At 38.0% G+C, this 57,671-nt stretch carries 51 protein-coding genes, 15 tRNA genes, 3 rRNA genes and 1 pseudogene (2 of these 70 only partly in view); 58 read left to right on the forward strand and 12 right to left on the reverse strand.

All coding sequences use genetic code 11. The features are described from left to right. The 4 genes in view from QRY57_RS02785 to nirB are tightly spaced (at most 59 nt apart) and all read right to left on the reverse strand, a layout consistent with a single transcriptional unit that may run on beyond the window. A protein-coding gene (locus QRY57_RS02785; RefSeq protein ID WP_286016615.1) for a sirohydrochlorin chelatase crosses the window boundary here: on the reverse strand, window positions 1–533 show its 5' portion. 178 nt of this gene lie to the left of the window's left edge; 533 of the gene's 711 nt are visible here — the first part of the coding sequence; it begins with the start codon at window positions 531–533; its stop codon lies beyond the left edge, outside the window. Beyond that, window positions 530–1,954, reverse strand: coding sequence for a uroporphyrin-III C-methyltransferase (locus tag QRY57_RS02790; RefSeq protein ID WP_286016616.1), 1,425 nt, complete (start codon window positions 1,952–1,954; stop codon window positions 530–532). The genes QRY57_RS02785 and QRY57_RS02790 overlap by 4 nt, the downstream gene beginning before the upstream one ends. A gap of 59 nt (window positions 1,955–2,013) precedes the next feature. Then, window positions 2,014–2,331, reverse strand: a complete 318-nt coding sequence (nirD, locus tag QRY57_RS02795) for a nitrite reductase small subunit NirD (RefSeq protein WP_026592734.1) — start codon at window positions 2,329–2,331, stop codon at window positions 2,014–2,016. Between the two features lie 12 nt (window positions 2,332–2,343). Continuing rightward, complete coding sequence (nirB, locus tag QRY57_RS02800) at window positions 2,344–4,749, reverse strand: nitrite reductase large subunit NirB (protein WP_286016617.1); 2,406 nt, start codon at window positions 4,747–4,749, stop codon at window positions 2,344–2,346. 249 nt (window positions 4,750–4,998) lie between these two features. On the opposite strand from nirB, the gene QRY57_RS02805 reads away from it, so the two are divergent. Beyond that, on the forward strand, window positions 4,999–5,370 hold the full coding sequence (locus QRY57_RS02805; protein ID WP_208018960.1) for a YxeA family protein: 372 nt from the start codon (window positions 4,999–5,001) through the stop codon (window positions 5,368–5,370). A gap of 563 nt (window positions 5,371–5,933) precedes the next feature. Continuing rightward, entirely contained in the window at window positions 5,934–6,698 is a 765-nt protein-coding gene (locus QRY57_RS02810; protein ID WP_286016618.1) for a TatD family hydrolase, read from the forward strand. 67 nt (window positions 6,699–6,765) lie between these two features. On the opposite strand, the gene QRY57_RS02815 is transcribed toward QRY57_RS02810, so the two are convergent. After that, the gene (locus tag QRY57_RS02815; RefSeq protein ID WP_286016619.1) at window positions 6,766–8,412 is read right to left on the reverse strand and encodes a polysaccharide deacetylase family protein; all 1,647 of its coding nucleotides are present in this window, start codon (window positions 8,410–8,412) and stop codon (window positions 6,766–6,768) included. Between the two features lie 284 nt (window positions 8,413–8,696). Between QRY57_RS02815 and QRY57_RS02820 the strand changes: the two genes are divergently transcribed. Then, window positions 8,697–9,230 carry a transglycosylase SLT domain-containing protein gene (locus tag QRY57_RS02820; protein ID WP_026592740.1) on the forward strand — a complete coding sequence of 178 codons (534 nt, stop codon included), beginning with the start codon at window positions 8,697–8,699 and terminating at the stop codon, window positions 9,228–9,230. A 40-nt stretch (window positions 9,231–9,270) separates the two neighbouring features. Here QRY57_RS02820 and QRY57_RS02825 read toward each other — a convergent pair whose 3' ends face one another. Together QRY57_RS02825 and QRY57_RS02830 are read right to left on the reverse strand one after the other, a co-directional pair. Further along, window positions 9,271–10,044 carry a DUF4931 domain-containing protein gene (locus QRY57_RS02825; protein WP_286016620.1) on the reverse strand — a complete coding sequence of 258 codons (774 nt, stop codon included), beginning with the start codon at window positions 10,042–10,044 and terminating at the stop codon, window positions 9,271–9,273. Window positions 10,045–10,208: 164 nt separating this feature from the next. Further along, window positions 10,209–10,337 (reverse strand): hypothetical protein, encoded by a 129-nt coding sequence (locus tag QRY57_RS02830; protein ID WP_026592742.1) that lies wholly within the window; start codon window positions 10,335–10,337, stop codon window positions 10,209–10,211. A gap of 417 nt (window positions 10,338–10,754) precedes the next feature. Here QRY57_RS02830 and QRY57_RS02835 point away from each other — a divergent pair, with 417 nt between their 5' ends. The 7 genes from QRY57_RS02835 (at window position 10,755) to QRY57_RS02865 (ending at window position 18,354) form a co-directional block, all read left to right on the forward strand. Then, the gene (locus tag QRY57_RS02835; RefSeq protein ID WP_016132219.1) at window positions 10,755–10,889 is read left to right on the forward strand and encodes an RAxF-45 family protein; all 135 of its coding nucleotides are present in this window, start codon (window positions 10,755–10,757) and stop codon (window positions 10,887–10,889) included. A 124-nt stretch (window positions 10,890–11,013) separates the two neighbouring features. Then, window positions 11,014–12,888 carry a ribosomal protection-like ABC-F family protein gene (gene abc-f, locus QRY57_RS02840; RefSeq protein WP_286016621.1) on the forward strand — a complete coding sequence of 625 codons (1,875 nt, stop codon included), beginning with the start codon at window positions 11,014–11,016 and terminating at the stop codon, window positions 12,886–12,888. Window positions 12,889–13,060: 172 nt separating this feature from the next. Further along, window positions 13,061–14,254: a sensor histidine kinase gene (locus QRY57_RS02845; RefSeq protein WP_286016622.1), complete on the forward strand. Its 1,194-nt coding sequence runs from the start codon at window positions 13,061–13,063 to the stop codon at window positions 14,252–14,254. Further along, window positions 14,251–14,913, forward strand: coding sequence for a response regulator (locus QRY57_RS02850; protein ID WP_208018954.1), 663 nt, complete (start codon window positions 14,251–14,253; stop codon window positions 14,911–14,913). Before QRY57_RS02845 ends, QRY57_RS02850 begins: the two co-directional genes overlap by 4 nt. 139 nt (window positions 14,914–15,052) lie before the next feature. Next, the gene (locus tag QRY57_RS02855; protein ID WP_286016623.1) at window positions 15,053–15,985 is read left to right on the forward strand and encodes an ABC transporter ATP-binding protein; all 933 of its coding nucleotides are present in this window, start codon (window positions 15,053–15,055) and stop codon (window positions 15,983–15,985) included. A 15-nt stretch (window positions 15,986–16,000) separates the two neighbouring features. After that, complete coding sequence (locus QRY57_RS02860) at window positions 16,001–17,197, forward strand: ABC transporter permease (protein ID WP_286016624.1); 1,197 nt, start codon at window positions 16,001–16,003, stop codon at window positions 17,195–17,197. A gap of 11 nt (window positions 17,198–17,208) precedes the next feature. After that, complete coding sequence (locus tag QRY57_RS02865; RefSeq protein WP_026592749.1) at window positions 17,209–18,354, forward strand: ABC transporter permease; 1,146 nt, start codon at window positions 17,209–17,211, stop codon at window positions 18,352–18,354. 16 nt (window positions 18,355–18,370) lie between these two features. Here QRY57_RS02865 and QRY57_RS02870 read toward each other — a convergent pair whose 3' ends face one another. Beyond that, entirely contained in the window at window positions 18,371–18,568 is a 198-nt protein-coding gene (locus QRY57_RS02870; RefSeq protein ID WP_026592750.1) for a hypothetical protein, read from the reverse strand. A 435-nt stretch (window positions 18,569–19,003) separates the two neighbouring features. Here QRY57_RS02870 and QRY57_RS02875 point away from each other — a divergent pair, with 435 nt between their 5' ends. The 5 genes from QRY57_RS02875 (at window position 19,004) to QRY57_RS02895 (ending at window position 24,681) form a co-directional block, all read left to right on the forward strand. Continuing rightward, window positions 19,004–20,731, forward strand: coding sequence for an ABC transporter substrate-binding protein (locus QRY57_RS02875; RefSeq protein ID WP_286016625.1), 1,728 nt, complete (start codon window positions 19,004–19,006; stop codon window positions 20,729–20,731). Window positions 20,732–20,840: 109 nt separating this feature from the next. Next, the gene (locus QRY57_RS02880) at window positions 20,841–21,797 is read left to right on the forward strand and encodes an ABC transporter permease (protein ID WP_026592752.1); all 957 of its coding nucleotides are present in this window, start codon (window positions 20,841–20,843) and stop codon (window positions 21,795–21,797) included. Window positions 21,798–21,810: 13 nt separating this feature from the next. After that, window positions 21,811–22,728, forward strand: a complete 918-nt coding sequence (opp4C, locus tag QRY57_RS02885; RefSeq protein ID WP_208018950.1) for an oligopeptide ABC transporter permease — start codon at window positions 21,811–21,813, stop codon at window positions 22,726–22,728. A 10-nt stretch (window positions 22,729–22,738) separates the two neighbouring features. Further along, window positions 22,739–23,716, forward strand: coding sequence for an ABC transporter ATP-binding protein (locus QRY57_RS02890; RefSeq protein WP_026592754.1), 978 nt, complete (start codon window positions 22,739–22,741; stop codon window positions 23,714–23,716). After that, window positions 23,716–24,681 (forward strand): ABC transporter ATP-binding protein, encoded by a 966-nt coding sequence (locus tag QRY57_RS02895; RefSeq protein ID WP_026592755.1) that lies wholly within the window; start codon window positions 23,716–23,718, stop codon window positions 24,679–24,681. Before QRY57_RS02890 ends, QRY57_RS02895 begins: the two co-directional genes overlap by 1 nt. Before the next feature lie 37 nt (window positions 24,682–24,718). On the opposite strand, the gene QRY57_RS02900 is transcribed toward QRY57_RS02895, so the two are convergent. Next, a complete protein-coding gene (locus QRY57_RS02900) occupies window positions 24,719–25,591 on the reverse strand; it encodes a Cof-type HAD-IIB family hydrolase (protein WP_349775669.1) in 873 nt (290 codons plus the stop codon). Window positions 25,592–25,666: 75 nt separating this feature from the next. Here QRY57_RS02900 and QRY57_RS02905 point away from each other — a divergent pair, with 75 nt between their 5' ends. From QRY57_RS02905 to uvsE, 14 genes are all read left to right on the forward strand, one after another. After that, complete coding sequence (locus tag QRY57_RS02905) at window positions 25,667–25,843, forward strand: hypothetical protein (RefSeq protein ID WP_286016627.1); 177 nt, start codon at window positions 25,667–25,669, stop codon at window positions 25,841–25,843. 300 nt (window positions 25,844–26,143) lie between these two features. After that, a complete protein-coding gene (locus QRY57_RS02910) occupies window positions 26,144–26,254 on the forward strand; it encodes a DUF3948 family protein (RefSeq protein WP_026592758.1) in 111 nt (36 codons plus the stop codon). A 77-nt stretch (window positions 26,255–26,331) separates the two neighbouring features. Next, a complete protein-coding gene (locus QRY57_RS02915) occupies window positions 26,332–26,442 on the forward strand; it encodes a DUF3948 family protein (RefSeq protein ID WP_026592759.1) in 111 nt (36 codons plus the stop codon). 76 nt (window positions 26,443–26,518) lie between these two features. Continuing rightward, window positions 26,519–26,629, forward strand: a complete 111-nt coding sequence (locus tag QRY57_RS02920; RefSeq protein WP_286016628.1) for a DUF3948 family protein — start codon at window positions 26,519–26,521, stop codon at window positions 26,627–26,629. 38 nt (window positions 26,630–26,667) lie between these two features. Then, entirely contained in the window at window positions 26,668–26,781 is a 114-nt protein-coding gene (locus QRY57_RS02925; RefSeq protein ID WP_035415253.1) for a DUF3948 family protein, read from the forward strand. A gap of 364 nt (window positions 26,782–27,145) precedes the next feature. Beyond that, complete coding sequence (hppD, locus tag QRY57_RS02930; RefSeq protein ID WP_026592762.1) at window positions 27,146–28,264, forward strand: 4-hydroxyphenylpyruvate dioxygenase; 1,119 nt, start codon at window positions 27,146–27,148, stop codon at window positions 28,262–28,264. 79 nt (window positions 28,265–28,343) lie between these two features. After that, window positions 28,344–29,300: a fumarylacetoacetate hydrolase family protein gene (locus QRY57_RS02935; protein ID WP_286016629.1), complete on the forward strand. Its 957-nt coding sequence runs from the start codon at window positions 28,344–28,346 to the stop codon at window positions 29,298–29,300. Further along, window positions 29,266–30,438, forward strand: coding sequence for a homogentisate 1,2-dioxygenase (locus QRY57_RS02940; protein ID WP_286016630.1), 1,173 nt, complete (start codon window positions 29,266–29,268; stop codon window positions 30,436–30,438). Before QRY57_RS02935 ends, QRY57_RS02940 begins: the two co-directional genes overlap by 35 nt. A gap of 330 nt (window positions 30,439–30,768) precedes the next feature. Continuing rightward, window positions 30,769–32,184, forward strand: a complete 1,416-nt coding sequence (gene bcaP, locus QRY57_RS02945; protein WP_026592765.1) for a branched-chain amino acid transporter BcaP — start codon at window positions 30,769–30,771, stop codon at window positions 32,182–32,184. 109 nt (window positions 32,185–32,293) lie between these two features. Further along, a complete protein-coding gene (locus QRY57_RS02950) occupies window positions 32,294–33,568 on the forward strand; it encodes an MDR family MFS transporter (RefSeq protein ID WP_286016631.1) in 1,275 nt (424 codons plus the stop codon). 309 nt (window positions 33,569–33,877) lie between these two features. Next, complete coding sequence (locus QRY57_RS02955; protein WP_090694129.1) at window positions 33,878–34,966, forward strand: D-alanine--D-alanine ligase; 1,089 nt, start codon at window positions 33,878–33,880, stop codon at window positions 34,964–34,966. Window positions 34,967–35,028: 62 nt separating this feature from the next. Continuing rightward, window positions 35,029–36,405, forward strand: a complete 1,377-nt coding sequence (locus QRY57_RS02960; RefSeq protein ID WP_090694133.1) for a UDP-N-acetylmuramoyl-tripeptide--D-alanyl-D-alanine ligase — start codon at window positions 35,029–35,031, stop codon at window positions 36,403–36,405. Window positions 36,406–36,710: 305 nt separating this feature from the next. Then, on the forward strand, window positions 36,711–38,282 hold the full coding sequence (cshA, locus tag QRY57_RS02965; RefSeq protein ID WP_090694137.1) for a degradosome RNA helicase CshA: 1,572 nt from the start codon (window positions 36,711–36,713) through the stop codon (window positions 38,280–38,282). A 92-nt stretch (window positions 38,283–38,374) separates the two neighbouring features. Beyond that, complete coding sequence (uvsE, locus tag QRY57_RS02970; protein WP_026592770.1) at window positions 38,375–39,337, forward strand: UV DNA damage repair endonuclease UvsE; 963 nt, start codon at window positions 38,375–38,377, stop codon at window positions 39,335–39,337. Between the two features lie 3 nt (window positions 39,338–39,340). Here uvsE and QRY57_RS02975 read toward each other — a convergent pair whose 3' ends face one another. Beyond that, window positions 39,341–39,901: a rhomboid family intramembrane serine protease gene (locus tag QRY57_RS02975; protein WP_081811071.1), complete on the reverse strand. Its 561-nt coding sequence runs from the start codon at window positions 39,899–39,901 to the stop codon at window positions 39,341–39,343. A gap of 92 nt (window positions 39,902–39,993) precedes the next feature. Here QRY57_RS02975 and acpS point away from each other — a divergent pair, with 92 nt between their 5' ends. From acpS to QRY57_RS03005, 6 genes and pseudogenes are all read left to right on the forward strand, one after another. After that, window positions 39,994–40,353 (forward strand): holo-ACP synthase, encoded by a 360-nt coding sequence (gene acpS, locus QRY57_RS02980; RefSeq protein ID WP_026592771.1) that lies wholly within the window; start codon window positions 39,994–39,996, stop codon window positions 40,351–40,353. A 93-nt stretch (window positions 40,354–40,446) separates the two neighbouring features. Next, window positions 40,447–41,457, forward strand: a complete 1,011-nt coding sequence (locus QRY57_RS02985) for a LolA family protein (protein WP_098303116.1) — start codon at window positions 40,447–40,449, stop codon at window positions 41,455–41,457. A gap of 119 nt (window positions 41,458–41,576) precedes the next feature. After that, window positions 41,577–42,197, forward strand: a pseudogene (gene alr, locus QRY57_RS02990) (alanine racemase); the annotation flags it as partial. Between the two features lie 315 nt (window positions 42,198–42,512). Continuing rightward, a complete protein-coding gene (locus QRY57_RS02995; RefSeq protein WP_000004571.1) occupies window positions 42,513–42,800 on the forward strand; it encodes an antitoxin EndoAI in 288 nt (95 codons plus the stop codon). Between the two features lie 4 nt (window positions 42,801–42,804). Next, window positions 42,805–43,155 carry a type II toxin-antitoxin system endoribonuclease NdoA gene (ndoA, locus tag QRY57_RS03000; RefSeq protein ID WP_000635965.1) on the forward strand — a complete coding sequence of 117 codons (351 nt, stop codon included), beginning with the start codon at window positions 42,805–42,807 and terminating at the stop codon, window positions 43,153–43,155. Between the two features lie 65 nt (window positions 43,156–43,220). Beyond that, the gene (locus tag QRY57_RS03005; protein WP_286016632.1) at window positions 43,221–45,389 is read left to right on the forward strand and encodes a Tex family protein; all 2,169 of its coding nucleotides are present in this window, start codon (window positions 43,221–43,223) and stop codon (window positions 45,387–45,389) included. A gap of 103 nt (window positions 45,390–45,492) precedes the next feature. On the opposite strand, the gene cmpA is transcribed toward QRY57_RS03005, so the two are convergent. Beyond that, entirely contained in the window at window positions 45,493–45,609 is a 117-nt protein-coding gene (gene cmpA, locus QRY57_RS03010; protein ID WP_090694145.1) for a cortex morphogenetic protein CmpA, read from the reverse strand. A gap of 255 nt (window positions 45,610–45,864) precedes the next feature. Here cmpA and QRY57_RS03015 point away from each other — a divergent pair, with 255 nt between their 5' ends. From QRY57_RS03015 to tsaD, 23 genes are all read left to right on the forward strand, one after another. Next, window positions 45,865–46,350 (forward strand): SprT family protein, encoded by a 486-nt coding sequence (locus tag QRY57_RS03015; protein ID WP_286016633.1) that lies wholly within the window; start codon window positions 45,865–45,867, stop codon window positions 46,348–46,350. Window positions 46,351–46,433: 83 nt separating this feature from the next. Next, window positions 46,434–46,508, forward strand: a tRNA-Asn gene (locus tag QRY57_RS03020). A gap of 3 nt (window positions 46,509–46,511) precedes the next feature. After that, window positions 46,512–46,602: transfer RNA gene (locus QRY57_RS03025), tRNA-Ser, on the forward strand. A gap of 7 nt (window positions 46,603–46,609) precedes the next feature. Continuing rightward, a tRNA-Glu gene (locus QRY57_RS03030) sits at window positions 46,610–46,684 on the forward strand. Between the two features lie 5 nt (window positions 46,685–46,689). Further along, window positions 46,690–46,765 (forward strand) — tRNA-Val (locus QRY57_RS03035). Between the two features lie 17 nt (window positions 46,766–46,782). After that, window positions 46,783–46,859, forward strand: a tRNA-Met gene (locus QRY57_RS03040). A 3-nt stretch (window positions 46,860–46,862) separates the two neighbouring features. Beyond that, a tRNA-Asp gene (locus tag QRY57_RS03045) sits at window positions 46,863–46,938 on the forward strand. Between the two features lie 85 nt (window positions 46,939–47,023). Beyond that, window positions 47,024–47,098, forward strand: a tRNA-Gln gene (locus QRY57_RS03050). Between the two features lie 5 nt (window positions 47,099–47,103). Beyond that, window positions 47,104–47,176, forward strand: a tRNA-Lys gene (locus tag QRY57_RS03055). A gap of 15 nt (window positions 47,177–47,191) precedes the next feature. Next, window positions 47,192–47,272 (forward strand) — tRNA-Leu (locus QRY57_RS03060). Between the two features lie 3 nt (window positions 47,273–47,275). Beyond that, window positions 47,276–47,361, forward strand: a tRNA-Leu gene (locus tag QRY57_RS03065). Between the two features lie 93 nt (window positions 47,362–47,454). After that, a tRNA-Arg gene (locus tag QRY57_RS03070) sits at window positions 47,455–47,531 on the forward strand. Window positions 47,532–47,534: 3 nt separating this feature from the next. Continuing rightward, window positions 47,535–47,611, forward strand: a tRNA-Pro gene (locus QRY57_RS03075). 1 nt (window position 47,612) lies between these two features. After that, window positions 47,613–47,683, forward strand: a tRNA-Gly gene (locus QRY57_RS03080). 76 nt (window positions 47,684–47,759) lie between these two features. Continuing rightward, a 16S ribosomal RNA gene (locus QRY57_RS03085) occupies window positions 47,760–49,310 on the forward strand. 145 nt (window positions 49,311–49,455) lie between these two features. After that, window positions 49,456–52,376, forward strand: a 23S ribosomal RNA gene (locus QRY57_RS03090). A gap of 91 nt (window positions 52,377–52,467) precedes the next feature. Next, window positions 52,468–52,583, forward strand: a 5S ribosomal RNA gene (rrf, locus tag QRY57_RS03095). Together the 16S, 23S and 5S rRNA genes with 15 tRNA genes alongside form the textbook arrangement of a ribosomal RNA operon. Window positions 52,584–52,594: 11 nt before the next feature. Continuing rightward, window positions 52,595–52,671: transfer RNA gene (locus tag QRY57_RS03100), tRNA-Met, on the forward strand. A gap of 3 nt (window positions 52,672–52,674) precedes the next feature. After that, window positions 52,675–52,750: transfer RNA gene (locus QRY57_RS03105), tRNA-Asp, on the forward strand. A 190-nt stretch (window positions 52,751–52,940) separates the two neighbouring features. Then, the gene (tsaE, locus tag QRY57_RS03110) at window positions 52,941–53,414 is read left to right on the forward strand and encodes a tRNA (adenosine(37)-N6)-threonylcarbamoyltransferase complex ATPase subunit type 1 TsaE (protein ID WP_026593360.1); all 474 of its coding nucleotides are present in this window, start codon (window positions 52,941–52,943) and stop codon (window positions 53,412–53,414) included. After that, window positions 53,395–54,087, forward strand: coding sequence for a tRNA (adenosine(37)-N6)-threonylcarbamoyltransferase complex dimerization subunit type 1 TsaB (gene tsaB / locus QRY57_RS03115; RefSeq protein ID WP_286016634.1), 693 nt, complete (start codon window positions 53,395–53,397; stop codon window positions 54,085–54,087). The genes tsaE and tsaB overlap by 20 nt, the downstream gene beginning before the upstream one ends. Before the next feature lie 11 nt (window positions 54,088–54,098). Further along, on the forward strand, window positions 54,099–54,542 hold the full coding sequence (gene rimI / locus QRY57_RS03120) for a ribosomal protein S18-alanine N-acetyltransferase (protein WP_026593358.1): 444 nt from the start codon (window positions 54,099–54,101) through the stop codon (window positions 54,540–54,542). Next, window positions 54,542–55,558, forward strand: coding sequence for a tRNA (adenosine(37)-N6)-threonylcarbamoyltransferase complex transferase subunit TsaD (tsaD, locus tag QRY57_RS03125; RefSeq protein ID WP_026593357.1), 1,017 nt, complete (start codon window positions 54,542–54,544; stop codon window positions 55,556–55,558). Before rimI ends, tsaD begins: the two co-directional genes overlap by 1 nt. 279 nt (window positions 55,559–55,837) lie before the next feature. Here tsaD and QRY57_RS03130 read toward each other — a convergent pair whose 3' ends face one another. Next, window positions 55,838–57,671, reverse strand: partial view of an ABC-F family ATP-binding cassette domain-containing protein gene (locus QRY57_RS03130; protein ID WP_208019442.1) — the 3' portion only. 92 nt of this gene lie beyond the right edge of the window; only the last 1,834 of its 1,926 coding nucleotides appear in the window; the start codon falls outside the window, past its right edge — the gene reads right to left on this strand; it ends in the stop codon at window positions 55,838–55,840.

The following is a 57,671-nucleotide window of genomic DNA, read 5'->3' on the forward strand; positions in this document are numbered from 1 at the left end:
GCCTTTTCCTTGAGTTCATCAGTAAAAGAAGGTGTTCCCTTTGTTAAAAAGGAACAGGAAACAGGCAAGCAGAGTTTTTGCTCGACTACTGATCCAATTTGCTTTAATTCATGTATAGGCTGAGGATCACTACTACCACGGCCGACAAGTAAGATTTCACTACTTTCTATGGGCATAGCTTCACGTATTCGTTTTATTACAAGTTCAATCATAAGCGGATGCGTACTGAAAGGTGGTACAACTGAAATTGTAATGTGTGGATAGTGCCTTTTTATTTTTTCAATTTCAAAAGGAACATCACGCTTATAATGGGCCGCCGCAAATAATAAAACAGGGACAATTAAAATCTCAGTTGTACCTTCAGTGATTGCTTCTACAATCGCATCTTGGACGGTTGGGGTTGTTAGCTCAAGAAATCCAATTTTTTGGATGTTTTCACTTCGCTCGTTTATAACGGACTTAACAAAGTGAATAAACTGTTCATTGCCTTCTTGTAACCTGCTACCGTGTCCAATATAAACGATGCCTTTCATGGTGCCACCACTTCTTTCTCATCGATGATAGCTTGCAGCTGATGATCGATATGATGGAATCCGACTTTATTCGCATATTGTAAAGTAGGTGCATCAATATAGGAAAATGGTAAATTCAAAATATCTGTGAAGCCAAGGCGGTTTACTTCTGTTATAAACGTATCAATTGCGGCACGGCCTTCAAATATGATGCTATCCCATGAGAATTCAGTCAGTGTGCGTGTATGAATCTCATCAAAACGATGATCAACTTTATATTCATGTGTCATGATATAAGAACCTGTACCAATTTTTTCTTGAATGATAGCAATTCGATTAATATTTCGCCCTAAATATACGGTTGTTTCGTTGGAAAGTGTTGCAGGTGCACTTAAAAGCCCATACTGCATAAGTGCTTTCTGTGTAGCGACATTCATATACTGCAATGTTGCTTGTAAGGAACGAATATCTTTTTCATATTGTGCACATGATTGGAATAAGATTGCTACACTTTCAGCTGAGCAGAAAACAAGGCGCTCAGCATTAAAAATTTCACTAATCTGCGCAGGTGTTAATACATATTCTTGTTTTTTGAAGGTTGGTATTTGATGTATTTCTGCGCCCGCTGTTTGTAACTTTTGTGCTAGTATACTTGTTTTGTTTGTTGCAGAGGAAAGTAAAACTTTTTTTCCGTGTAGTGGCTTGTGTTCTTTCCAGGCAATTTGTTTTCGTAAGGACACCACTTCACCAACAATTGTCATCGATGGATTTGAAATTTGTTCTTTTTTTACATCATCCACGATTGTGGAGAGTGTACCTGTAACAACTCGTTGTTTTCCAGTTGTACCCCATTCAATGACTGCTACTGGTGTATCTTTTTTTCTTCCTGTTTGTAATAAATTTTCACAAATTACGGGTAGATTTTTAACCCCCATGTAGAAGGCAATTGTATCGCTATTTAAAAGAGCACTGTAATTTACTTGGTCGCTAATCGCTCCTTTTGTATGACCGGTTAACAAAGTTACACTATTGCTGTAGTTTCGATGGGTGAGAGGAATGCCGGCATACGCACTAGCGGCAATACTAGATGTAATACCTGGAACAATCTCGTATAGAATGTTTTCTGCTGCTAAAGTTACCGCTTCTTCGCCAACGCGGCCAAAAATCGATGGATCTCCGCCTTTTAAGCGGACGACTGTTTTACCTTCTTTTGCAAACTGAATTAAATGAGCGTTAATCATTTCTTGTCGCATAATATGATTCGTTGGCATTTTCCCGCAGTATACGAGTTCACATGTTGGCTTTGTATAGCGAAGTAAATTTTGATTCAATAAGCGATCATATAAAACAACATCAGCTTTCTTTAGGCAATCTATTGCTTTTTTTGTAATCAGTCCTTCATCACCAGGTCCCGCGCCAACTAAATATACGTATCCGTTCATCTCTACACCTCATCTGTTTTTACTTGAAAGGAAGCCTAAAAGGGGCTTCCTTGTACAAGCTACATGTATATATAAATATCACCATCAATAACTTCTACTTCATATGTTTGAATACAACCATCATCAGGCTTTTGAACTTCACCTGTTAGTAATGAAATTTTCCAGTCATGCAATGGGCAGAAGACGAATTCTCCAGAAACAATCCCTTCAGCTAAAGGTCCATTTTTATGAGGACACCGATTTTCTACAGCGTGAATATCACCATTTGAAAGACGAAATAAGGCGATGGATATATCTTTAATTCGCACTTCCTTACCGATTTGCACAGGAAGGTCTTCTGCATGCATTATTTTTATTTTTTCTTTTGTTTGCAACATGTAGATCGCTCCTTACTTTACAGTTTCTACTTCATACATGGCTTTTAATGATTTGGTTTCTAGCGCTTGTCCCCAAGCTTCTTCATATGTGTTGCAGGCCTGCTGGAAACGTTCATTTAGCGTAGTGACCATGTTTTCATCTTGCAGCATTTCTTTTATATGATCTAATCCCATTCGTTCTACCCAAGGGGCTGTTCGTTCACCGTAAATACCGGTTTCACGGTAATATTGTACATAAGCTGTAGCGATGCGAAGCACATCTTCTTCTGTAGGGACAATCATTACAAAATCAGCTTCGCGAACTTCTGTACCACCGTTACCACCAATATAAAGTTGGAATCCATTTTCAACACAAACGACACCGAAGTCTTTCGTTAATGCTTCCGCACAGTTACGTGGACAACCGGTTACACCCATTTTCATTTTGTGCGGTGTATCTACCATTTCTAACGATTGTTCAAGTAACATACCAAGGCCTAATGAATCTTTTGTACCGAAGCGGCAGAAACGAGAACCGACGCATGATTTTACATTGCGAAGGGATTTCGAATAGGCATAACCAGAAGTCATATCGAGGTCAGCCCAAACTTTTGGTAAATCCTCTTTCTTAACACCGTATAAGCCGATTCGACTTGCACCTGTTATTTTAACGAGCGGCACATCGTATTTTTTCGCAACTTCAGCAATTTTCATTAAATCATCTGCAGTAGTAACACCGCCGTACATACGAGGAATAACGGAAAATGTGCCATCATGCTGAATATTACCGTTCATTCTTTCATTAACGAAGCGGGATGATTTATCATCTGCATATTCTTCTGGACGTGCCATACGCAAATAGTAGTTTAATGCAGGACGGCATTTGGAACAGCCGTCTTCATGTGCGAAACCAAGGACGTTTCGTACTTCTTTTGGTGATTTTAATCCTTTCTCATGAATTGCTGCGACAACCTCGTCACGCGACAAAGTTGTACATCCACACATACCTACATTTTGAGCAGATGCATCAAAGCTATCACCGAGTGTATGGGATAAAATTTGTTCGACAATAGGACGGCATTTTCCGCATGAACCAGCAGCTTTTGTACATCCTTTTACTTCTTCAAAGGTGTTTAAATCTTGTTCTAAAATGGCATGAACAATTGCTCCTTTTGTAACACCATTACATCCACAAACAGTGTCGTCAGCACCCATGCTTGCAACGTCAAGGCCATTTTCTTCGCCAGCTCTATGAAGAAGAGAAGCTGGTGTGTATTCTTGTATATCTTCTTCCTTTTTTAACATACTAAAGAGGCGTGTACCGTCAGCAGTATCTCCATATAAAACAACGCCAATGACTTTATTGTCACGAATTAATACTTTTTTATAGGAACGAGTACATTCATTAAAGACGGAGATTGCTTTTGCCCTATCATCTTCATAAATTTGTCCAGCAGAAAATAAATCACATCCTGCAACTTTAAGTTGTGTACCCACAATACTTCCTGCATATCCATCTGTTTGTGAGTTCGTTATATGTTTTGCTAATACGGTTCCTTGTTCATATAGAGGAGCAACAAGACCATAAGCAATACCATCATGCTCTGCGCATTCACCAACGGCATAGATGGATTCATCATCTGTTTGCATGTAATCATTTGTAACGATGCCGCGATTTACAATTAAACCAGCATCTTTTGCTAACTGTGTATTAGGTCGTATTCCAACAGCCATTACAACTAAATCGCATGCTACAATACTATTGTCTTCAAATTGAATTCCTTCAACATGGTCAGTACCAAGAATTTTCACCGTTTTCTTTTCCATAAGAAATTTCATGCCTTGTGCTTCTAAGTCTTCACGTAGTAATGAAGCAGCTTTAGCATCAAGTTGTTGCTCCATTAAGTAAGGCATTAAATGAACAACGTGTACATCCATTCCTAAGTCAATAAGCCCGCGTGCTGCTTCTAAACCGAGCAATCCTCCGCCAATGACAACGGCTTTTTTATATTGCTTAGCAGCATCTATCATAAATTGGGTATCTTCTATTGTCCGAAAACCTGTTACACCTGGAAGTTCTGAACCTTCAACAGGTAAAATAAAAGCGCTAGAGCCCGTTGCAATAATGAGTTTGTCGTACATAACAATTCGATTCTTTTCTGTAACAATAACTTGTTCTTCACGATCAATATTTTTTACCTTTTCATCTGTATACAGTGTAATATCATTTTCTTCGTACCAACTGTATTCGTTCATAATGATATCTTGGATACTTGTTTTTCCTTGTAAGACGTGAGATAGCATAATACGATTGTAGTTTGGATGAGGTTCATCACCAAAAATAGTAATGTCATAAAGCTTCGTATCTTGTTTTAAAATTTCTTCAATGCAGCGAATGCCGGCCATGCCATTCCCGATCATGACTAAACGTTTTTTCATATTCATTTCCCCTCTTAAATGTGAAATGTTTAACAATCTTTTATACTCGTATTATAAAATCTTTGGAAAATGGAGGGTGTGATGTTTATCACAGTTTTGGAGGATTCACAAATTGTTAAAAATAATATAAAACCTCACTTGAATTCTTACAAAAATGTAAGGGAAATGTAAGAGGATTGAATGGCATAATTGAGCGCCTCTCTTTAAAATAAGTTTATAGAACACATATTGTGTGAGGAGGTTACTACCTTGGGGTGGGAAAAAGTAAAAAAGCGAGTGATTATTACTGGAATTGCGATAGTAGCTGCGATTGTACTGCTCCTACCAACACAGTTTGGTCCAGTAATTGATAAATATAATCCATTTTATAAAACGAAGGAATATTATACGGTTGTAAATAGTATTGGTCAGCACATTGGCGATGATTGGTACGAATATGAATTTGTTGCATATGACGAAAAAGGAAGAGAACAAAAGATAAAGAAAACTGTAAAACATATGCTAAAAAGGGATGAAACATTGAAAGTTTTCGCAAAAGGACGTTATGGTGAGTCGTTAGTAGAGATTGAGCCTCAAAATATACCTGTGCAGGCGAGAAGTAAGATTATAGAGACGAGATAAAGTAAACTTTTCATATGCGAAATACTTGTAAGAGGAACTATTGAATTACATTACAGGTACATTACAGTTTTGTAATGTATGTGTAAGATAATTCGATAGTTGTTATTTATGAATTCTATTACAATACAAGTATAAAGTTTAAAAATATAACTTTCTGTTTGAAATGATGATGAATGTTTGAAAACCAACTAACTATTGAATAAGCCTTATCTCGTAGAGAGATGGGGCTATTTTTTTAAACCTTACAACATTGTAAGGTTTACGTAAGTTAATTCGATGGCTTGTTTGTCATATTTTTTGCATAATAGAAAAAGATAAGAAATTAGGGAGATACGAAGAAGGGAGAAGAATGGGATGCGAAAAGAAGAAGTAGTGAAGTTTCAGATAAAAGATTTCTGTAGCTACTTTACTGTTGCCGCAATATGTATTGGACTTTTTGATATAATTACAAACTTAATTGTTAAATAATATAGATGATAAAATAAGAAGGAGATCCCTTCTTGTTTTTTTTATTGCTTTTCATGTGGAATAGCATATTAAAATAGATGTGAGAGGTGATAGGAATGAAGTGGATTGATAGTCATATACATTTGGACCAATATGAGAATAAAGAGCAAATGAAATTAATTGATGATGTGAAAAGAAGTGGTGAGATTGATGGATTAGTTGCAGTATCAATGAACTATCATTCTTGTCAAAAAACATTATCTTTAGCAAAACAATATCCATTTGTACATCCGGCACTGGGGTTTCATCCAGAACAGATGATTAATAAAAAAGAATGTGAACAAATTTATAAGTTAATTGAAGCAAATGTAGAACGACTTGTTGCGATAGGTGAGGTTGGCTTACCATATTATTTACGGCAAGAAAAGAAAGATATTGCAATAGACCCTTACATTGAAATATTAGAGAGGTTTGTGGCTTTAGCAAAACGGTACGACTTACCAATTGTGTTACATGCAGTTTATGAAGATGCTGATATTGTATGTGATGTACTTGAACAGTATGAGATTTCACGTGCGCATTTTCATTGGTTTAAAGGAAGTAATGAAACGATGGAACGAATGATTCAAAATGGGTACTACATTTCTATTACACCGGATATTATACAGAAGGAGAAAATTAGAAAAATCGTATCGTTCTATCCGCTAGAATATATAATGGTAGAAACTGATGGACCATGGCGGTTTTATGAAAATGTCATGACGCATCCAAGTATGATTCAAGATGTATTAAAAGAAATACGTTTGATAAAAAATATTCCTATAGATAAGGTTGCAGAGAAAATTTATGAAAATACAGTTCAATTTTATTTGAAAAGGTAGTAGATAAAAGGTCTCGCTTATATTTGGAATAAACAATGCCAAGCACGAGTTGATGCTTGGTATTGTTCTAGGATTCAAGTTGTTTTGCACGTTGTATTAATAAAAGAAATACAATCAAGAAAACTCCAAGGATGAGAAAAAAGCCATACTTTTGTAGGGTGTTCATCGTGTTACTTAAGGAAAAAGGCTTATCAATCTCGATCCCATCTTTATTAGAAGTAATGTGGATATCCCTCGTCTTCACTTTATTCGATTCTGTTTGTAAATCGATCCATTCTATATTTGGAATACTTTCTAATTCACTTAATAGTTCTTTGAAAGGTTTAATCCCTAAGTATGGATGATAGAAGGCACCGATTATCCCATCTGATAGCTTTGTAAATGATAATGCACGTTCCTTCATTTCAGTAGAAGCATGAGTGTTTTCCTCTTCTATAAAACCGACTGTTTCAGGAAGCAACTTCATTCCATGCAAAAATGATGGTGTACTTGTAAAGGCTGGTGAGTGCATAGTTTTCCATGTTGTATCACCTAATTGTAATTGCCCTATATAAGTTGAAAAGTAACGTGATAATATTTCGTATCCTTTTTGTGATATTGCATAGTGCGGTGCTTCAAAAGCGAGTGGGTATAATTTAGCTGCTGTGAGTTCTTCAATTCCTTTTTCAATATGTTCTGTTATATATGTTTCTTCGAATTTTTTACCGTTTTCTATGTATTCGTTATAAGAAGCATCTGATTCAAAATCCTGTCTCGTTTTCAATTGTTCATGATTGGGATAAAGGATAGGTTGATCCGTTTTTACATTCCAAAATTCAAAACCCTCACCTGTTTCACTATCATAAAATTGATGGGTATAGCCATGCATCACAATGGAGCCACCGTTGTCCTGCATAAAGCGTAATACGTCTATCAATTCTGGTTTATCTTGTAAATGGATAGTTTTTCCTGTATCTGGATCTGTGTAGACTGGGATAACAGTGAGCATATAGGGGATTTTTTTTCCCTTTAATAACTCGGCAATCTCTTTTAATTGTTTTATATCTGATGCCGGATGAATATCTTCTAAGCGTAAATAAGCTCTATGTTTATTTGTTTCAGGACTTTGCTGAAAATAAGAAAAGAGCATTTCACCAACATAATGAGATGTCCAATCAAAAAGCTGAGATGTCGCTACGTAATAGGATTGATTTTGTTTCACGATAAAGGGATATGTCCCGTTTGAGCTTAGCGCATATGCAAGAGGTTTTTCGGTTGTATCAAGTTGTCTAATTAATCGTTCCTCATGTAATTTATTTTTAAGTTGATGTGTTGGGTACGTTATAGTGTTAATTCCTATATCTTCTTTTTTTAATGTAATAAAAGAAAAACGATTAGGTAATTGTTCTATATTTTGACCAAGAAATAGTACAGGCCCTGAAAAGCTCTCTAGAAATTGTTTCGTTTCAGCAGAGATTTGCTCTTTTTTTTCGCCCATGTAAATCACATGCGTATAAGAAGGGGTAGTAACTTCATTTGCTTTTTTTGAATTTTTTATGGTTATATCATTTGTAAAATGGCCTATTAAAGTATTTAAAATCTGTATATCATTTGTAATTTGTCCGTTTTCTGCGCTGTATAAAACCAATACTTTTGGTTTTTTTGTTGTTTGAGCAGAGGTATGGATAGGAATGAGTAGTAAAGTAGTGAGAAAAAGTAATAACTTTCTTTTCATGTAGATAGTCTCCTATTCTTTGTGTGGAATTCAATTTACAATTATATATAAAGGAAAAGATGGAATCCATTTGAAATGGATATTGGAAAACATTACATATAGAAACGATGGGAAGGAATGTTACATTTTTTATAAAGTTTCATAATTTGTTTTTCAGAAAATCAGTCTAAAGCATGATGTGAAGGCGGATGATTGTTTGGTATGATTTAAGAGTAATAGAATGCAGGCGATTGTAAGGAAAGGCTGAAAGGGGACAAATTTCAGCATAGAAAGAGGTAGAGGTAGTGAAAAAATTCTTTGTAGGGTTTTTAGTTGTTCTTGGGGTGTATTTGTATTTTCAAGGAGAGTCTGAAGGAATGGAAAGATTCATGAATCAAACAAGTTATGTTGATTCAGAGGAAGTAAAACAGATGAAGCAAATTATTACTGAAGAAGCAAAGAAAGTAAATCTGCCAGAATGGATACCTCTTACAATTGCCGAGCATGAAAGTCGTTTCAACCCACGGAGTGTTGGAGACAATGGCACTTCTTTTGGATTGTTTCAGTTACACAGAGGTGGGGGGCTTGCTCCTGATAACTTAACGGACGAGCAGTTGAAAGATCCACGGACAAATGCCCAAATTGCAATGCCTCATTTAATGAAAGGGTATAAAAGAGGTGTACAAAAAGGACTGACAGACCTTGAATTACTAAAATATATAGCAAATACGTCCGGTTGGCCTGGCAATCTAGGGACTGAGTGGACGGATCAAAATATGAAGTATAACGTTGGGCTAGAGGACGTGTACTATCGAAATAAAGGGACAATGAAGGAGTAGGTGCTAAACACCTACTCTGTTTTTTTATGAAGAAAGTTCATCATTCTTTATCTGTATGTATAAAATATCGTTCAAGTTGCTCTTTTACATCTTCTAATTTGGTAGAAACTTGTGGAATTTTGTAACCGACATATAATGGTGAAACAACAAAACGAGGAACCACTTTACAAATAATCTTTCCGGAAAGATGATAGAAGAATAAGTTATAGCTGCTACATCCTTTATGAAAATCTGTTAGTATGTAACGCACAGTTTGCTGAATATAATGTGCCATCATATCGATTACTTTTATGTCTTCAATGATAATGTTAAACTCGGTGAAACCAATAATTGGTCGTGTAGAGATATTAAGTTCAATTTGGTCGTCTTTTCTTACAGTCACGCCTTGAAAGTTTTCAGGTGCTATGTTTTCCTGGTAGTCTACATATTTCATTCCGATGATTTGCATATGCGCATGATGCAAACTTCCACCTGAAAATGGACCATGATTTTTATACAAAATAACAGATGTAAATTTATTGCTATTTTCTAACGCTAGCCAATGTTTAATAGAGAAGCGAATTAACTTTTTCATGTGTTCGGATGTGTAGGTCGCAATATGATCATCACAATTATCCGTTTCGATAAGAACTGTCTGGAACGTATCTTTCAGTGTTGGAAATTTATTTTGTAACCAGATGATAGAGCTGTCTGTTTCTAAAAGATCAGTAAGGTTTTCCGTATCGCAAAAAGGACAAGCTGTATTTTTATTACGGATGCTTTCCGGTTTTTGCTTGCCGATATCATTTAAAAAATAAAGTTGTTGTGTATCCATTCGTATATGCCCCTTTGAAAGTATATGTAAAATTCCCGTCTACTATATTCGTGAAAAGAAAGGAGAAATCCTTTATAGTGAGAAAATGAGAAGGAAGGGGCCACAACTTTTAATAGAAAAAACAAAAGACCAAATATCCTAATTATATGAGGGTATCTGGTCTTTTATTTTTTCTGTAATAATGTGTATGGATAATATAGCGTATTTTCATTCTGTTTCTTTTTTCTATTTTTCAGTGTGTGTAAGGCAAAGATTGTACCTACAATTGTAAAGATGGCTTTCTTCATATTCATTTCCCCTTTCTATTGTTCATTTAATTCTTGGCTAACTGCTTTGGCGTCAATTAAAGCATGTAGAATCATTTTTACCATGTTCATCATTTTCATTCACTCCTTTTTATAGTAGGTTTAGTTCTTTTACAACTGCTTGTCCATTTACTAATACCTCGAAGATTGCTTTTACGATATCTTTTATCATGATTAATTCCTCCTGTTATCTGTCTCTTGTTTACATCTTTATTGTATAAGGAGGAGTCATTTCGTACTATCGCTTTCCATTACGTGAACATAACAGTTTTGTAAGATTGGATGTAATTTGTTGAAATGTTTAGTCTATCTTCATTATTTTCAGAAAAATGACTATTCAAACATCAAATGGGAAAGTATAATAAAGAAGTAAGTATTAAATTCCGTACGAAAGGAGTGAATGAGATGAAACGTTCTTTAGCTGCGCGCGCAAAATTTTTAGATTTTATCTATTTTTGTCGTGCGATTTTTCATGATGTGATTGCTAACGGGATACGTATGCCCTTTTTTAGCAATTGCATAGTAGCTATTGAACGATAGAAATCTCTTCACCCATTTTATAAGACGTGTGAAAAGGGGGCTATTTTGCTTCCTTTTTCTATGCCAAAAACCATGGGGAAAGTTTCTTTCCTCATGGTTTTTTACGTTGAAAGGAGTATGGAAAATGACAATCTGTAATGTAAATAATGTAACGAAATCTTTTGGTGGAAACATCATATTTGAAAATATATCGCTTGAAATAAAGAGTGGCGAACGAATTGGATTAGTTGGACGAAATGGTAGTGGAAAGACAACGCTTTTTCAGTTGTTAACAGGAATTGAGGGCGTAGATGCTGGTGTAATTCATATGAAGAAAGGAACTCGTATTGGTCACGTAGCACAAATTCCGAAGTTTGATGATGAAATAACTGTATATGATGTATTAAGCTCTGCCTTTGTAAAAGAGAAAGAATTAGAAATAGAAATGCGTAGTTTAGAGAAACGTATGGCAGAGGAACAGGATTCAACTGATTTAGAAAGGTTAATGGAGAAGTATGGGGCAATACAAGAGCAATTTTCGTTTTTAGGCGGTTATGAAATAGAGGCAAATATTATGAAGGTAGCAAATGGTTTACAAGTAACGGAGCTATTTTCTCGAGTTTTCACTGAGTTGAGCGGTGGGGAGCAAACGAAAGTAAGTCTTGCTTATATGCTATTACAGAAACCGGACTTACTCCTGTTAGATGAGCCGACAAACCATTTAGATTTATTTGCGGTAGAGTGGCTTGAACAATTTTTGAAAGAGTATACGGGAACAGTTGTGATCATTTCGCATGATCGTTATTTTTTAGATGAAGTTGTTACGAAAATTTTTGATTTAGAAGATGGAGAACTTCATGTGTATCAAACCAATTACTCGCAGTTTGTGAAGGAAAAGGAAGAAAGGCTACTACAAGAATTTCAATCTTATCAGGAACAACAAAAGAAGATAAAGAAAATGAAAGAAGCAATTAAACGCTTAAGAGAATGGGCGAATCAAGCTAATCCGCCGAATGAAGGATTGCATAAACGTGCTAGAAATATGGAGCGCGCGTTAGAACGGATGGAAAAGTTGAAGAAGCCAATTTTAGAAAGAAAGCAGATGGGACTTCAGTTTGAAGGGCAAGAGAGAAGTGGAAAAGATGTTGTTGTAATGAAAGAAGTTAGTAAAGGTTTTGCTAATCGTACCTTATTCCAGAAAGCAAATTTACATGTTCGTTTTCAAGAGCGAGCAGCTATTGTTGGGCGCAATGGTACAGGGAAAACAACATTATTAAAGCTATTGTTAGAGGAAATGAGACCGGATGCTGGCGAGGTTCGAATTGGTAGTGGTGTGAAGATCGGTTATCTATCGCAGCATGCATATGAGAACGTGAAATATAATGTATTGGAAGCATTTAGGGAGCATGTAGTTGTAACAGAAGGAGAAGCTCGCCATATATTAGCTCGCTTTTTATTTTATGGTCCAGCTGTTTTTAAAAAGATTAATCAGCTTAGCGGTGGTGAAAGAATGAGATTACGGTTGGCACAGCTTATGTATCAAGATGTAAACTTCCTTGTGTTAGATGAGCCGACAAACCATCTTGATATTGAATCAAGGGAAGTGCTAGAAGAAGCTCTCGAACAATATAATGGAACAGTTCTTGCTGTTTCACACGATCGTTACTTTTTAAATAAATTGTTTGAGAAAACATATTGGATTGATGAGTACACATTGTTTGAATTTGTTGGGAATTATGCTTGGGCACGTCAGAAATGGGCAGAAAGAATAGAGAAAAAAGAAGTGAAACGACAAGAGGTTCCAAAAATAAAGGTGATGAATGTAAAGAAGAAAGAAGCGAGTAGTGTAGAAGAAATTGAAGATAGGCTAATGTATATAGAAGAAGATATATATATGCTGGAGTGTGCAATGGAAGAAACAAGCAATGTTGAAATACTCGAACAGTTATATAAAGAAAAAAAGGAAAAAGAACGATTACGGGCGGAATTATATAATCGATTGGATAGTGTGATGGAATAGATAAAAGGAAAACAAGTCATCCCTGTAGAATATGCGAGGGTGGCTTGTTTTGTATGACTACCCTTTAGCTTAAAATGAAAATGGTATAATTTTCTTGCGGTTATATTATGAAAACACTTTTCAAAATGTTGGTGTGACTGAAAGAATATTTCAAAAATGCGAGGAGAATTTTATGTTAGGATACGCACGTATCATTACAATTGTTATGATTTGCATGGTATATATAACTCATGTTTCACGTGAAACAGAAAATTTACAAATCTTTGTTGGAATTGCGTGTTTAATTTATGTTATAAATCACATTTTACTGATCAAACCACATCAAGGGAGAAGGGGTGAATTTTATGTATTCCTTTCAAACGGGGTAGTTACAGCGCTATTAGGTTTCTTATTTCCTGAGACATGTTTATATTTAATTATATTTGGGATTGATGCCGTAGGTGTGTTTATTCATAACTGGCGGAAAGTAGTTGTATATTTTTTTATTGGTTTTTTCTTTTTTTGTTGGTTTGCTATTTTACTATATACGTATCAACATACTGGAAAGATAGAAGTGGATAGTAATGCTATTAATTTTATGTTCGTTGTCTTCAGTGCTTTAGCCGGGAATCTAATTAAAAAGCTGACAGTGGCCCATCAAACCGTCGATGATCAATACGAAAAATTGACATTATCACACAAGGCTTTAAAAGAAGCACATGAACAGCTACAGTTATATGCGAAGGAAGTGGAAGAATTAACTGCAGTACGGGAAAGGAACGATATTGCCCGAGAAATTCATGATACAGTTGGTCATAATATGACAGCTTTACTTGTTCAGTTACAACTTGCGGAGGCCTTATGGAAGCAAAAATCGGATGTTACAGAAGAAGTTTTACATACATGTTATGAATTAGCTAGAAAATCCCTGCAAGAAGTAAGGGCGTCAGTTCGTGCACTGAAGGAAGAAAAGGATTTAGGAAATATCATAGAAGGTATGAAGGGGATGCTACATGACTTTTCAAAGGTAACAAAAGTACAAATAGCTTTTCATTTACAAGGAGATCCAATTATCATTCCGTTGTCATTACAGCCTACCTTGTTGCGTATTATGCAAGAGTCATTAACGAATGCAAAACGCCATGGAAAAGCTAGTTTATGTGAAGTGAAGTTATCTTGCCTGGATGAGAAAGTGGTATTATCAATCTCTGATAATGGCATCGGTGTAAATGAAGTGAGTCCTGGTTTTGGATTAATGAATATGAAGGAACGTGTAGAGGAACATGGCGGCATGATTCGATTTGAGAGCGAAAAGGAAAAGGGATTTCGATTAAAGGTTGAGTTCCCACTGAAGGAAAAGATATGGATAGTAGGAGGAACAAGATGATTCGTATTATGATCGTTGATGATCAGTCACTTATTCGTGATGGTTTAGCAATGCTATTAAATTTACGTCCAGAACTTGAAGTGGTAGGAACAGCTAGTGATGGAGATGAAGTGGTTGACAAGGTAGAAAAATTACAACCTGAAATTATTTTGATGGATATTCGAATGCCTCGTATCAATGGTGTTGAAGGGACTCGTTTAATAAGGGAAAGGTTTCCTGACATGAAGGTTCTTATGTTAACGACATTTAATGATAGTGAACTTATTTTTGAAGCTTTGGAACAAGGAGCAAGCGGTTATTTATTAAAAGACATGGAGACAGATGCAATAGTTCAGGCAATATTGACAGTCTATGGAGGAGGGGCTGTTCTTCCACAGGATACAACAGCTCAAATTGTGAAGGAATTAAAAAGAACAAAAACAATGGATATATCAGAGGAAAATCAGCCGAAGCAAATGGAACAACTAACAGAGCGCGAAGTAGATGTATTAAGGGAGCTTGGATTTGGATTGAGCAATAAAGAAATTGCTAAAAAATTGTTCATTACAGAGGGGACTGTAAAAAATCATGTTTCTAATTTAATTAGTAAGCTAGAGCTGAGGGATCGGACACAAGCCGCTATATATGCGGTGAGATATGGTATTACAACATACACATGACTTTTGGCATAGAGAAGAATCAAAAAGTAGCAGATTACGCTACTTTTTTTATTTTGTATTTCTATCTTAAGGATGATGGAAGAAAGAGGATGTTATTTTACAATGAGATTGAAGATGAATGTAAAGGGGCTGAATCGACATGTTAGTCGTAGATCATATTACAAAATCGTTTGGGAAGAAAGAAGTTGTAAAGAATGTATCTTTTGAAGTGAAGAAGGGGGAAACGTTTGGTTTGCTTGGCCCAAACGGTGCAGGGAAATCAACGACAATATCAATGATTTGTGGGCTGATTTCATATGATGGCGGCGACATCAAAGTTGGAGGGAAGTCCGTAAAAGAATATCCATTAGATGCGAAAAGGAAGATTGGTATTGTTCCGCAAGATATTGCCTTATACCCTACACTTTCAGCCAAAGAAAATTTAATCTTTTGGGGGAAAATGTATGGTTTAAGTGGGGCGATTGCGAAGAAACGAGCTGATGAGGTATTAGTATATGTTGGTTTACAAGATCGAGCAAAAGAAAAAATTGAAACATTTTCAGGTGGAATGAAACGCCGGATTAATATAGGTGCGGCACTTATGCACGAACCAGAGTTATTAATTATGGATGAGCCGACGGTTGGGATTGATCCACAATCACGGAACCATATTCTAGAAACGGTAAAAGGATTAAATGAGAAAGGTATGACGGTCATTTATACGAGCCATTACATGGAAGAAGTGGAGTATTTATGTGAACGAATTGCTATTGTTGACCATGGAAAGGTGATTGCATTAGGAACGAAAACGGAGCTATGTAATCGTCTTGCTGATGGCTTTATGGTGAAGTTACAACTGAATCGTTATAAAGAGGAGCTGCTGCAGAAAATAAAAGAGATACCAACTGTAGAACGGATTGTCATCGAAGAGGATACAAATACGTTTGATATTGGACTACAGAATGGAGAAGCTGTCGGTACAGTTGTTTCGGTAGTTGTAGAAAATCATGTGCAAATTTTAAAGCTTGAAGTGCAAGAACCAAATTTAGAAGCTCTTTTTTTACAGTTAACAGGGCGTTCACTTCGTGATTAAGGAGGTTAGGAACTCATGAAAAGTTTTATTGTTGCATGGAAAGATTTAAAAATTCGTTTAATAGACCGACGTGGATTTATGATGATGTTACTTATGCCACTTCTATTAACGGCTATTTTAGGATCAGCACTAAGTAACACATTCGATAGTGGAGGATTACCTAGAACAGTAATTGGTTATTATCAAGAAGGAACAGATGAGTTTGCAGATATATTTCAAAAAGATGTATTGCAGTCAAAGGAAATAAAAGATGGTGTAAAGATAGAAGTCGTAACCTCACAAAAAGGGTTAGAGGATATGATAAGAGAGCAGAAAATTGATGTTGGAATTATGATTCCGAATGGGTGGAGTGAACATATACAACACGGAAAATTAAAAGAAGCAAAATTAATTACAGATCCATCAAAAGATATACAAGCAAAAATAGCTGAAACGCTTATCCGTTCTTTCTCAGAGCGTGTGCAAACAGTTGCAGTTTCTACTGAGACCGTCGTAACAGATCTAGCAAAATCACGGCCGGAGAATATTGAACAGTTTGCAAAACAGGTAAGCGCTAACCTACAAACAGTAGCGACTTCAAATATAGAGGGAATTGAAAAAGGAACAGTCGGCCCAAAAACAGTTGCTGCGATGCAATATTATGCTGCGGCAATGTTAGTCATGTTTTTATTATTTAACATAACAGTTGGAGCAAAATCTATTATAACAGAGCAACGAACGGAAACATTAGCAAGGCTATTAAGTACGCCGACAAGTTCATTTGCTATTCTCATAGGGAAGTTTTTTGGAACGTTATTGTTCGCATACCTTCAATTTGAGGTATTTGTAGTTGCTACTCATTATGCCTTTGATGTGAATTGGGGAGAAGATATCTCTCAGGTTACCGTAGTCGGAATTTCTTATGGGATCTGCGTAGCAGGTTTATCTATGCTCATCGCAGCATTTATTCGTGAGGAAAAAACAGCGGATTTAATGGGGGGAATCGGAATTCAGTTTTTAGCCATACTAGGAGGATCTATGTTACCAATCTATACATTTCCAGATATCCTGCAAACCATTGCTAATATCGCTCCAAATAAATGGGCGCTTACAAGTTTTTTAAACATCATGTCGGGTACATCGTGGTATACGTTATTTCCAGTTATCTTAAGTTTATCTAGTGTGGGTATTATATCCGTTATCATCGGAACCTTCCGTTTGCGTATGAGATAGGGGGAGAAATCATGAAAAAAATTTGGGCGCTTTGCTGGCTAGAGTTAAAACAAATCTTAATTAAGCCACAAAGCTATATGCTTATGTTCGGAATGCCTATTATTTTTACAATTATTTTTGGAGGGCTTTTAGGGGAGAGTGGAAATACGAAAGTGAATATTAGTTTAGTAGATCAAGATGGATCTATATTATCTAACTCCTATTATAAAGAAATAAAGAAAAGTGATTTAATTTCTATAGAGAAGGTAACGTATGAAGAAGCAAAACAGAAAATTGAAAAGAAGAAGTCCTCTGGTATTGTGACAATTCCAAAAGATTTTCAAAAGAGTATGGCAGCCGGGAAAATAGAGAAGGTTAAATTTCAATCGAGCGCTGATTTTACCGGGGGAGCATCTGTAGAACAGATATTACAAAGTGCAATAAAAAAGATGGAAATAGAAGTAGCGGCAGCAAGAGATTCAGAGCAAATAGGGGGGATGTCTTGGGAGAAGGTGTATGAAACGATTCATACAAAGGTAGAACCGGTTTCACTTCAAAAAGAATCCATTGCACTAGGGGAGAAAAAAATGAATAACGTAACAGGGCGGGCTGCAGGATTTTCTATTCTTTTTGTAATGATTGTAATGCTAAGTGCAACAGGAACAATTTTAAAAGCAAGACAACTGGGCGTTTGGTATCGTCTATTAGGAACGCCTGTTTCAAAGGCTCAAATACTAGGAGGATATATACTTTCTTTCTTTTTAATTGGATGGATTCAATTTGGTACTTTAATGGTATTAACGAATGTCCTGTTCGGTGTACAGTGGGGAAATTTGTTAGGGACGATCATACTTGTTTCGGTGTTATTACTAGCAGTCATTGGTTTAGCTTTATTCTTAGCCAGTATTGTGAAGACAACGGATCAGCAGTCAGCTTCAGGTAATCTCGTTGTTGTTTCAACTTGTATGATTAGTGGGTTGTATTGGCCCATTGAAATTGAACCTGAATGGATGCAAAAAGTAGCAAACTTTGTTCCACAAACTTGGGCAATGCGCGGGTTTACCGAATTGATTGCAAGAGGAGGAACGTTAGCAGATATAGCAGGATATGTTGGTATACTTATGCTATTTGCTGGTGTATTCTTCATAGTTGGTTTAACAAGAATACGTTATGATTGAAAAAAGAAAGCAGAGTTTACAGCTTCGAACGCTGAACTCTGCTTTCTTTTTGTGTATCGTCTTCTCCTATAGAAATGCTAATTGCAATTCCGAGCATAAAGAGAAATGCTAAAAAGAGGACGAACTTTGGGAAGAACGGAAACAGTAGCAATGCCCCGACTATCATGAATGTCAAAGCAACATAGTGCAAGACATATAGGAATAGTTTGTCCATATTTTCGCCCCCTTTTTGGTAATTTGTTATTAGCCTATGCCTGCCCATGGAATAATAGACTGATTTTTAAACAGTTTCTTTCGTTCGTATAAAATGAATAATTGACAGGGTAAAGGGGGCTACTACTTCGTTATATAGGTAGAAAATATATGGTATATTGTTAAGTTTACCTAAATTAAAGATTCAACAACATTTTTGTAAAAATTATTGAAATATTTAGTGTAGAAAGAATTGACAAAATATTATGAAGGGTATAATCTAATAACCATAAAGTCTACCGGAAAAGTTGGAATATAGATGTTACCCCTCATAAATATCTATTTTTTGTGTTCAAAACCGACTTTTCCGATGGGTTATAAAATGTTGCTGTGGGAGGCATACATAAGGCAAGCAGTTCATAAAGTGTAATTATTAAAAAAAGTTAGGGTGGGGACAATGAAGAAAAAGACAAAAAAATGGGCTGGTGTATTTTCAGTATTACTGAGTAGTTCGCTTGTGTTATCTGCTTGTGGGGGACAGGAGGATAAGGCTTCAACGGAACCAGCAAAACAACAGGATGTAAAAGATTTAAAGATAGAGAAGGTTACAGCGACAGATAAGTCGAAAAATCCTGAGAAAGCGAAGCAGAGAAAAGATACACTTATTGTAGGAATTTCAAAGCCTGGTGGTGTGTTCTTACCATATTTTCAAGAGAATGGTTGGGACGGTAACGTAACATCAGTTATATTTGCGTCTCTTGTATCAACAGATAAACAAGGGAAGCCAGTTCCAGAGCTTGCAGAGAAATGGGATGTATCTTCTGATCAATTAAAGTACACGTTCCACTTACGAAAAAATTTGAAATTTAGTGATGGTTCACCGTTAACAGCAGATGATGTGGCATTTACATTAACATTGCTACATGATAAGGCTTATGAGGGTGGTACAGATATTTTACAATATGCAATTAAAGGCGGAAAAGATTATAAAGAAGGAAAAGCTACGTCTATTGAAGGAATTAAAGTAGTTAATCCACAAACAATTGAAATTACGACAGAAAAAGTAAACTCACAAGCATTAATAAGCTTGGGGGGACCTGTCTTATCTAAGGCTTATTATGGAAAAGATTATAAGCAAAATACAAGCTTAAACTATTTAAAAGATTTATATGGTAAACCAATTGCGGCAGGGCCTTATAAATTTGAAAAGTATGTCCCAGGTCAAGAAGTACGATTTGTGGCAAATGAACATTATTATGCTGGTAAACCAAAAGTTAAAAACTTTATTTATAAAATTACAACACCAGACACGAATTTCCAGCTATTCCAAACAGGAGAAACCGACTATGATGGGTTTGCTGCTAATAATGACAACATTGAACAATTAAAGAGCTTAGGCTTTGCTAACTTCAATATTGAAACAGTGAGCTCATACTCATTCGTTTACCTTAATAATAAGAAGCCATATTTAAAAGACAAAAAAGTACGACAAGCGCTTATTTACGGATTAGATCGTAAAAAATATGTAGATACATACTTCCAAGGGAATGCTTCTGTTGCGAATATACCGATTTCACCCACATCATGGGCATATGATGATAAGGGTATAAATCAATATGAGTACAATTTAGAGAAAGCGAAAAAATTGTTAGATGAAGCTGGTTGGAAAGTTGGATCTGATGGCATTCGTGAAAAAGATGGACAGAAATTAAAGTTGAGTTATTATGCGGCAAGTGGAAGAAAGCAAGAAGAGGTATTTATACCAATTGCGAAAGAGAATTATAAGGCATTAGGTGTGGAGTTTAATCCGGAAATCATGGACTTTAATACACTTGTTTCGAAGCTTAAAAAGTTTGATTATGATTTAGCAGCTGTTGCGACACCGATTATTTCTGATCCGAGTGAAACTGTAGGTGAGTTTGAATCTACGCATCCAGATAACTCGGCTGGTTATAGTAATCCCAAAGTAGATGAATTAATTAAAAAAGGTATTGAAACGGTAGATATTGAAAAAAGAAAACCTATTTATAAAGAATTATATAAAGAATTAAGCGATGATCCCCCTGTCATTTTATTAAATTACCGTAAAAGCATTTCAGCACACAATTCACGTGTAAAAGGAATTAATCCAGAAAAATACGATAGCATTAGTTCAAACTTACCTGTTTTATCTATTGAACAATAGGGATAAGTAATTAATGAATAGAAGACGTTTTTTCATACAGTTGTTAGTCCTTGCTGTTTTGAAAAAATGTTCTTCTATTTTTAAGTAAATATGATTGGGGAGACAAAAGGTGAAAACATATATCATTCGTAGGTTTTTACAAATGATTCCTACATTGCTTGGTACATCTATTATTATCTTTTTCTTATTTGCCCTCCTGCCAGGCGATTATGTTGATTCGAATCCAAAGTTAACACCAGAACGCGCACAGGAATTAAGAGAATTGTATGGATTAAATAAACCTATTCTAGAAAGATACTTTCATTGGTTAGGTAATGCACTACATGGTGATTTTGGTTTTTCGTTACAATATCAAGAACCTGTCACATCATTGCTTAATAAATTTATTTGGAATACCTTCATTGTTGCTGCTGCAGCTTTATTTTTTACTTGGATTATTGCACTTATTGTTGGGGTTGTTTCAGCAACAAAGCAACATTCATGGTTTGACGCACTGGTAACAATCGGTGTTTTTGCAGCGATGTCATTTCCATCATTCTTTATCGGCCTATTTTTAATTAAAGTATTTGCTGTTGATCTTCATGTATTACCAATTGGTGGGATGATTAATATAGGAAGTAATTCGACAGGTTTTACGTACATATTGGAAGTACTTAGGCACATGATTTTACCAGTATTTATTTTAACACTCCTTGGTGTCGGCTCATTGACTCGTTATTTTAGAACGGGAATGCTTGAAGTTGTAAGACAAGATTATATCCGAACTGCTCGGGCAAAAGGGTTGAAAGAAAGAGTCGTTATTTATAAACATGCACTAAAAAATGCGATTTTACCAGCAATCACATTGCTTGCATTTGAATTACCAGGATTGTTCTCTGGTGCAATTATTATTGAACAAATTTTTAATTGGCCAGGAATTGGGACCATTCAATTAGAAGCGTTGAGTTTTCGAGATTATACAGTATTAATGGCATTTACAATGTTTCTCTCTTGCCTAACAATTATCGCAAACTTTTTAGCGGACATCGTTTATGCGATTGTCGATCCGCGTATTCGATTAAAGTAAGGGGGGGAGAAAGATGGAGACTATTGTAACAGTAAAGAAGAAAAATAAGAAAAAAGGAAATGTGACTTCACCATGGCGACAGGCATTTACTAGAATTAAGAAAAATAAATTAGCGCTATTTGGATTTTATATTTTGATTTTTATGTTTGTATTTTGTTTTATCGGGCCATTTTTTTCACCATATGTTTCTGGAACAATTCAAGTAACACAAATTAATAAGCCACCAAGTTTTTCTCATTGGCTTGGTACAGATCAGCTTGGAAGAGATATTTTAACACGATTGATGCAGGCGGGAAGAATTTCATTAACAATTGGTTTAGCTTCGATGGTACTATCTGTCATACTTGGCGCGTTATTAGGGGCTATATCTGGTTTTTATCGTGGTGTTGTAGATCATATTATTATGCGTATTGCGGATGTGTTAATGTCTATTCCAGGATTGCCATTACTTATCATTATGGGTGCTATTTTATCAGAATGGAAACTTCCATCTGAATATCGACTTTATGTTGTTATGATTATGCTAAGTTTGATTGGATGGCCGGGGCTTGCACGCTTAGTGCGAGGACAAATTTTAACACTTCGGGAACAATCATTTATGCAAGCTGCTGATGTATTAGGATTAAAGGATTATCGAAAGATTGTACATCATTTAATTCCGAATGTATTCCCTTTATTAATTGTTGTGGCAACGTTAGGCGTAGCGGGAGCTATTTTAAGTGAATCTGCATTAAGTTATCTAGGTCTTGGGGTTGTTCCACCAACACCATCATGGGGAAATATGATTAGTGCGGCAAACTCATTAATTGATTTCCAAAAACGTCCATGGTTATGGATTCCGCCCGGTTTTGCGATTTTTATAACAGTTGTATCAATTAACTTACTTGGTGATGCACTTCGTGATGCATTGGATCCAAAGATGAAGCGGTAGGTGAGGAAGCGTGAGTAGAGCAGTAGTAGAGTTAAAGGATTTACAAACCCACTTTCATACGGAGGAAGGTACAGTAAAAGCTGTGAATCATGTTAGCTTTTCTGTACGAGAAGGTGAAACGGTTTGTGTAGTGGGGGAATCAGGATGCGGAAAAAGTGTAACGGCTTTATCTATTATGGGACTCATTGCTGAATCTGGAGGTATTGTTGGTGGTGATATCCTTTATGAAGGCAAAAGTCTTTTAGGAATGAAAGAGCAGGAACTTCGCAGTTTAAGAGGAAATGAGATTGCGATGATTTTCCAGGAACCGATGACATCTCTTAATCCAGTATTTACTGTTGGAGAACAAATTGTAGAAACGTTAAGGGAACATGAATTGCTTAGTAAAAATGAGGCGTATAAAAAAGCAATTGAATTGATTCGTAAGGTCGGTATTGCACGTGCCGATGAAATTGTGCATTCATATCCACACGAGTTAAGTGGTGGAATGTTGCAACGGATTATGATTGCGATTGCACTGAGTTGTAATCCTAAACTATTAATTGCTGACGAGCCTACAACGGCTCTTGATGTTACAATCCAAGCACAAATATTAGATTTACTGAGACAGGTAAAAGAAGAATTTAAAACATCGATTTTATTAATTACACATGATTTAGGTGTTGTAGCAGAAATGGCAGATTATGTTGTAGTTATGTACGGTGGTAAAGTAATTGAAGAAGCGCCTGTGCTAGAGTTATTTCAAAATCCTAAACATCCATATACAAAAGGTCTACTAAAATCAAAACCAGTAATGGGAAAGCGAACAGATAAACTTTATTCTATCCCAGGGCAAGTTCCAAACTTAGTTGGCTTAGGGGAATTTTGCTACTTTAGTGGTCGCTGTGAACATTGCATGGAAATATGCAAAAATGAAGCACCCGGTCTTTTGATACATGAAGATCATCATAAAGTAGCTTGCTGGTTATATGAGGAGCGTGCTGAGTAATGAGTGAACCATTATTAGAGGTAAAGAATTTAAAAACGTATTTTCCAATTAAAGGTGGCATATTTAGTAGAACAATTGGGCATGTAAAAGCAGTAGATGGGGTAAGCTTCACTATTAATAAGGGTGAAGTGTTTGGACTAGTAGGTGAATCGGGAAGTGGAAAGACGACGATTGGGAAAACTATCCTGCGCCTTGTTCAAAAAACGGAGGGCGAAGTAAAATTTAAAGGGCAAGATGTTCACGTGTTATCAAAAGAGGAATTGCGAAAGCATCGTCCTAATATGCAACTTGTATTCCAAGATCCATTTAGTTCATTGAATCCACGAATGAGAATTGGAGAAGCACTTGGTGAACCAATGTTAGCACATGGTTTAGCTACGAAAGAGAATGTTCGTGAAAAAGTGTTAGAAGTACTAGAGTTATGTGGTTTAGCACCATATCATATTGATCGTTATCCGCATGAATTCTCTGGGGGACAACGTCAGCGTATCGTCATTGCAAGAGCGATGGTACTAAATCCAGAATTTATTGTTGCTGATGAACCTGTTGCAGCGTTAGATGTATCTATTCAAGCACAAATTATAAACTTGTTTAGTGAATTACAAGAAAAAAAGGGTTTATCCTATTTATTTATTTCACATGATTTAAGTGTTGTCGAACACTTATGTACAACAATTGGGATTATGTATTTAGGGACCATCGTGGAAACAGCAAATCGTGATGAATTGTTTGCAAATCCGCTTCATCCATATACGAAGGCGTTGTTATCAGCTGTACCAATTCCCGATCCAACTGTTAAGCGTGAAAGAATTATTCTTCAAGGAGATATTCCAAGTCCAGTAAATCCACCATCAGGCTGTCGTTTTCATACACGCTGCCCGTTTGTAACAGATATTTGTAAGCAGGCAGTGCCAGAATTCCGTGATGTTGGAGAAGGACATCTTGTTGCCTGTCATCATGTGTAAAAAAAGGCTCTTCCAAATACGGAAGAGTCCTTTTCTCTTATTTGCTTGCTGATGGCTGTTTTAGTACATACTGCTCAATTGCATGTGCAACACCATGCTCATCATTTGTTAATGTAACAACATCACATAATCTCTTTACATCTTCTTCAGCATTCCCCATCGCAACCGATAAGCCGGCTACTTCTAACATTGGTACATCGTTAAAGTTGTCCCCAATGGCAATGGTATCTTGAAGTGGAATATTGAAATAAGATGCCATTTCTTGTAATCCATTTCCTTTATGACCATGTTTGTCCATAATTTCTAAATTCGTCGGAGCTGATGCTGTAACCATAATTTCTTTATCTTCTTGTAAAGATTGCAATAATTGTGAGCGATGCTCTGCATCAAACGTCAAAATAAAGAATTTCGATATTTCTAATTCGGGATTATTTACGACGTCTTCGATCTTTTGAAAATCGGTAATTAAGTTCGATTTTTTTTGCTTCTCTGTAATCCGTTCAAGTTCTTCAATTGTAACATCCAGCGCATGCTTATTTTTTTCGAATGCATGCATTACTTGTTCTTTCCAATTATCAGGAGAATAAACGCCTTTATTTGTGTACAGCTTATATGGAAAACCTTCAGATTCTAGTAATTTAGCAAGCTTGTATACTTTATCATTTTGTAAACAACGTGCGTTAATTACTTTTCCATCAACGTAAACAATTGCTCCATTGCTTGCTCCAACTGGAAGTGATAATTGGTACTCTTCCAATAGTTTTAAGGCATCTTCTTTTGCACGACCAGAACAAATCATGACAACATGACCGGCTGCTTTAGCATCAAGAATAGCTTGTAAATTTTCTTTGGAGATTTCAAGATTAGATGATAATAGTGTACCATCCATATCTAGTGCGATTAATTTCAAACTGACCACCTCTTTGCTTTTATTATACATAGTTATCTTGAGGAAACATATAAACTTATCTTGGGCTTTATGGAAATGTTAATGAAACAAATCTTTAAAACGATTTCGAAAGGGTATGATGAGATAGAAAAAATGGAAGAGCGCTTATTCTTGCAAATTATGAAGAAGATAGATATTCCGTTGGATAAGATCCCAAATAGTGTAGAAAGAGAATATAAGGATCATATTTTTGTAACAAAAAGTAGTAGATGAGATACTCCACACTTTTGTTGCTACGTTTATTTCGTTTTGTAACTCCAATATTACATTAATGTTACAAACGTGTGCGTGTTAGAAAACGCTATACAAAGGGATTTATAAATGTTTTTTGATCGTATTGTAAAAAAATGTAATAAATTTTATGTATTTATATTGCAGTATGAAAAAAGTTATGTTACATTAATGTTACAAACGTTACACAAATTAATTTAATGTAACGTTAAGATAAAAACTATGAATTAATCATTTCTTAGAAATTACATATAAATACCGATTGATAAGGAGAGAGTAACTATGAAAAACGAACAAGTATTACAAGTAACAAAAATGGATTTATTAGGATCAGCAGGTGGAGCAGCAGTATTAACAGCATTGATCGTACTTCTTTCTAACGTTTTAGTATAATAGAAACTTTGTACAAGCAGTAGAACGGATTATTGTATCAAATAAAAAAGTTGTGAACGGAAGGGAGAATGAAAAGCATGGAAAACAAAGAAGTATTACACGTAACAAAAATGGATTTATTAGGATCAGCGAGTGGAGCAGCAGTATTAACAGCATTGATCGTATTTCTTGCTAATGCATTAGTATAATAGAGGTTTTGTACAGAGAGTGGAATAAGTATTATAACAGGAAAAATAGTTGTGAATTGAAGGGAGAATAAGAGAAATGGAAAATAAAGAAGTATTAAAACTAACAAAAATGGATTTATTAGGATCAGCAGGTGGAGCAGCAGTATTAACAGCATTAATCGTATTTCTTTCAAGTGCATTAGTATAATAGAATAGTATAAAGAGTTACAAAAAGCTGAAAGGAGAATGAGGAGTATGGAACAGGTATTACAAGTAACAAAGATGGATTTATTAGGGGCAGCAGGTGGAGCAGCAGTATTAACAGCGCTTATTGTATTCCTTGCAAATGTATTAGTATGATAGGTATAGATAAGAGGGAATTCTCATATATTATTCGTACCATTATTCAAAAAAAATAAAGACTCTAACATATTATAGATAGTTAATATGTTAGGGTCTTTTTTGTATTCTAATCGTTTTTTATTTGTTCTAGATCCACATCAGTAAATTATATCCTTATATGTATGGATTCCCTGTTATCTTAAAGAGAAAAAAGTCGAATTTTATATGGAAGAAAAAAGAGGTATTTAACAGAAAAGATAGAAAATTTTAAAAGTTAGAAATTTGTTAGCTTGCTAACTATTTTTTTAGTGGTATCTGGAAGCGCTTTCGATTAGTTCTCAGTATGTAACATTCAATTTATTTACAGGGGGATGAGGAATTTATGAAACAAAAATCTATGGATACGTTAGCTGCACAAATGGAAGATTTCTTTCCGGTACGTGATGTTGATCATTTAGAATTTTATGTGGGAAATGCAAAGCAATCAAGCTATTACCTTGCGAGGGCGTTCGGATTTAAAATTGTTGCTTATTCTGGATTAGAAACAGGAAACCGTGAAAAGGTTTCTTATGTTCTTGTGCAAAAAAACATGCGTTTTGTTGTGTCTGGGACTTTAAATAGTGATAGCCGTATTGCGGAATTTGTAAAGATCCATGGTGATGGAGTAAAAGATGTAGCTTTACTTGTTGATGATGTTGAAAAGGCCTATTCAGAGGCTGTAAAACGAGGTGCTGTTGCAATTGCTCCACCGGAAGAATTAACGGATGAACATGGGACATTAAAAAAGGCGGTTATCGGTACGTATGGTGATACAATCCATACTCTTGTGGAGCGTAAAAATTATAAAGGTAAATTTATGCCTGGTTATGAAGAAGTTGAATTTAATATTCCGAGTGAAGAAACAGGATTAATCGCTGTAGACCACGTTGTCGGCAACGTTGAAAAAATGGAAGAGTGGGTTAGCTATTACGAAAACGTTATGGGCTTTAAACAAATGATTCATTTTGATGACGATGATATTAGCACAGAGTATTCCGCATTAATGTCAAAAGTTATGACAAATGGAAGTCGTATTAAGTTTCCAATTAATGAACCGGCAGATGGAAAGCGAAAATCACAAATTCAGGAGTACTTAGAGTTTTATAATGGTGCGGGTGTACAGCATCTCGCGTTATTAACAAATGACATTGTGAAAACAGTTGAAGCGCTTCGTTCAAACGGAGTGGAGTTTTTGGATACACCAGATACGTATTACGAAGAGTTAACGGCGCGTGTTGGGAAAATCGATGAAGAAATTGATAAGTTAAAAGAGCTTAAGATTCTTGTAGATCGTGATGATGAAGGCTACTTACTACAAATTTTCACAAAGCCAATTGTAGATCGCCCAACATTATTTGTCGAAATTATTCAGCGTAAAGGTTCTCGTGGATTTGGCGAAGGAAACTTTAAAGCATTATTTGAATCCATTGAAAGAGAACAAGAGCGACGTGGAAATCTATAAAATTTTTTACTGATCAGTGGGAGCTATGTCTCCCACTGATTCAAGTTGTACTTTATATGAACAGTAAGGAGGGAAAGTGATGAAATTTATTACATTTCGTCTTCCTTCAGAGGGAATGCGTGCTGGTTGGCTTGAAGGTGACAAAGTAATTGATATGAATATAGCAAGTAATGGCACTCTTCCTTCATCTATGCTCGCTTTTTTAGAGAAAGTGGATGAGTATGCAGAAATAGTGCGTGGTATTCGAGAACCAACAAGTGGTGTGTACTCACTGGAAGATGTGGAGCTTTGTGCAGCCATTCCAAATCCAGGTAGTATTCGTGACTTTTATGCGTTTGAACAACATGTCAAAACGGCTCGTGGGCGTCGTGGTTTAGATGTCGTTCCAGAGTGGTATGATATTCCTGTTTTTTATTTTACAAATCACCGTGCCGTTATTGGGCCGGAAGCTTCTGTTTCTTGCCCGAAACAATCCCAAAAGCTTGATTACGAATTAGAAATTGCTTGTGTGATTGGGAAAGAAGGAAGAAATATTTCACGTGAACAAGCAGAAGAATATATTTTCGGTTATTGTATTATGAATGACTGGAGTGCAAGAGATTTGCAAGCCGAGGAAATGAAAGTAGGACTCGGTCCAGCAAAAGGAAAGGACTTCGCTACTTCATTAGGAGCTTATCTTGTTACAAAAGAGGAATTAGATGTTTATCGCACTGGTGAACGTTATAACTTAGAAATGACTGCTCATGTGAACGGAGAACTTTTGTCTAAAGGGAATTTCCGAGACATTTACTATACGTTTGCAGAAATGATAGAACGTGCTTCAGAGGATGTTACCTTATACCCAGGAGATGTAATCGGTTCTGGCACGGTTGGAACTGGATGTATTTTAGAACTTGGTACAGAAAAGTGGTTACAAGATGGTGACGTTGTAGAACTTACGATCACTGGGCTAGGCACAATGCGTAATACAGTGAAAAAAGAAATGAAAGCAGGTGATGGGCATGTATTATCGTCACATGGGGGAGCTTCCTCATAAGCGACACGTACAATTTCGTAAAGAAGATGGATCACTTTATCGTGAACAGGTGATGGGAACGAAAGGTTTCTCTGGTACACAATCTATTTTGTATCATCATTATATGCCAACAGAAGTAGGGCATGCTGCATTGGCATATTCTTGTCAATTGCAGTATGAAGAAGACGTAGCGCTCGCCCATCGTCACTTTCGTACGAAAGAAAACAAGAAAACTGGAGATGCGATAAACGGAAGGAATTTTATATTAGGAAATGAAGATTTGTTAATTGGCGTTGTTAACCCAACAGAAAAAATGGATCATTTCTATCGTAATGGTGATGGAGATGAAATGTTATTTGTTCATTATGGAACTGGGAAAATTGAGACGATGTTCGGAACGATTCATTACCGGAAAGGTGATTATGTAACAATCCCAATCGGAACAATTTACCGAGTTATTCCAGATGAGGGAGAGTCTAAGTTTCTTGTTGTAGAAGCAAATAGCCAAATTACAACACCGCGTCGTTATCGTAATGAGTATGGTCAATTGTTAGAACATAGTCCTTTCTGTGAAAGAGATATCAGGGGGCCAGAGAAGTTAGAGACATACGATGAAAAAGGCGAGTTTGTCGTGATGACAAAGTCGAGAGGTTATATGCATAAGCATGTTATGCAGCATCATCCGTTAGATGTTGTCGGTTGGGATGGATATTTATATCCTTGGGTCTTTAATGTAGAAGATTTTGAACCGATTACGGGCCGTGTTCATCAGCCACCGCCAGTCCATCAAACTTTTGAAGGGCATAACTTTGTTATTTGTTCTTTTGTGCCGCGTTTATATGATTACCATCCAGAGGCAATCCCGGCACCGTATTATCATAGTAACGTAAATAGTGATGAAGTTCTTTATTATGTAGAAGGGAACTTTATGAGCAGAAAAGGCGTAGAAGAAGGCTCAATTACACTCCATCCGAGTGGTATTCCACACGGACCGCATCCTGGAAAAACAGAAGCAAGCTTAGGGAAAAAAGAAACAATTGAATTAGCGGTTATGATCGATACATTCCGTCCCCTCCGTATTGTGAAACAAGCACATGCGACGGAAGATGAGAAGTATATGTATAGCTGGATTGAAGAGGGTTCATATAATACGAAATAAAGTGAAACTTTAATCAGTGGGAGTCTATTCCCAGTTGATTATTAGCTCTCACGGGTAGTAATACTGCCCGCAAATGGCCAGATAAAAAGAGGCAAACTCATAAAATGAGTTTGCCTCTTTCTTTAGTTGGAATCGACAATTTATAGAATATCAAAAATAATCATAAAAAGATATAGAGATATAATTATATACAGTATTTACATATTGTTTATTGCTTGTTGATTATATAATTTTCTGTTTATTTCGACAAAGGTATTGACTAAGAAGTGTGTTGTAAGTAAAATGAAAATAATTAAATTTTCAGAAAATTGAAACTTAGAGGTGCATGCTATGAAGCAAATTTTTCAGAAAAAGCCAATTGCAAAATTACTGCAGGAAAGTAAACAGAAAACATTAGCAAGAACATTGGGAGCGCTAGATTTAACAATGCTTGGGATTGGGGCTATTGTTGGAACGGGGATTTTTGTTCTTACTGGTGTGGTGGCAGCGAAACATTCTGGACCAGCTATCATCTTGTCATTCGCTATAGCTGCATTAGCTTGTGCTTTTGCTGCATTCTGTTATGCAGAATTTGCATCTTCTGTTCCCGTTTCGGGAAGTGTTTACACGTATACATACGCGACGATGGGAGAGATATTTGCATTTTTAATTGGATGGGATTTAATGTTGGAATATTTATTAGCAACATCTGCGGTAGCTAATGGATGGTCTGCTTATTTCCAATCTTTATTAAAAGGCTTTGGGATTCACATTCCGACCATTCTATCTTCTGCTCCTGGAACGGGAAAGGGTGGCCTTATTGATTTACCAGCTGTCATTATCATTTTAATTATGACTGTTCTTTTATCTAGGGGTGTACGTGAAAGTGCTCGCGTAAACAATATTATGGTTTTTATTAAGATAGCAGTTGTATTACTCTTTATCTTTGCTGGTTTTACTTATGTAAAGCCGGAAAACTGGACGCCGTTTATGCCGTTTGGTCTCGATGGCGTAATGGCTGGGGCTGCAACAGTATTCTTTGCATTCATTGGATTTGATGCTGTATCGACAGCAGCGGAGGAGGTAAAACGTCCGCAACGTGATTTACCAATTGGTATTATAGCATCCTTACTCATTTGTACCATTCTTTATATCGTTGTTTCACTTATTTTGACAGGGATTGTACCTTATGGTGAGCTGAATATTTCTGATCCGGTAGCTTTTGCACTTCAGTTTATTGGACAAGATGGTTTAGCAGGTGTTATCTCGGTAGGAGCAATTACAGGAATTACAACTGTAATGTTAGTTATGATGTATGGGCAGGTACGTGTTTCATATGCAATGAGTCGTGATGGATTACTGCCGAAGCGTCTTGCGAAAGTTCATCCGAAATTTAAAACACCATTTTTAAATACATGGACAACAGGTATTATAGCAGCGCTTATTTCAGGTCTTATTGATTTAAATGTACTAGCCCATCTTGTAAATATGGGGACATTATCCGCATTTGCACTTGTAGCTGTTGCTGTTATTGTAATGAGAAAAACACACCCAGATTTACCACGTGCTTTTAAAGCGCCGCTTGTGCCAGTTTTACCTGCATTAACAGTTATCTTTTGTTTATATTTAATGCTTCAATTATCAGGAACCGCATGGATGAGCTTCGGTATTTGGATGGTGATTGGTGTAGCGGTTTACTTCTTATATAGTCGGAAGCATAGTGTTTTAAATAATAAAGAAGATAAGGAAGATGTAGCGAATTTATAGGAGAGGGATCCGTTCTAAATAGAATAGAACGGATCTTTTTGTTTTGAAAATTTACATTTTTCTAATATTAATATAAGATAAGGAGTGGTTGATTAAAGGGGTGTTGTAAATGAAAAAGACGTGGCGTGAGTTACAAGCGATGGATCGTAACGTGTGGATTCGTTTTGTAGGGGAAACGTTGAATGGAATTGCAATGATGATGTTAATGCCGTTTTTTGCATTGTATTTAAAAGATAAAGTAGATTCTTTATTAGAAGTAGGGGTCATTATGGCACTTTCTCCCATTGCAGCAAGTTTTGGTTCTCTAATAGGGGGGAGAATTGCTGATATATATGGTAGAAAACCCATTATGATATTTTCGATGGCGAGTAATGCATTGTTAATGCTTGGTTTTTTATTTATAGAAGGGTTTATTCCTTATGCTATTCTGTCTATTTTTTTAGGATTAAGTAACTCGTTATTCCATCCAGCAGCATCGGCGATGGTAGCGGACGTGACAGCACCTGAAAAGAGAACAGAGGCGTACGGTTTATTACGAATGGGACATAATATTGGGGCAGCAATCGGGCCGATTATGGGGGCTTCGGTAGTTGTGCTTTCCAAAAATTTAGTGTTTATTATTGCTTCATCTACAATGCTATTTTATGCACTTCTTGTGTTAATGCTTATTCAAGAAACCATGCCGAAAGCTGCATTGAAAGAGCGAGGGGATACGAAAAAGGAATCAGAATCGGTTTGGAAAATTGTTCTGAGGGATAAGGTACTCATAATTTATTTATTGGCGGGTATTATTGTTTCCATGGGTTTTTCACAAACAGAAGGTATGCTCCCTCTTCATTTTGATAATGAAATGAAAGAGATATTTGGTAAAAACAACCCATATCCATATTTAATGGCTTTAAATGGACTTCTAGTTGTTTTATTCCAATTTCAAATTTCAAAATGGGCAACAGATAAACCGGTTGGAAAGACGATGTTATATGGGGCTTGTTTATTTGGAATTGGATTGCTTTTCATTGGTTGGTTACCTAAGTGGTTTGGTGAATCTGGAGCAAATGCTACGGTTATTTTAATAACATTACTTGTTGTTTATGCAGTATATACGCTAGGTGAAATGATTATGTCGCCTGTACAAATGACATTTGTTGCAAATTTAGCACCAGAGCATTTACGTGGAACATATATGGGGGCGGCGAGCTTACAGTGGATTACAGGGAATGCATTCGGCCCGCTTCTTGGCGGATTATTACTAGATCGATTGCTAGGGCACTTGTTGTTCACGATTTTAGGAGTGGGATGTGTAATAGCAGGCCTTGTATATATTTCCTTAGATCGCCTTGTGGAACAAAGACAAAAGGGAGATGTGGTGAAACAATCCTCATAATCAATAGGTGACATACACATAAAGCGGTATTTCTTCATATATATAGGTGCATAACTAGAATAGGTCATAACTTTGTCGTAAGGAAATATATGGAATTAGAATAACTGTTTATCCCGCTATTTGTAGCGGGTTGCCCGTAAAATTCCGATTGGTGAGTTCTGTCATTCAAGGGATTGGCATTTTATCCTGTTATTTAAGGGAAGTAAGGTCAATGCTGAGAAAAGTTTCACTTTATTTTAAATAGGACTGCCTATTTTTATAAAAAGTGCTAAAATAGAAAAATGAAAACAATTGGTTAGGGTGATTTCATTGACTAAAATTAAATTAGGTTTATTATATGGTGGAAAATCAGCAGAGCATCAAGTTTCATTACAAACAGCTCTTGCTGCGATTAAAGCATTAAATCAAGAAAAATTCGAGATTCATCCAATTTATATTACAGAGCAAGGCCAATGGATGCGTGGTGAGCGCATTGAAGGTGAAGTAACAAGTGTGCAGGCATTACAAATGAACGGAGAGGAGAATGCAATTTCTCCAGTATCATTAAGTACAGAAATCATCCCTGTTTCTTCTTCTAAGCAAGAAGAGGCAATTGATGTTATTTTCCCATTGTTACACGGACCAAATGGTGAAGATGGAACGGTACAAGGGCTGTTAGAATTAATGAACATTCCATACGTTGGTAATGGTGTATTAGCATCAGCTGCTGGTATGGATAAAGTTGTTATGAAAAATATCTTTGCGGAAGCTGGATTAAAACAAGCGAAGTACGTATCTTTCATTCGTAGTATATGGGAGAAAAACCGTCAAGTAGCTTATGATAAAGTAGAAGAAAAACTAGGGTACCCATGTTTTGTAAAACCAGCAAACCTTGGATCAAGTGTTGGGATTAATAAATGTAAAGATCGTGAAGAATTAGAGAAAGCATTTGAAGAAGCGTTCCAATTTGACCGCAAGATTATTGTAGAAGAAAATATTGTTGGTCGTGAAGTGGAAGTTGGCGTTTTAGGAAATGATGAGCCGAAATGTTCTGTTGTAGGTGAAATTGTACCTAAGAAGGAATTTTATGATTATAAATCAAAATACATTGATGGTGATACAGCGCTAATTATTCCAGCTGAAATTACAGAAGAAGAGTCAGCTACGATTCAACGAGATGCAATTCTTGCGTTCCAATCATTAGATGGTGCTGGATTAACACGAGCGGATTTCTTCTTAACGAAAGATGGGGAAGTATATATTAATGAAGTAAATACAATGCCGGGATTTACGCCATTTAGTATGTTCCCATTATTATGGCAACATACTAACTTACCTTATCCAGAGTTGATTGAAGAATTAATTCGTTTGGCGATTGAGCGTCATGAAGAAAAGAAAAAAATTAAATATACAATCTAACAAAAAAGGGGGAAGCACTATTCAAGAGAATAGTGTTTCTTCTATGTAAGGAGTGTTTTTTTATGATAAAACGAACGTTAAAACAAATTGAACAAATGACGAATGGTACAGGGTTAGTAGAGGAATATGCCGAAATTATTGTACAGGGCGTATCAATTGATACACGAAAAATTGAAAAGAGTAATTTATATGTTCCGATTCAGGGCGAGCGTTTCGATGGACATTCTTTTGTAGAGAAAGCAATTGAAAATGGTGCTGTAGCTACACTTTGGAAAAAGGATGTACAAAATCCACCTACTAATATACCGGTGATTTTTGTAGAGGATACTCTATCCGCGTTGCAAACATTAGCGAAAAGTTATCGTGATCAGCTAGATGTGAAAGTTATAGGTGTAACAGGAAGTAATGGTAAAACGTCTACGAAAGATATTGTAACAAGCCTCCTTGCAACTAAATTTAAGGTTCAAAAAACAGAGGGAAACTTTAATAACCATATCGGTTTGCCGCTTACTATTTTAAGCTTAGAAGAAAATACAGAAATGGCTGTATTGGAGATGGGGATGTCTAGCCGAGGTGAAATTGAATTTTTATCTAAGTTAGCTCGCCCCAATGCTGCGATTATTACCAATATTGGGGAAGCACATTTGATGGATTTAGGTTCTCGTGATGCGATTGCTGAGGCGAAACTTGAAATCGTGACTGGTTTACAAGAAGGTGGAGTATTTGTATACAATGGGGATGAACCTCTATTAACAAATCGTGTTCCACAGATGAATTTATCAGCAGAAACTGTTACGTTTGGTGATGCGAGAGCAAATGATTATTATCCCACTTCAGTAACATTGCAAGCAACGGGGACGTATTTTAAAATGAATCAGGATGAGAATATTGTATTTTATCTTCCGGTTCTTGGGAAACATAATGTATATAATACGCTCGCATCAATGGCGATTGCGAAATACTTCGGTGTAACATGGGAAGAAATGAAACAGGGTTTAGTAACACTTCAAATGACAGGCATGCGTATGGAAATTGTGAAAGCAGAAAATGGGTTAACAATTATTAATGATGCATATAATGCAAGTCCAACAGCTATGGAAGCTGCATTTCATTTAATGAATGGTTTAGATGGATTTTCTAAAAAAGTTGTTGTTCTTGGTGATATGTTAGAACTTGGAAACCAAGAAGTACAATTTCATTACGAAGTAGGTAAGCTGATTGATCCAGCTCGAATTTCCTATGTATTTACGTACGGTAGACTAGGTACTCAAATTGCTGAAGGGGCAAAAATTAACTTCCCTAATGAACGTGTAAAAGCATATGACAATAAAGAAGAACTTGTGAAAGATTTAAAAGCAATCATTGATGTGAAAGACGTTGTATTAGTGAAAGCATCTCGTGGAATGAAGTTAGAAGAAGTTATTACGATGTTGAAATAATTGGTGCGTGTAAATAGGGATGACAGATACAAAAATAGTGGAAACTGCTAATAAGCGCTTACAGTAAAAAAATGAAAAATAAAAGTAAAGAAAAAAGCTCTTTATATGAAATAAGGTAACAGTTGGGTTTGCTTTTTGCACATACAAAACTTATAATTGATAAAGTGTAATAACGTTTAGAAGTATTTTCGTGAAGAATATACGCCCGTTTATATACGTGAGAATTCAGGAAAAGGGCTTTTCCGCAAGTTCGGAAAATGCCTTTTTTTAAATGATAAGTATAGGATAGAAAAGGAGAAGTAACATTGACAACATTTCGAGAATTAGGATTAAGTGAGTCTTTACTGCAATCTGTTGAAAGTATGGGCTTTGAAGAGGCTACGCCGATCCAAGCTGAAACAATTCCACATGCATTGCAAGGTAAAGATATTATTGGGCAAGCGCAAACAGGTACAGGGAAAACAGCAGCATTTGGATTGCCACTATTAGACAAAGTGGATACACATAAAGAATCAGTTCAAGGTATTGTTATCGCGCCAACGCGTGAATTAGCAATTCAGGTTGGAGAAGAGCTTTACAAAATTGGTAAGCATAAACGCGTTCGTATTTTACCAATCTATGGTGGCCAAGATATTAACCGCCAAATTCGTGCTCTAAAAAAACACCCACACATTATTGTTGGTACGCCGGGACGTATTTTAGATCACATTAACCGTAAAACACTTCGTCTACAAAACGTAGAAACTGTTGTTCTTGACGAAGCAGATGAAATGTTAAACATGGGCTTCATTGAAGATATTGAAGCAATTTTAACAGATGTGCCAGAAACACACCAAACATTATTATTCTCAGCAACAATGCCAGACCCAATCCGTCGCATTGCTGAGCGTTTCATGACTGAACCTCAACACATTAAAGTAAAAGCAAAAGAAGTAACAATGCCAAACATTCAGCAGTTCTATTTAGAAGTGCAAGAAAAGAAAAAGTTTGACGTATTAACACGCTTATTAGATATTCAATCTCCAGAGCTTGCAATCGTATTCGGTCGCACAAAGCGCCGTGTTGATGAATTATCGGAAGCATTAAACTTACGTGGTTATGCAGCAGAAGGTATTCATGGTGATTTAACACAAGCGAAACGTATGTCTGTACTACGTAAATTTAAAGAAGGTTCTATCGAAGTTCTTGTTGCAACAGACGTTGCAGCGCGTGGTCTTGATATTTCAGGTGTAACACACGTATACAACTTCGATATTCCACAAGATCCAGAATCGTATGTTCACCGTATTGGTCGTACTGGCCGTGCTGGTAAAAAAGGTATTGCAATGCTATTTGTAACACCACGTGAATCAGGACAATTAAAAAATATCGAGCGTACAACAAAACGTAAAATGGACCGCATGAATGCACCGACACTTGACGAAGCATTAGAAGGTCAACAACGTTTAATTGCAGAAAAACTTCAAAGCACAATTGAAAGTGATAACTTATCATACTACAAGCGTATTGCAGAAGAAATGTTAGAAGAGAATGACTCTGTAACAGTAGTAGCTGCTGCTTTAAAAATGATGACAAAAGAGCCAGATACAACTCCAATCGCTTTAACATCAGAACCACCAGTTGTTTCAAGAGGTGGCGGTTCTAAAAAACGCGGTGGTAACGGAAGTGGATACCGTGATGGTAACCGTAACCGTAGTCGTGATGGACGCGGCGGAGATGGTCGTAATCGTGATCGTAACCGTGATGGTCGTAATCGTGACGGTAACCGTGATGGTAACCGCAACCGTGGTGGTCGTAAAGGTGAAGGTCAAGGTCGCCCAGGATCTTCAAATGGACGCGGCGAAAGAAAACATCATAGCCGTAAACCACAAGCTTAATAAAAGAGAGGATGTCCCCAAAGGACATTCTCTTTTTTTATTTATGTAATTGTACATACTACATAGTAAGTTGTATAGAAAAGAGGTGTTTTATGCTTGTAAGACTTGGCTATGTGGCAATGAGTGTACACTTGAAAAATGCATCTCCGTCTCAAACAATGACATATGCGCAGTTTCAGCGTATGAAGGATCGAGAAGCGGCGATTCATAAACTTGAGAGAATTGCTAATTCTAATTTAGAAAATTGTTTGCGGCTATTAAAACATAATAAGGGGCATGATATATCTTTTTTTCGGCTTAGCTCAAAATTAATTCCTTTAGCAAATCATGAAGAATTGCTGGATTGGAACTATATTCGTCCCTTAAAGGAGAATTTAAAAGCATTAGGTGAATTTGCACATCAGATGAAGATGAGGCTCGATTTTCATCCGGATCATTTTGTTGTATTGAATTCTCCGCAAGAAAACATTTTTAAACAGTCAATAAAGACGCTTCAAATGCATCGAAAGTTGCTAAAAGGAATGGGGATAAAGCGAGGGCATCGCTGTGTGTTACATGTTGGTGGTGGATATGATGATAAAGAGCTTGCGTTAGAACGTTTTATTGAAAATTGGTCAAACGTTCCTGTGAGTATTCAAGAAATGATTATGTTAGAAAATGATGATACGACCTTTTCATTAAAAGAAACATTATATTTAGGTGAAAAATTGGCAGTTCCGGTTGTGTTTGATTTGCATCATCATATGATGAATAACGATGAAGAAGATTGGTATGAAAATTGGGAACGTGTAGTGGATACTTGGAAAACATCTTTATTGCCAATCAAAATGCATATTTCCAGCCCGAGAGAAGGAAATGACCCTAGAGCACACGCAGATTTTATTAATGTAGACACATTTTTATCATTTTTACAGAAGATCAAAGGTAGTGTTTCGCGAATTGATTGTATGATTGAAGCCAAAAAGAAGGATGAGTCGGTATTTCAACTAGTACGAGATCTTGGTACAAAACCAGAGGTGGAAATAATCGATGGTGGGAGCTTTTTTATTAAATAAGCTCTACACCATCGATTTTTTTGTTAAAAATGGGGTGCAAATACCACCGATTAGTAATCCAGTTAAATGGCTAATAGGGTTAGCGGAAGGATTAAAGAAGGTGAAAAGAAGTAATAAAAAGATAATTGCAGAAAAGAAAACTAACTCTTTTGGCTGATAAGATTGAGAGCGGCTATATAAAAGGAAAAGCTGTGCACCAAGTAATCCAAAAATTCCACCTGATGCGCCGGCATGAATATACCCGATAGGCATAATCATATAAGAAAAAATATTGCCACTAATGCCAGCGGTGAGAAATAAAATAGGGAAGCGAACGCTACCTAGCTGTTCTTCGATAGATTGACCGAGAAGAAGTAAACAAATACTATTGGAAAGAAAGTGTTGAAAATCTACATGTATAAATAGTGAGGTTATAAATCGCCACCATTCTCCCTTAGAAATATATTCATTGTAAGCAGCTAAAGTAGAGAAGAAAAAATTTCCTAGTATCATCATGATGAGTTGCAAGCAAAGTAAAGCGAGAACGACAGGTTGTAAGGTAGTCCGAATACGTGTCATGGGCATTTTATATTTTCACTCCTTTTGCATCAGAAAGATTCTCTGTTATTCTTACAATATGAATGAAGGAAGATAAATAGAAGAAGGGGACTGTTGAAATGATTATAGGGATTGGAATTGATATTATCGAACTAAATCGAATTGAAAAAATGCTAGATGGAAAGCTTAAATTTATGGAACGTATTTTAACTGAGGAAGAACGTAATGTTGCTTCTGAATTAAAAGGAAATCGTCTTGTAGAATTTGTAGCGGGAAGGTTTGCAGCGAAAGAAGCATACTCTAAAGCGATTGGAACTGGTATTGGGAAAGAGGTGAGTTTTTTAGATATTGAAATAAAAAATGATGAAAGAGGTAAACCAGTTCTCACGGCGAATACGGAGCATATCGTTCATTTATCAATTAGCCATAGTAGAGAATTTGCAGTGGCTCAGGTTGTTTTAGAAAGCTCGTCACGCTAGTCTGCATATTTTATATCTTTGTCTCATATATTTGAGTTAGCGATAAGGAAGAAGTATCTTCCATTCATTTATAGGGGCAAGGGGGATGAAATGATGAAAAGGCGGCTATTTTTAGTTATTGTCGGTTTATTGACCGTTTTCGTGTTAGCAGGTTGTATGGAAAAGAAGCAGGAAGATGTTTTGCGAGATTTAGAAGCGAAGGTTAAGAATATGAAGAGCTATCAAGCTGAAGCAAAATTATCTATTAAAACGGGGAATGAACCACAAGAGTATAATGTGGAAGTGTGGCATAAGGAACCTTCTTATTATCGTGTGAATTTGAAGAATGCGAAGAAGGATCAGAGTCAAATCATTTTAAGAAATAATGAAGGTGTATTTGTATTAACACCATCCCTTAATAAAAGTTTTCGGTTCCAAAGCGACTGGCCGCAAAATAGCAGTCAGGCTTATTTATATGAATCACTTGTAAGAGATATTTTAACTGATAAAAATCTTTCATTTAAGAAAACGGATAAATATTATGTGTTTCAGACAAAAACGAATTATCACCATCAAAATATGCTACCAAAGCAAGAAATTAAATTTAATAAAAGTGATTTAGCTCCTGTTTCGGTAAAATTGATGGATAATGATCAAAATGTTTTTGTGAAAGTAGAATTCTCAAAAGTGAAGTTTGATACAAAGTTTGATAAGGGTGCATTTGATACGAAACAAAATATGTCTCGGGCACAAGTAGATGTGCAAACGACTGCGAAAGAAGATAAACCATTTGCTGTTCTATATCCAAGTGATACTCCGCAGGGGATGGTTTTAAACGAAGAGAAAGAGTTAAAGACGGCAAGTGGCAAGCGTGCGATACTCACATACACTGGAAACAAGAAATCCTTTACATTGATACAAGAAAAAGCGAAGGTTGCTGAAGCTTCAGCGTCAATAAGTGTAAGTGGAGAGTTAGTTGATCTAGGCTTTACAATTGGAGCGCTAACAAAAGACTCACTAACATGGTCTCATAATGGAGTGGAATATATGCTCGTGTCTAAAGGTTTGAAAACAGATGAGCTGTTAATGGTAGCTCGTTCTGTTGCAGAAAAACAGGTGAAATAAACTTTTTAGACGTGGTGATATATATGCGCCACGTTTTTTTTGTCTTTGGGAATGGATTTCATAAAAAGATGAATATAAAAGAATGAGCTTCGCATATCGTATACAAGGAAGTGCTTTTTATGGAAGAATCAGCGTTTTACCATGATACGTGGGTAGAAGTGAATTTGGATGCAATCTATAACAATGTAACAAACATCAAAGAAATTGTACCAGAAGATGTAGAGATTTTTGCTGTAGTGAAAGCAAACGCATATGGACATGATCATGTTCCAGTAGCAAGAACAGCGCTAGAAGCAGGTGCAACAAGATTAGCATTTGCTTTTTTAGATGAGGCACTAGTGCTTAGGTGAGCTGGGATTACTGCACCAATTTTAGTAATAGGTCCTTCACCGCCACGTGATCTGAATGTTGCTGCTGAGAATGATGTAGCGCTAACTGTTTTTCAAAAGGAATGGGTTGAAGAGGCGATAGAAATTTGGGATAGCCCGTTCCCTATGAAGTTTCATATTAATTTCGATAGTGGTATGGGTAGGATTGGGATTCGTGAATGTAAAGAGCTAAAGGAATTCTTGAACAGCTTAGAAGATGCCCCGTTTTTAGAATTGGAAGGGGTATATACGCATTTTGCAACAGCGGATGAAGTGGAGACATCTTACTTTGATAAGCAGTATAACACTTTTTTAGAGCAACTTAGTTGGTTGAAAGCATTTGGGGTGAACCCAACATTTATTCATACGGCATGGAGAAGTGGTAAAAGTAATAAACTATTTAAATGATATATAAATAAACATCTTAATAATGGTTATGACCTATAAAAATAATCCGTGGGGGGGGTTGACTATCAGTGAATGTTGCAGGCCTCCATTAATGGAAAGTTCGCATTGTTTTTTGTTAAGAAAGAGATAAAAAGTAGATGAGAGTGAATGTTTTGTTGGGGAATTGGAAAACATAAACAGGGAATAAGGAAGTCTTTGCAACAGGCTCCATACAATGGTATTATTACAATAGGTGTCATATATATTTGGGTGTGTAGTTGACGGTGGAGGTGTATTTTTGTGTCCGAATCAAGTGTAACTACTGAAATCGTGGTTCGGTTGCCGAAGCAAGTGGTAACGGAATTGGACGGAATTGGAAAACAAGAGAATAAGAATCGCCATGAACTAATTTGCCAGGCAACACAACTGTTATTGCGTCAACATAAGACGAAGAAACGCTACCAACATGAATCAATGCGACGTGGGTACATTGAAATGGGAAAAATTAATCTTGGTATTGCATCTGAAGCTTTCTTAGCAGAGTATGAAGCAGCTCATACAGTAGAACGCTTAGTTAGCGGGGGGTAATATTTTGATTGTAAAACGCGGCGACGTGTATTTTGCAGACCTTTCCCCAGTTGTTGGTTCTGAGCAAGGAGGCGTTCGTCCGGTTCTTGTCATTCAAAATGACATCGGGAATCGTTTTAGTCCGACTGTGATTGTAGCGGCTATTACTGCACAGATTCAGAAAGCAAAATTGCCCACGCATGTGGAAATTGATGCGAAAAAGTACGGGTTTGAGAGGGATTCTGTTATCTTGCTCGAGCAGATTCGAACAATCGATAAGCAACGCTTAACGGACAAAATCACTCATTTAGATGAGGTGATGATGAGTCGTGTAGATGAAGCTTTACAAATTAGTTTAGGACTAATAGATTTTTAAATCGGCAGTTTAAGTTGCTCTTTTTTAGGGGCAACTTTTTTTATTAGAGGAGGTTTCGGTTGTATATGGAAATGGTAGATAATCGGCAAGGGTTAATGAAAATGTTAGTGAAAGAATTAGGCTTTACAGAAAAGCAGGTTCGTCATGTGATTCAATTAACAGAAGAAGGTAACACAGTTCCATTTATTGCTCGTTACCGAAAGGAATGGACAGGCTCTTTAGATGAAGTGCAAATTCGTGCCATCTTAGAAAGATGGCAATATATGATGCAACTTGAAGATCGAAAAGAAGAGGTTCTTCGTCTCATTCATGAAAAGGGAAAATTAACCGAAGAGTTGCATCAGCATATTATATCTGCAACAAAACTACAAGAAGTGGAAGACTTGTACCGCCCGTATAAAGAAAAAAGAAGAACGAAAGCGACGATTGCTAAGGATAAGGGGCTTGAGCCTTTAGCTGAATGGTTACTTCTGTTTGCGAAAGAAGACCCAAAAGCTAAGGCGAAAGAGTTTGTTAATGCTGAGAAAGAAGTGCAATCTGTCCAAGAAGCATTGCAAGGTGCGCAGGATATTATTGCAGAACTTGTATCAGATGATGCGGCGTATCGTAGTTGGATTCGTAATGTTACCTTTAGAAAAGGAATGATTGCGTCTTCTGTAAAAGATGAAGAAAAAGATGAAAAAAATATATATGAGATGTATTACGGCTATGAAGAGCCGTTGCAAAGGGTTGTGCCTCATCGTGTATTAGCTATGAATCGTGGTGAGAAAGAAGAGGTTCTAAAAGTTTCTGTTGTCTCACCGGTTGAAGAGATTGTTCGTTTTTTACATCAAAAGGTGATTCGAGATGTTTCTTCTAAAAGTGCAGAATATGTACAATTAGCGATTGAAGATGGATATAAGAGGTTAATACAGCCATCAATTGAAAGGGAAATTCGAAAAGAATTAACTGAAACAGCAGAAGAACAAGCAATTCATATTTTCTCTGAGAATTTACGTAATTTATTATTACAGCCACCAATGAAAGGGAAAGTGGTATTAGCGGTAGATCCTGCGTATCGAACAGGTTGTAAGTTATCAGTGGTAGATGATACAGGGAAAGTTCTGTATATTGGTGTTATTTATCCGCATCCACCTGTTCGGAAGTATGAAGATGCAAAAGAAAAAGTTATTTCTATTATAGATAAATATCAAGTTCAGATGATTGCGATTGGAAATGGTACAGCCTCTAGGGAAACAGAAGAGTTTATAGTGGATGTCTTACAATTAGTGCCGCAAGATGTATTTTATATTATTGTCAACGAAGCGGGTGCTAGTGTATATTCAGCTTCTGATTTAGCTCGTGAAGAATTTCCGGATTTGCAAGTTGAAGAAAGAAGTGCCGTTTCGATTGGAAGACGTCTACAAGATCCGCTTGCAGAACTTGTGAAAATTGATCCGAAATCAGTTGGGGTAGGACAATATCAACATGATGTATCACAAAAGAGATTAAATGAATCATTAACATTTGTTGTGGAAACAGCTGTTAACCAAGTAGGAGTGAACGTGAATACGGCCTCTGTAGCACTATTACAATACGTTTCTGGATTATCAAAAACAGTTGCGAAAAATATTGTAAACAAACGTGAAGAAGACGGGAAATTTACTAAGCGTACAGAATTAAAGAAAATACCACGATTAGGTGCTAAAACGTATGAACAATGTATTGGTTTTTTACGTATATTAGAAGGTGAAAATCCACTTGATAGAACAAGTATTCATCCAGAGCAGTATAAAAATGTTGAATTATTATTAAAAAGTTTAGGATTATCGATTGATGATGTAGGACAACCGCATTTGCAAAAGTGTTTAGAAGGAGTGGAGCTTTCTAAATTATCTCAAGCGACGAATATTGGTGAGCCGACATTAATCGATATTATAGATGCTTTAATTAGTCCAGAACGAGATATGCGTGATGAATTGCCAAAGCCACTTTTGAAAAAGGGAATTCTCAAATTAGAAGATTTAAAGCGCGGTATGGAGTTAGAAGGAACGGTGCGAAATGTTGTTGACTTCGGTGCATTTGTTGATATTGGTGTGAAACAAGATGGTTTAGTACATATTTCTAAACTGAGCAAACAGTTTGTGAAGCATCCGTTAGATGTGGTGTCTGTCGGGCAGATTGTAAAAGTATGGGTAGATGATGTTGATATGAAGAAAGGGCGTGTTGCCTTATCGATGTTACCTATTGAATAGTGATGGAAGTAGGTATAACATTGCTTTTTTTTCATGAACGGATGTTAGTAAAAATTTAAATAGTGGGGGTTCTTCAGCCCCCACTGATTAAACATTCACTTTATCAGGAATTTTGATGCGTTCTGCTATAATAAAACCAGCACTCATTTAACAACTTAATTTGATACCGGTTTTTTTCGAAATATGCACGTTGCATTTGTTTTCGGAGCCATGTAGGCATAAGAATCCCTCCTTGTTTAATCCGGCTCTAACAAGCAGCTCCCTACACACTAAGATAAGATTCAAAGTAAGTGAAAAACTCAATCTTAGGAACTGCTTATAAGAGTTTGGTTAGCGAAGTTCCATGAATAGATGTGGAAGAGGCTAGTTCATAGAAGTTGCGCTTTTTGAATGAGGATGGGTATATGTACTATTTAATATATGTATAAGAAAGAAGAAAAGTGTAAGTTTATTTTTAGTTTTTAGGGGGATGAAAATGAATGGAAAAGAAATTCAAAGACTTGTAGAAGAAATATCGTTGCAATATTTCGGGAGGGCTTTTTTACATAAAGCAATGTTCAATAAACGACTACGTACAACTGGTGGAAGGTATTTGCTCAGAAGTCATAATATAGAATTAAACTATCGTCATTACGAAGTGTATGGAAAAGAAGAATTAATTGGCATTATTAAGCATGAGTTGTGCCATTATCATTTGCACATTATGGGGAGAGGGTATCAACATCGAGATCGAGATTTTCGTCAGTTATTAAAAGAGGTTGGAGCCCCTAGATTTTGTAAGAGAATAACAGGTGAGAGAACAGAGCCTAAAACACATGTGTATGAATGCATGGAATGTACGCTTCAATATGTAAGAAGGCGTCAAATCAATACAAAAAGATATGTTTGCGGAAAGTGTAAGGGGAAATTAAAAGAGATAAAAAACACCTTGACAGTTAAAAATCAATCCAGTATATTATAAACATGTCACGTTTGTACAAGATGTTGTATAAATGACTTGACTTACAATATGAATTTTTATAAGATGTAAATTGTCTTTCTTATTCCGCAGTAGCTCAGTGGTAGAGCTATCGGCTGTTAACCGATCGGTCGTAGGTTCGAGTCCTACCTGCGGAGCCATACAGAGAAGTACCCAAGTGGCTCAAGGGGCTCCCCTGCTAAGGGAGTAGATCGCTAACGCGGTGCGAGGGTTCGAATCCCTTCTTCTCTGCCATTTTATTGGCCCGTTGGTCAAGTGGTTAAGACACCGCCCTTTCACGGCGGTAACACGGGTTCGAATCCCGTACGGGTCACCACTTTTGGAGGATTAGCTCAGCTGGGAGAGCACCTGCCTTACAAGCAGGGGGTCGGCGGTTCGATCCCGTCATCCTCCACCATATATAAATAGTATCGTCGCGGGGTGGAGCAGTCCGGTAGCTCGTCGGGCTCATAACCCGAAGGTCGCAGGTTCAAATCCTGTCCCCGCAACCAAATGGTCCCGTGGTGTAGTGGTTAACATGCCTGCCTGTCACGCAGGAGATCGCCGGTTCGACCCCGGTCGGGACCGCCATTTTAACTGCTGCTATTGAGCAGTTGTTTTTTATTGCTTATTGTGATATGATGTTTTTTGTCGCTAAATAAAGAATGTTTTTTGATGGGCTATAGCCAAGCGGTAAGGCAACGGACTTTGACTCCGTCATGCGCTGGTTCGAATCCAGCTAGCCCAGCCATTTACGAGCCATTAGCTCAGTTGGTAGAGCATCTGACTTTTAATCAGAGGGTCGAAGGTTCGAGTCCTTCATGGCTCACTCTTTTTTATTTCCGCGGGTGTGGCGGAATTGGCAGACGCACCAGACTTAGGATCTGGCGCCTTTGGCGTGGGGGTTCGACTCCCTTCACCCGCATATGCGGTCGTGGCGGAATGGCAGACGCGCTAGGTTGAGGGCCTAGTGGGGGAAACCCCGTGGAGGTTCAAGTCCTCTCGGCCGCACCAAAGAAAAAATAAAAAAGTACTTGCATTAGAAAAACTAATGTGATAAGATAATTGAGTCGCTGAAAAACAACGACGACAAAACAACTAGATTAAGCGCCCGTAGCTCAATTGGATAGAGCGTTTGACTACGGATCAAAAGGTTAGGGGTTCGAGTCCTCTCGGGCGCGCCATTACGGGAAGTGGCTCAGCTTGGTAGAGCACCTGGTTTGGGACCAGGGGGTCGCAGGTTCAAATCCTGTCTTCCCGACCACGCGGGTGTAGTTTAGTGGTAAAACAAGAGCCTTCCAAGCTCTGGTCGAGAGTTCGATTCTCTTCACCCGCTTTTAGTTCTTTGAAAACTGAACGAAACAAACAACGTGAAACGTCAATTTTTATTTTAGATGCTAGACAAACTAACTTTATTGGAGAGTTTGATCCTGGCTCAGGATGAACGCTGGCGGCGTGCCTAATACATGCAAGTCGAGCGAATGGATTAAGAGCTTGCTCTTATGAAGTTAGCGGCGGACGGGTGAGTAACACGTGGGTAACCTGCCCATAAGACTGGGATAACTCCGGGAAACCGGGGCTAATACCGGATAACATTTTGCGCTGCATGGCGCGAAATTGAAAGGCGGCTTCGGCTGTCACTTATGGATGGACCCGCGTCGCATTAGCTAGTTGGTGAGGTAACGGCTCACCAAGGCAACGATGCGTAGCCGACCTGAGAGGGTGATCGGCCACACTGGGACTGAGACACGGCCCAGACTCCTACGGGAGGCAGCAGTAGGGAATCTTCCGCAATGGACGAAAGTCTGACGGAGCAACGCCGCGTGAGTGATGAAGGCTTTCGGGTCGTAAAACTCTGTTGTTAGGGAAGAACAAGTGCTAGTTGAATAAGCTGGCACCTTGACGGTACCTAACCAGAAAGCCACGGCTAACTACGTGCCAGCAGCCGCGGTAATACGTAGGTGGCAAGCGTTATCCGGAATTATTGGGCGTAAAGCGCGCGCAGGTGGTTTCTTAAGTCTGATGTGAAAGCCCACGGCTCAACCGTGGAGGGTCATTGGAAACTGGGAGACTTGAGTGCAGAAGAGGAAAGTGGAATTCCATGTGTAGCGGTGAAATGCGTAGAGATATGGAGGAACACCAGTGGCGAAGGCGACTTTCTGGTCTGTAACTGACACTGAGGCGCGAAAGCGTGGGGAGCAAACAGGATTAGATACCCTGGTAGTCCACGCCGTAAACGATGAGTGCTAAGTGTTAGAGGGTTTCCGCCCTTTAGTGCTGAAGTTAACGCATTAAGCACTCCGCCTGGGGAGTACGGCCGCAAGGCTGAAACTCAAAGGAATTGACGGGGGCCCGCACAAGCGGTGGAGCATGTGGTTTAATTCGAAGCAACGCGAAGAACCTTACCAGGTCTTGACATCCTCTGACAACCCTAGAGATAGGGCTTCCCCTTCGGGGGCAGAGTGACAGGTGGTGCATGGTTGTCGTCAGCTCGTGTCGTGAGATGTTGGGTTAAGTCCCGCAACGAGCGCAACCCTTGATCTTAGTTGCCATCATTAAGTTGGGCACTCTAAGGTGACTGCCGGTGACAAACCGGAGGAAGGTGGGGATGACGTCAAATCATCATGCCCCTTATGACCTGGGCTACACACGTGCTACAATGGACGGTACAAAGAGCTGCAAGACCGCGAGGTGGAGCTAATCTCATAAAACCGTTCTCAGTTCGGATTGTAGGCTGCAACTCGCCTACATGAAGCTGGAATCGCTAGTAATCGCGGATCAGCATGCCGCGGTGAATACGTTCCCGGGCCTTGTACACACCGCCCGTCACACCACGAGAGTTTGTAACACCCGAAGTCGGTGGGGTAACCTTTTGGAGCCAGCCGCCTAAGGTGGGACAGATGATTGGGGTGAAGTCGTAACAAGGTAGCCGTATCGGAAGGTGCGGCTGGATCACCTCCTTTCTATGGAGAATTGATGAACGCTGTTCATCAATATAAGTTTCCGTGTTTCGTTTTGTTCAGTTTTGAGAGAACTATCTCTCAGAAATAAATGTATGTTCTTTGAAAACTAGATAACAGTGTAGCTCATATTTTTTAATTTTAGTTTGGTTAAGTTAGAAAGGGCGCACGGTGGATGCCTTGACACTAGGAGTCGATGAAGGACGGGACTAACGCCGATATGCTTCGGGGAGCTGTAAGTAAGCTTTGATCCGAAGATTTCCGAATGGGGAAACCCACCATACGTAATGGTATGGTATCCTTATCTGAATACATAGGGTAAGGAAGACAGACCCAGGGAACTGAAACATCTAAGTACCTGGAGGAAGAGAAAGCAAATGCGATTTCCTGAGTAGCGGCGAGCGAAACGGAATCTAGCCCAAACCAAGAGGCTTGCCTCTTGGGGTTGTAGGACATTCTATACGGAGTTACAAAGGAACGAGGTAGACGAAGCAGTCTGGAAAGGCTCGTCACAGAGGGTAACAACCCCGTAGTCGAAACTTCGTTCTCTCTTGAATGTATCCTGAGTACGGCGGAACACGTGAAATTCCGTCGGAATCCGGGAGGACCATCTCCCAAGGCTAAATACTCCCTAGTGATCGATAGTGAACCAGTACCGTGAGGGAAAGGTGAAAAGCACCCCGGAAGGGGAGTGAAAGAGATCCTGAAACCGTGTGCCTACAAATAGTCAGAGCCCGTTAACGGGTGATGGCGTGCCTTTTGTAGAATGAACCGGCGAGTTACGATCCCGTGCGAGGTTAAGCTGAAGAGGCGGAGCCGTAGCGAAAGCGAGTCTGAATAGGGCGTTTAGTACGTGGTCGTAGACCCGAAACCAGGTGATCTACCCATGTCCAGGGTGAAGTTCAGGTAACACTGAATGGAGGCCCGAACCCACGCACGTTGAAAAGTGCGGGGATGAGGTGTGGGTAGCGGAGAAATTCCAATCGAACCTGGAGATAGCTGGTTCTCCCCGAAATAGCTTTAGGGCTAGCCTCAAGTGTTAGAGTCTTGGAGGTAGAGCACTGATTGGACTAGGGGTCCTCATCGGATTACCGAATTCAGTCAAACTCCGAATGCCAATGACTTATCCTTGGGAGTCAGACTGCGAGTGATAAGATCCGTAGTCAAAAGGGAAACAGCCCAGACCGCCAGCTAAGGTCCCAAAGTGTGTATTAAGTGGAAAAGGATGTGGAGTTGCTTAGACAACTAGGATGTTGGCTTAGAAGCAGCCACCATTTAAAGAGTGCGTAATAGCTCACTAGTCGAGTGACTCTGCGCCGAAAATGTACCGGGGCTAAATACACCACCGAAGCTGCGGATTGATACTTACGTATCAGTGGTAGGGGAGCGTTCTAAGGACAGTGAAGTCAGACCGGAAGGACTGGTGGAGTGCTTAGAAGTGAGAATGCCGGTATGAGTAGCGAAAGACGGGTGAGAATCCCGTCCACCGAATGCCTAAGGTTTCCTGAGGAAGGCTCGTCCGCTCAGGGTTAGTCAGGACCTAAGCCGAGGCCGACAGGCGTAGGCGATGGACAACAGGTTGATATTCCTGTACCACCTCTTTATCGTTTGAGCAATGGAGGGACGCAGAAGGATAGAAGAAGCGTGCGATTGGTTGTGCACGTCCAAGCAGTTAGGCTGATAAGTAGGCAAATCCGCTTATCGTGAAGGCTGAGCTGTGATGGGGAAGCTCCTTATGGAGCGAAGTCTTTGATTCCCCGCTGCCAAGAAAAGCTTCTAGCGAGATAAAAGGTGCCTGTACCGCAAACCGACACAGGTAGGCGAGGAGAGAATCCTAAGGTGAGCGAGAGAACTCTGGTTAAGGAACTCGGCAAAATGACCCCGTAACTTCGGGAGAAGGGGTGCTTTCTTAACGGAAAGCCGCAGTGAATAGGCCCAAGCGACTGTTTAGCAAAAACACAGGTCTCTGCGAAGCCGTAAGGCGAAGTATAGGGGCTGACACCTGCCCGGTGCTGGAAGGTTAAGGAGAGGGGTTAGCGCAAGCGAAGCTCTGAACTGAAGCCCCAGTAAACGGCGGCCGTAACTATAACGGTCCTAAGGTAGCGAAATTCCTTGTCGGGTAAGTTCCGACCCGCACGAAAGGTGTAACGATTTGGGCACTGTCTCAACCAGAGACTCGGTGAAATTATAGTACCTGTGAAGATGCAGGTTACCCGCGACAGGACGGAAAGACCCCGTGGAGCTTTACTGTAGCCTGATATTGAATTTTGGTACAGCTTGTACAGGATAGGCGGGAGCCTTTGAAGCCGGAGCGCTAGCTTCGGTGGAGGCGCTGGTGGGATACCGCCCTGGCTGTATTGAAATTCTAACCTACGGGTCTTATCGACCCGGGAGACAGTGTCAGGTGGGCAGTTTGACTGGGGCGGTCGCCTCCTAAAGTGTAACGGAGGCGCCCAAAGGTTCCCTCAGAATGGTTGGAAATCATTCGTAGAGTGCAAAGGCATAAGGGAGCTTGACTGCGAGACCTACAAGTCGAGCAGGGACGAAAGTCGGGCTTAGTGATCCGGTGGTTCCGCATGGAAGGGCCATCGCTCAACGGATAAAAGCTACCCCGGGGATAACAGGCTTATCTCCCCCAAGAGTCCACATCGACGGGGAGGTTTGGCACCTCGATGTCGGCTCATCGCATCCTGGGGCTGTAGTCGGTCCCAAGGGTTGGGCTGTTCGCCCATTAAAGCGGTACGCGAGCTGGGTTCAGAACGTCGTGAGACAGTTCGGTCCCTATCCGTCGTGGGCGTAGGAAATTTGAGAGGAGCTGTCCTTAGTACGAGAGGACCGGGATGGACGCACCGCTGGTGTACCAGTTGTTCTGCCAAGGGCATAGCTGGGTAGCTATGTGCGGAAGGGATAAGTGCTGAAAGCATCTAAGCATGAAGCCCCCCTCAAGATGAGATTTCCCATAGCGTAAGCTAGTAAGATCCCTGAAAGATGATCAGGTTGATAGGTTCGAGGTGGAAGCATGGTGACATGTGGAGCTGACGAATACTAATAGATCGAGGACTTAACCATATAATATGAAGCAAATGTTATCTAGTTTTGAAGGAATATATATTTAAAATTCCTTTTGACATTCTGAAAAGAATGTGTATAATAATAAAAGTCTGGTAATGATGGCAGAGAGGTCACACCCGTTCCCATACCGAACACGGAAGTTAAGCTCTCTAGCGCCGATGGTAGTTGGGACCTTGTCCCTGTGAGAGTAGGACGTTGCCAGGCTTTATAATCGTCGCGGGGTGGAGCAGTCCGGTAGCTCGTCGGGCTCATAACCCGAAGGTCGCAGGTTCAAATCCTGTCCCCGCAACCAAATGGTCCCGTGGTGTAGTGGTTAACATGCCTGCCTGTCACGCAGGAGATCGCCGGTTCGACCCCGGTCGGGACCGCCATTTATACAAAGAAAAGAACGAAACAAGTTGTTTCGTATTTTTTTATTTATTTTTAAGAAAACTTATAAAGACAGTCAATCTTTCCTTAGGACAACTCCTAAGGTCTTTTTTATATGTTCAAAATGAAACAAAGTGAAAAAATCTGTATAATAAAAGACAGGGAATATTGCGAGTAAGGTAGGTGAAACCTTTGAATAGATATGAAATAAAGACAACTTCTTCTGAAGAGACTCAACATTTATCAGAAAGGTTAGGACACCTTGTTAAGGAACAAGATGTGCTTATCTTAGAAGGAGATTTAGGTGCTGGAAAGACAACGTTTACGAAAGGTCTTGCAAAAGGCCTTGGTGTGAAACGAGTTGTAAATAGCCCCACATTCAACATTATTAAAGAGTATAAAGGCAGATTACCGCTATATCATATGGACGTGTATCGTTTAGCGGAAAGTGAAGAGGATTTAGGATTTGATGAGTATTTTTATGGTGAAGGCATAACAGTAGTAGAATGGGCTCATTTAATTGAATCTTTTCTGCCAAATGAGAAATTAAAAATAAGCTTGTTCCATACAGGTGATGATACAAGGGAAATTGTGTTAGAGCCAAGTGGTGAACGTTATATTAGATTATGTGAGGAGCTATTACAAGATGAAAGTACTAGCAATTGATACTTCAAATTATGTAATGGGGGTTTCTCTTATTGATGGAAATATTGTTGTCGGAGAAATCATTACGAATTTAACAAAAAATCATTCTGTACGCCTAATGCCAGCTGTAGAACAACTTCTGAAGGAATGTAGTGTAAAACCGAAAGAGTTAGATAAAATTGTTGTAGCGGCTGGTCCTGGATCTTATACAGGAGTTCGAATTGGTGTGACTGTTGCAAAGACATTAGCTTGGTCATTGCAAATACCGATTGTCGGCGTGTCTAGTTTAGAAGTAGTGGCTGCAAATGGGTCAAATTTCGAAGGTGTTATTTGTCCATTGTTTGATGGGCGCCGCGGACAAATTTATACAGGCTTGTATACATATAAAGAAGAGCAGTTATCTTCTATAGAAGAGGATCGAATTGTTCTTATTGTTGATTGGTTACAGATGCTAAAAGATAAAGGACAACCTGTTTTATTTATCGGTAATGATGTAGAGCAACATAAAGAAACGATTGTAGAATATTTAGGAGACCAAGCTGTATTTGCTTCTTGTACAAAGAATAACCCAAGGCCAAGTGAATTAGCATTTTTAGGATTACAAAAAAAGGAGCAAAGTGTGCATACATTTGTCCCGAGCTACCTCCGTTTAGCAGAGGCAGAAACAAAATGGCTAGAAAGTCAAAAAAAATAGGGGTTATTAAAATGGATATTACATTTAGAAAGATGACGACTGATGATATTGCTCAAATTGTAGTAATTGAAGAAGCGTCATTTGCAACTCCATGGACTGCTGATGCATTTTATCGTGAACTGACGATGAATGAATATGCACATTATGTCGTGCTAGAAAAAGATGATATGGTAATTGGATACTGTGGATTGTGGATTATTATTGATGAATCACATATTACGAACATAGCCATTTTGCCAGAATATCGTGGCCAAAAACTTGGAGATGCTTTGCTAAAGGAAGTAATGGATCAGGCAAGAGAAATGGGAGCAAAAACGATGACACTTGAAGTAAGGGTTTCAAATGAAGTAGCGAAACAGTTATACCGAAAGTATGGATTTCAAAATGGTGGGATTCGTAAACGATACTATACAGACAATTATGAAGATGGTCTTGTAATGTGGGTGAATATATAATGGAAAAAAATACGATTATACTTGGTATTGAAACGAGCTGTGATGAAACAGCTGTAGCAGTTGTTAAAAATGGAACAGAAATAATGGCAAATGTTGTCGCTTCACAAATCGAAAGCCATAAGCGTTTTGGAGGAGTTGTACCGGAAATCGCATCTCGTCATCATGTAGAACAAATTACAGTTGTATTAGAAGAAGCTTTAAAAGAAGCGAACGTTACATTTGATAATATTGATGCAATTGCTGTGACAGAAGGGCCGGGTTTAGTAGGAGCACTTTTAATTGGCGTAAATGCAGCAAAGGCAATTGCCTTTGCTCATAATATTCCTCTTGTGGGTGTTCACCATATTGCTGGGCATATTTATGCGAATCGCTTAGTAAAAGAACTACAATTCCCTTTGTTATCACTTGTTGTTTCTGGGGGACATACAGAGCTTGTTTATATGAAAGAACATGGTTCGTTTGAAGTAATTGGCGAAACAAGAGATGATGCGGCAGGAGAAGCATATGATAAGGTTGCACGTACATTATCTATGCCGTATCCAGGTGGTCCTCATATTGATCGTCTTGCGCATGAAGGACGGCCAACGATTGATTTACCACGTGCATGGCTAGAGCCGGATTCGTATGATTTTAGCTTTAGTGGATTGAAATCAGCAGTTATCAACACTGTGCATAACGCAAAACAGCGTGGAGAAGAAATCGCGCCAGAGGATTTAGCAGCTAGCTTCCAAGCGAGTGTAATAGATGTACTAGTAACGAAAGCGGTACGGGCAGCAGAGGCATATGGTGTAAAACAAGTGCTTCTTGCTGGAGGGGTTGCAGCAAATAAAGGACTTCGTGCTTCTCTAGAGGAAGAGTTTGCTAAGAAAGAGGATATTGAGCTAATTATTCCACCACTATCCTTGTGCACAGATAATGCAGCGATGATTGCAGCAGCAGGTACAATTGCATATAAGCAAGGAAAACGTACATCATTGGCTTTAAATGCAAATCCAGGATTAGATATTGAAGCATAGTTATACACATAATTAACCACAAATTGTGGATAAAGCCCATATTATCTGTTGATAATGTGGGCTTTGTTGTGAGTATAAAATGTGCATAACTTTTTTGTGGTCTGTGTATAATGTGGAAAAGTTATTTTTATATTTATATAATAATGGTGGATATGTGTATAAAGTTGTGGATAATATTATTAAGGTCAGACCTTCGACGATAACTCTTTGTATTGAAAATAAACAAGGTAGTTGAATAATTTTCAACTACCTTGTTTTCATCATATGAATATATAGGGCTTATACGTGTAATTCTTCCCATTCCGCCATAAATTTTTCTAATTGTTCTTGTTTTGTCTGCTTTGTTGTTGTAATTTCACTAGCTCGTTCGTAGTCAGCATATACTTCGGGTAGACAAAGTTCTTCTTCTAATGTTGCAATTTCCTCTTCTAACTTTGCGATGTTTTGTTCAATGTCTTCAATTTTCCGTATACGTTGGCGCTCCAACTTCTTACGTTCTTTTTCTTCAAGATAATTTAATTTTTCTTGAGCAATATTCTTTTGGATTGGTGTATCCTCTTCTTGTTGTTCGAATTCCGCACGCTCAATCATTTCATTTTTCTTTTCAATATAGTAGTCATAGTCACCTAAATATTCTTGTGCACCATCTGTTGATAACTCAACAACTGTAGTTGTGACACGGTTAATAAAATAACGATCATGAGAAACGAATAAAAGAGTTCCTGGATAATCAATCAAGGCATTTTCTAAAATCTCTTTACTATTTAAATCAAGATGATTTGTTGGCTCATCGAGAATCAGTAAATTAGATTTTTGCATCATCAATTTTGCTAGAGCTAATCGAGCTTTTTGGCCACCACTTAAGGAAGATACAGGTTTTAATACATCGTCCCCTGTGAATAAAAAGTTACCGAGTATAGTGCGAATTTCTTTTTCTGGTTCTAACGGATAATCGTCCCATAGTTCGTTTAAAACACGCTTAGATGATGTTAAGTTTGCCTGTTCTTGATCATAATATCCAATAGATACATTTGAACCGAAAGAAATTTCACCGCTTAACGCCTTCAATTTATTCACAATCGATTTTAATAATGTAGATTTTCCGATACCGTTTGGACCGACTAGTGCGACACTATCCCCTCGGGTCAAACGCATATTTACATGCCCAATAATCGGTTCTTCGTCATATCCAATTGAAACATCTTTTACTTGTAATACGTCGTTTCCGCTTTGCTTTTCGATATCAAAGTGGAAGGATGCAGACTTAGAGTCACTTAATGGCCTGGTTAGTAATTCCATTCGATCTAATTGTTTCTGACGACTTTGTGCACGTTTTGTTGTAGATGCACGAGCAATGTTTTTTTGGACAAAGTCTTCTAGCTTAGCAATTTCCTCTTGTTGTTTTTCGTAACGCTTCATTTCCTGTTCATATAGTGCGGCTTTTAAGTCTAAATATTTACTGTAGTTACCAACATATCGTCTGCTTTCCTTATTAGAAATTTCATATACTTGTGTGACAAGCTTGTCTAAAAAGTAGCGATCATGAGAAACGATTAAAATAGCTCCAGGGTAGCCTTGTAAATATTGTTCAAGCCATGTTAATGTATCGATATCTAAATGGTTTGTCGGTTCGTCCAAGATGAGTAAATCTGGTTTGGTTAATAGTAGTTTCCCAAGAGCAAGTCTTGTTTTTTGGCCACCACTTAACGTAGAAATCGTTGTTTGATGTGTTTCAACTGGAAAACCGAGTCCACTCAAAATGGAGCGAATATCAGCTTCATATTGATAACCGCCCTGATCTTTGTAGTCTAACTGCAATTGATCATAATCAGCGAGTAATCTTTCGTACGAAGTAGCATTTGAAAAGTTCTCTTCTTTACCCATTTCCTGTTCTAACCTTCGAAGTTTTGTCTCCATTTGCTGTAGATGTGTAAAGACAGTGAGCATTTCATCCCAAATTGTTAAGGAAGTTTCAAGACCGGTATTTTGAGCCAAATAACCAATTGAAACATCTTTTGGTTTTATCATTTCACCGCCATCATGAGATAACTCTCCAGCGATTATTTTTAACAATGTAGATTTTCCAGCACCATTTCGACCAACGAGTGCAATA

It is taken from the genome of Bacillus arachidis, from assembly GCF_030285945.1.
GTDB classification, from domain to species: domain Bacteria; phylum Bacillota; class Bacilli; order Bacillales; family Bacillaceae_G; genus Bacillus_A; species Bacillus_A arachidis.

Bases quoted from the DNA above. Each gene is read 5' to 3' on its own strand.
- hppD (WP_026592762.1), top strand. From the start codon at position 27,146: ATGAAACAAAAATCTATGGATACGTTAGCTGCACAAATGGAAGATTTC.
- QRY57_RS02875 (WP_286016625.1), top strand. From the start codon at position 19,004: ATGAAGAAAAAGACAAAAAAATGGGCTGGTGTATTTTCAGTATTACTG.
- QRY57_RS02835 (WP_016132219.1), top strand. From the start codon at position 10,755: ATGAAACGTTCTTTAGCTGCGCGCGCAAAATTTTTAGATTTTATCTAT.
- QRY57_RS02915 (WP_026592759.1), top strand. From the start codon at position 26,332: ATGGAAAACAAAGAAGTATTACACGTAACAAAAATGGATTTATTAGGA.
- QRY57_RS02845 (WP_286016622.1), top strand. From the start codon at position 13,061: ATGTTAGGATACGCACGTATCATTACAATTGTTATGATTTGCATGGTA.
- tsaD (WP_026593357.1), top strand. From the start codon at position 54,542: ATGGAAAAAAATACGATTATACTTGGTATTGAAACGAGCTGTGATGAA.
- bcaP (WP_026592765.1), top strand. From the start codon at position 30,769: ATGAAGCAAATTTTTCAGAAAAAGCCAATTGCAAAATTACTGCAGGAA.
- QRY57_RS02790 (WP_286016616.1), bottom strand. From the start codon at position 1,954: ATGAACGGATACGTATATTTAGTTGGCGCGGGACCTGGTGATGAAGGA.
- QRY57_RS02950 (WP_286016631.1), top strand. From the start codon at position 32,294: ATGAAAAAGACGTGGCGTGAGTTACAAGCGATGGATCGTAACGTGTGG.
- tsaB (WP_286016634.1), top strand. From the start codon at position 53,395: ATGAAAGTACTAGCAATTGATACTTCAAATTATGTAATGGGGGTTTCT.
- QRY57_RS02975 (WP_081811071.1), bottom strand. From the start codon at position 39,901: ATGCCCATGACACGTATTCGGACTACCTTACAACCTGTCGTTCTCGCT.
- QRY57_RS02985 (WP_098303116.1), top strand. From the start codon at position 40,447: ATGAAAAGGCGGCTATTTTTAGTTATTGTCGGTTTATTGACCGTTTTC.
- abc-f (WP_286016621.1), top strand. From the start codon at position 11,014: ATGACAATCTGTAATGTAAATAATGTAACGAAATCTTTTGGTGGAAAC.
- QRY57_RS02860 (WP_286016624.1), top strand. From the start codon at position 16,001: ATGAAAAGTTTTATTGTTGCATGGAAAGATTTAAAAATTCGTTTAATA.
- QRY57_RS02815 (WP_286016619.1), bottom strand. From the start codon at position 8,412: ATGAAAAGAAAGTTATTACTTTTTCTCACTACTTTACTACTCATTCCT.
- QRY57_RS02920 (WP_286016628.1), top strand. From the start codon at position 26,519: ATGGAAAATAAAGAAGTATTAAAACTAACAAAAATGGATTTATTAGGA.
- acpS (WP_026592771.1), top strand. From the start codon at position 39,994: ATGATTATAGGGATTGGAATTGATATTATCGAACTAAATCGAATTGAA.
- rimI (WP_026593358.1), top strand. From the start codon at position 54,099: ATGGATATTACATTTAGAAAGATGACGACTGATGATATTGCTCAAATT.
- QRY57_RS02935 (WP_286016629.1), top strand. From the start codon at position 28,344: ATGAAATTTATTACATTTCGTCTTCCTTCAGAGGGAATGCGTGCTGGT.
- QRY57_RS02810 (WP_286016618.1), top strand. From the start codon at position 5,934: ATGAAGTGGATTGATAGTCATATACATTTGGACCAATATGAGAATAAA.
- QRY57_RS02825 (WP_286016620.1), bottom strand. From the start codon at position 10,044: ATGGATACACAACAACTTTATTTTTTAAATGATATCGGCAAGCAAAAA.
- QRY57_RS02830 (WP_026592742.1), bottom strand. From the start codon at position 10,337: ATGAATATGAAGAAAGCCATCTTTACAATTGTAGGTACAATCTTTGCC.
- QRY57_RS02870 (WP_026592750.1), bottom strand. From the start codon at position 18,568: ATGGACAAACTATTCCTATATGTCTTGCACTATGTTGCTTTGACATTC.
- uvsE (WP_026592770.1), top strand. From the start codon at position 38,375: ATGCTTGTAAGACTTGGCTATGTGGCAATGAGTGTACACTTGAAAAAT.
- QRY57_RS03005 (WP_286016632.1), top strand. From the start codon at position 43,221: ATGGAAATGGTAGATAATCGGCAAGGGTTAATGAAAATGTTAGTGAAA.
- QRY57_RS02855 (WP_286016623.1), top strand. From the start codon at position 15,053: ATGTTAGTCGTAGATCATATTACAAAATCGTTTGGGAAGAAAGAAGTT.
- QRY57_RS02905 (WP_286016627.1), top strand. From the start codon at position 25,667: ATGTTAATGAAACAAATCTTTAAAACGATTTCGAAAGGGTATGATGAG.
- QRY57_RS02865 (WP_026592749.1), top strand. From the start codon at position 17,209: ATGAAAAAAATTTGGGCGCTTTGCTGGCTAGAGTTAAAACAAATCTTA.
- cmpA (WP_090694145.1), bottom strand. From the start codon at position 45,609: ATGCCTACATGGCTCCGAAAACAAATGCAACGTGCATATTTCGAAAAA.
- QRY57_RS02850 (WP_208018954.1), top strand. From the start codon at position 14,251: ATGATTCGTATTATGATCGTTGATGATCAGTCACTTATTCGTGATGGT.
- opp4C (WP_208018950.1), top strand. From the start codon at position 21,811: ATGGAGACTATTGTAACAGTAAAGAAGAAAAATAAGAAAAAAGGAAAT.
- nirD (WP_026592734.1), bottom strand. From the start codon at position 2,331: ATGTTGCAAACAAAAGAAAAAATAAAAATAATGCATGCAGAAGACCTT.
- QRY57_RS02895 (WP_026592755.1), top strand. From the start codon at position 23,716: ATGAGTGAACCATTATTAGAGGTAAAGAATTTAAAAACGTATTTTCCA.
- QRY57_RS02940 (WP_286016630.1), top strand. From the start codon at position 29,266: ATGTATTATCGTCACATGGGGGAGCTTCCTCATAAGCGACACGTACAA.
- QRY57_RS02960 (WP_090694133.1), top strand. From the start codon at position 35,029: ATGATAAAACGAACGTTAAAACAAATTGAACAAATGACGAATGGTACA.
- QRY57_RS03015 (WP_286016633.1), top strand. From the start codon at position 45,865: ATGAATGGAAAAGAAATTCAAAGACTTGTAGAAGAAATATCGTTGCAA.
- QRY57_RS02910 (WP_026592758.1), top strand. From the start codon at position 26,144: ATGAAAAACGAACAAGTATTACAAGTAACAAAAATGGATTTATTAGGA.
- nirB (WP_286016617.1), bottom strand. From the start codon at position 4,749: ATGAAAAAACGTTTAGTCATGATCGGGAATGGCATGGCCGGCATTCGC.
- QRY57_RS02925 (WP_035415253.1), top strand. From the start codon at position 26,668: ATGAGGAGTATGGAACAGGTATTACAAGTAACAAAGATGGATTTATTA.